At 63.8% G+C, this 53,507-nt stretch carries 63 protein-coding genes, 1 tRNA gene and 1 pseudogene (1 of these 65 running past the window's edge); 32 read left to right on the top strand and 33 right to left on the bottom strand.

All coding sequences use genetic code 11. The annotated features are described in order from the left end of the window. The 14 genes from M8744_RS04705 to secG all read right to left on the bottom strand — a co-directional run. A protein-coding gene (locus M8744_RS04705) for a glutamine synthetase family protein (protein ID WP_251410253.1) crosses the window boundary here: on the bottom strand, positions 1 to 744 show its 5' portion. It extends 615 nt beyond the left edge of the window; the window shows 744 of its 1,359 coding nt (coding positions 1-744); its start codon is at positions 742 to 744; its stop codon lies beyond the left edge, outside the window. Beyond that, entirely contained in the window at positions 741 to 1,436 is a 696-nt protein-coding gene (locus M8744_RS04700; protein WP_251410250.1) for a type 1 glutamine amidotransferase, read from the bottom strand. The genes M8744_RS04705 and M8744_RS04700 overlap by 4 nt, the downstream gene beginning before the upstream one ends. A gap of 65 nt (positions 1,437 to 1,501) precedes the next feature. Next, the gene (locus tag M8744_RS04695; RefSeq protein ID WP_251410246.1) at positions 1,502 to 2,851 is read right to left on the bottom strand and encodes a glutamine synthetase family protein; all 1,350 of its coding nucleotides are present in this window, start codon (positions 2,849 to 2,851) and stop codon (positions 1,502 to 1,504) included. A gap of 96 nt (positions 2,852 to 2,947) precedes the next feature. After that, complete coding sequence (locus tag M8744_RS04690; protein WP_251410243.1) at positions 2,948 to 3,754, bottom strand: ABC transporter permease; 807 nt, start codon at positions 3,752 to 3,754, stop codon at positions 2,948 to 2,950. A gap of 91 nt (positions 3,755 to 3,845) precedes the next feature. Beyond that, positions 3,846 to 4,652 carry an ABC transporter permease gene (locus M8744_RS04685; protein ID WP_256474111.1) on the bottom strand — a complete coding sequence of 269 codons (807 nt, stop codon included), beginning with the start codon at positions 4,650 to 4,652 and terminating at the stop codon, positions 3,846 to 3,848. Between the two features lie 176 nt (positions 4,653 to 4,828). After that, positions 4,829 to 5,551, bottom strand: a complete 723-nt coding sequence (locus tag M8744_RS04680; RefSeq protein ID WP_251410240.1) for a transporter substrate-binding domain-containing protein — start codon at positions 5,549 to 5,551, stop codon at positions 4,829 to 4,831. A 32-nt stretch (positions 5,552 to 5,583) separates the two neighbouring features. Continuing rightward, positions 5,584 to 6,360, bottom strand: a complete 777-nt coding sequence (locus M8744_RS04675; RefSeq protein WP_251411116.1) for an ABC transporter ATP-binding protein — start codon at positions 6,358 to 6,360, stop codon at positions 5,584 to 5,586. Positions 6,361 to 6,474: 114 nt separating this feature from the next. Then, complete coding sequence (locus tag M8744_RS04670; protein WP_251410237.1) at positions 6,475 to 7,230, bottom strand: phosphate/phosphite/phosphonate ABC transporter substrate-binding protein; 756 nt, start codon at positions 7,228 to 7,230, stop codon at positions 6,475 to 6,477. Positions 7,231 to 7,244: 14 nt separating this feature from the next. Further along, entirely contained in the window at positions 7,245 to 7,685 is a 441-nt protein-coding gene (locus tag M8744_RS04665) for a tellurite resistance TerB family protein (RefSeq protein ID WP_251410234.1), read from the bottom strand. Between the two features lie 72 nt (positions 7,686 to 7,757). Then, complete coding sequence (locus M8744_RS04660; protein WP_251410231.1) at positions 7,758 to 8,219, bottom strand: tellurite resistance TerB family protein; 462 nt, start codon at positions 8,217 to 8,219, stop codon at positions 7,758 to 7,760. After that, positions 8,219 to 8,512 (bottom strand): DUF1330 domain-containing protein, encoded by a 294-nt coding sequence (locus M8744_RS04655; protein WP_251410228.1) that lies wholly within the window; start codon positions 8,510 to 8,512, stop codon positions 8,219 to 8,221. Before M8744_RS04655 ends, M8744_RS04660 begins: the two co-directional genes overlap by 1 nt. Then, a complete protein-coding gene (locus M8744_RS04650) occupies positions 8,509 to 9,288 on the bottom strand; it encodes a hypothetical protein (RefSeq protein WP_251410225.1) in 780 nt (259 codons plus the stop codon). Before M8744_RS04650 ends, M8744_RS04655 begins: the two co-directional genes overlap by 4 nt. Positions 9,289 to 9,531: 243 nt before the next feature. Further along, complete coding sequence (gene pyrG / locus M8744_RS04645; RefSeq protein WP_251410221.1) at positions 9,532 to 11,175, bottom strand: CTP synthase; 1,644 nt, start codon at positions 11,173 to 11,175, stop codon at positions 9,532 to 9,534. Positions 11,176 to 11,341: 166 nt separating this feature from the next. Continuing rightward, positions 11,342 to 11,713 (bottom strand): preprotein translocase subunit SecG, encoded by a 372-nt coding sequence (gene secG, locus M8744_RS04640; RefSeq protein ID WP_251410218.1) that lies wholly within the window; start codon positions 11,711 to 11,713, stop codon positions 11,342 to 11,344. A gap of 117 nt (positions 11,714 to 11,830) precedes the next feature. Between secG and nthA the strand changes: the two genes are divergently transcribed. From nthA to M8744_RS04615, 5 genes are all read left to right on the top strand, one after another. Then, a complete protein-coding gene (gene nthA, locus M8744_RS04635) occupies positions 11,831 to 12,451 on the top strand; it encodes a nitrile hydratase subunit alpha (protein WP_251410215.1) in 621 nt (206 codons plus the stop codon). Then, entirely contained in the window at positions 12,448 to 13,119 is a 672-nt protein-coding gene (gene nthB / locus M8744_RS04630; protein ID WP_251410212.1) for a nitrile hydratase subunit beta, read from the top strand. The genes nthA and nthB overlap by 4 nt, the downstream gene beginning before the upstream one ends. After that, complete coding sequence (locus M8744_RS04625; RefSeq protein ID WP_251410209.1) at positions 13,116 to 13,433, top strand: nitrile hydratase accessory protein; 318 nt, start codon at positions 13,116 to 13,118, stop codon at positions 13,431 to 13,433. Before nthB ends, M8744_RS04625 begins: the two co-directional genes overlap by 4 nt. A gap of 182 nt (positions 13,434 to 13,615) precedes the next feature. After that, positions 13,616 to 14,911: an adenylosuccinate synthase gene (locus M8744_RS04620; RefSeq protein WP_251410206.1), complete on the top strand. Its 1,296-nt coding sequence runs from the start codon at positions 13,616 to 13,618 to the stop codon at positions 14,909 to 14,911. Further along, positions 14,911 to 15,135, top strand: coding sequence for a DUF2842 domain-containing protein (locus M8744_RS04615; protein ID WP_251410202.1), 225 nt, complete (start codon positions 14,911 to 14,913; stop codon positions 15,133 to 15,135). Before M8744_RS04620 ends, M8744_RS04615 begins: the two co-directional genes overlap by 1 nt. Before the next feature lie 79 nt (positions 15,136 to 15,214). Here M8744_RS04615 and M8744_RS04610 read toward each other — a convergent pair whose 3' ends face one another. After that, on the bottom strand, positions 15,215 to 17,398 hold the full coding sequence (locus M8744_RS04610) for a hypothetical protein (protein ID WP_434481346.1): 2,184 nt from the start codon (positions 17,396 to 17,398) through the stop codon (positions 15,215 to 15,217). A gap of 139 nt (positions 17,399 to 17,537) precedes the next feature. Between M8744_RS04610 and M8744_RS04605 the strand changes: the two genes are divergently transcribed. Continuing rightward, positions 17,538 to 18,221 carry a thiamine diphosphokinase gene (locus M8744_RS04605; RefSeq protein ID WP_251410196.1) on the top strand — a complete coding sequence of 228 codons (684 nt, stop codon included), beginning with the start codon at positions 17,538 to 17,540 and terminating at the stop codon, positions 18,219 to 18,221. Here the strand turns inward: M8744_RS04605 and M8744_RS04600 are convergent. After that, entirely contained in the window at positions 18,145 to 19,077 is a 933-nt protein-coding gene (locus M8744_RS04600) for a DMT family transporter (protein WP_251410193.1), read from the bottom strand. The genes M8744_RS04605 and M8744_RS04600 overlap by 77 nt on opposite strands. Positions 19,078 to 19,232: 155 nt before the next feature. Here M8744_RS04600 and M8744_RS04595 point away from each other — a divergent pair, with 155 nt between their 5' ends. From M8744_RS04595 to M8744_RS04565, 7 genes are all read left to right on the top strand, one after another. Beyond that, complete coding sequence (locus M8744_RS04595; RefSeq protein ID WP_251410190.1) at positions 19,233 to 20,204, top strand: MBL fold metallo-hydrolase; 972 nt, start codon at positions 19,233 to 19,235, stop codon at positions 20,202 to 20,204. Between the two features lie 163 nt (positions 20,205 to 20,367). Then, the gene (ribB, locus tag M8744_RS04590) at positions 20,368 to 21,504 is read left to right on the top strand and encodes a 3,4-dihydroxy-2-butanone-4-phosphate synthase (protein ID WP_251410187.1); all 1,137 of its coding nucleotides are present in this window, start codon (positions 20,368 to 20,370) and stop codon (positions 21,502 to 21,504) included. Position 21,505: 1 nt separating this feature from the next. Further along, entirely contained in the window at positions 21,506 to 22,057 is a 552-nt protein-coding gene (locus M8744_RS04585) for a 6,7-dimethyl-8-ribityllumazine synthase (protein WP_251410182.1), read from the top strand. After that, positions 22,054 to 22,533, top strand: a complete 480-nt coding sequence (gene nusB, locus M8744_RS04580; RefSeq protein ID WP_251410179.1) for a transcription antitermination factor NusB — start codon at positions 22,054 to 22,056, stop codon at positions 22,531 to 22,533. Before M8744_RS04585 ends, nusB begins: the two co-directional genes overlap by 4 nt. Before the next feature lie 3 nt (positions 22,534 to 22,536). After that, positions 22,537 to 23,487, top strand: a complete 951-nt coding sequence (locus tag M8744_RS04575) for a hypothetical protein (RefSeq protein ID WP_251410177.1) — start codon at positions 22,537 to 22,539, stop codon at positions 23,485 to 23,487. A 118-nt stretch (positions 23,488 to 23,605) separates the two neighbouring features. Continuing rightward, positions 23,606 to 23,929, top strand: coding sequence for a hypothetical protein (locus M8744_RS04570; protein WP_251410174.1), 324 nt, complete (start codon positions 23,606 to 23,608; stop codon positions 23,927 to 23,929). A 352-nt stretch (positions 23,930 to 24,281) separates the two neighbouring features. Next, positions 24,282 to 24,734, top strand: coding sequence for an MmcB family DNA repair protein (locus M8744_RS04565; protein WP_434481349.1), 453 nt, complete (start codon positions 24,282 to 24,284; stop codon positions 24,732 to 24,734). Here the strand turns inward: M8744_RS04565 and M8744_RS04560 are convergent. After that, positions 24,718 to 24,912, bottom strand: a complete 195-nt coding sequence (locus tag M8744_RS04560) for a DUF6324 family protein (protein WP_251410171.1) — start codon at positions 24,910 to 24,912, stop codon at positions 24,718 to 24,720. The genes M8744_RS04565 and M8744_RS04560 overlap by 17 nt on opposite strands. 78 nt (positions 24,913 to 24,990) lie before the next feature. Here M8744_RS04560 and M8744_RS04555 point away from each other — a divergent pair, with 78 nt between their 5' ends. Both M8744_RS04555 and M8744_RS04550 read left to right on the top strand, forming a co-directional pair. Next, entirely contained in the window at positions 24,991 to 25,473 is a 483-nt protein-coding gene (locus tag M8744_RS04555) for a GNAT family N-acetyltransferase (protein ID WP_251410168.1), read from the top strand. Positions 25,474 to 25,541: 68 nt separating this feature from the next. Beyond that, positions 25,542 to 25,618: transfer RNA gene (locus tag M8744_RS04550), tRNA-His, on the top strand. On the opposite strand, the gene M8744_RS04545 is transcribed toward M8744_RS04550, so the two are convergent. Continuing rightward, positions 25,619 to 25,921, bottom strand: coding sequence for a DUF6476 family protein (locus M8744_RS04545; protein WP_251410165.1), 303 nt, complete (start codon positions 25,919 to 25,921; stop codon positions 25,619 to 25,621). Between M8744_RS04545 and M8744_RS04540 the strand changes: the two genes are divergently transcribed. The 4 genes from M8744_RS04540 to M8744_RS04525 all read left to right on the top strand — a co-directional run bounded on the left by M8744_RS04540 (position 25,920) and on the right by M8744_RS04525 (position 29,548). After that, positions 25,920 to 26,945 (top strand): RluA family pseudouridine synthase, encoded by a 1,026-nt coding sequence (locus M8744_RS04540; RefSeq protein WP_251410162.1) that lies wholly within the window; start codon positions 25,920 to 25,922, stop codon positions 26,943 to 26,945. The genes M8744_RS04545 and M8744_RS04540 overlap by 2 nt on opposite strands. Positions 26,946 to 27,103: 158 nt before the next feature. Then, positions 27,104 to 28,000 carry an RNA polymerase sigma factor RpoH gene (rpoH, locus tag M8744_RS04535; protein ID WP_251410158.1) on the top strand — a complete coding sequence of 299 codons (897 nt, stop codon included), beginning with the start codon at positions 27,104 to 27,106 and terminating at the stop codon, positions 27,998 to 28,000. A gap of 21 nt (positions 28,001 to 28,021) precedes the next feature. Then, positions 28,022 to 29,032 (top strand): capsular polysaccharide export protein, LipB/KpsS family, encoded by a 1,011-nt coding sequence (locus M8744_RS04530; RefSeq protein WP_251410155.1) that lies wholly within the window; start codon positions 28,022 to 28,024, stop codon positions 29,030 to 29,032. 69 nt (positions 29,033 to 29,101) lie between these two features. Further along, positions 29,102 to 29,548: a baeRF12 domain-containing protein gene (locus tag M8744_RS04525; RefSeq protein WP_251410152.1), complete on the top strand. Its 447-nt coding sequence runs from the start codon at positions 29,102 to 29,104 to the stop codon at positions 29,546 to 29,548. 3 nt (positions 29,549 to 29,551) lie between these two features. Here the strand turns inward: M8744_RS04525 and M8744_RS04520 are convergent, their stop codons facing one another. Continuing rightward, positions 29,552 to 30,727, bottom strand: coding sequence for a dipeptidase (locus M8744_RS04520; protein ID WP_251410149.1), 1,176 nt, complete (start codon positions 30,725 to 30,727; stop codon positions 29,552 to 29,554). Between the two features lie 90 nt (positions 30,728 to 30,817). On the opposite strand from M8744_RS04520, the gene M8744_RS04515 reads away from it, so the two are divergent. Further along, positions 30,818 to 31,087 carry a DksA/TraR family C4-type zinc finger protein gene (locus M8744_RS04515; RefSeq protein WP_251410147.1) on the top strand — a complete coding sequence of 90 codons (270 nt, stop codon included), beginning with the start codon at positions 30,818 to 30,820 and terminating at the stop codon, positions 31,085 to 31,087. A gap of 82 nt (positions 31,088 to 31,169) precedes the next feature. Here the strand turns inward: M8744_RS04515 and M8744_RS04510 are convergent, their stop codons facing one another. The 3 genes from M8744_RS04510 to M8744_RS04500 all read right to left on the bottom strand — a co-directional run bounded on the left by M8744_RS04510 (position 31,170) and on the right by M8744_RS04500 (position 35,657). Next, positions 31,170 to 32,990, bottom strand: a complete 1,821-nt coding sequence (locus M8744_RS04510; protein WP_251410144.1) for a M3 family oligoendopeptidase — start codon at positions 32,988 to 32,990, stop codon at positions 31,170 to 31,172. 64 nt (positions 32,991 to 33,054) lie between these two features. After that, positions 33,055 to 34,647, bottom strand: coding sequence for an ATP-dependent DNA ligase (locus M8744_RS04505; protein ID WP_251410141.1), 1,593 nt, complete (start codon positions 34,645 to 34,647; stop codon positions 33,055 to 33,057). Further along, positions 34,644 to 35,657, bottom strand: a complete 1,014-nt coding sequence (locus tag M8744_RS04500) for a ligase-associated DNA damage response exonuclease (RefSeq protein WP_251410138.1) — start codon at positions 35,655 to 35,657, stop codon at positions 34,644 to 34,646. Before M8744_RS04500 ends, M8744_RS04505 begins: the two co-directional genes overlap by 4 nt. A gap of 95 nt (positions 35,658 to 35,752) precedes the next feature. Between M8744_RS04500 and M8744_RS04495 the strand changes: the two genes are divergently transcribed. Continuing rightward, positions 35,753 to 36,583 carry a fumarylacetoacetate hydrolase family protein gene (locus M8744_RS04495; protein WP_251410135.1) on the top strand — a complete coding sequence of 277 codons (831 nt, stop codon included), beginning with the start codon at positions 35,753 to 35,755 and terminating at the stop codon, positions 36,581 to 36,583. Between the two features lie 8 nt (positions 36,584 to 36,591). Here the strand turns inward: M8744_RS04495 and M8744_RS04490 are convergent, their stop codons facing one another. Together M8744_RS04490 and M8744_RS04485 are read right to left on the bottom strand one after the other, a co-directional pair. Next, positions 36,592 to 37,554 (bottom strand): alpha/beta hydrolase, encoded by a 963-nt coding sequence (locus tag M8744_RS04490; RefSeq protein ID WP_251410132.1) that lies wholly within the window; start codon positions 37,552 to 37,554, stop codon positions 36,592 to 36,594. A 3-nt stretch (positions 37,555 to 37,557) separates the two neighbouring features. After that, positions 37,558 to 37,848, bottom strand: a complete 291-nt coding sequence (locus tag M8744_RS04485; protein ID WP_251410129.1) for an SCP2 sterol-binding domain-containing protein — start codon at positions 37,846 to 37,848, stop codon at positions 37,558 to 37,560. 69 nt (positions 37,849 to 37,917) lie between these two features. Here M8744_RS04485 and M8744_RS04480 point away from each other — a divergent pair, with 69 nt between their 5' ends. From M8744_RS04480 to M8744_RS04460, 5 genes are all read left to right on the top strand, one after another. Further along, positions 37,918 to 38,478 carry a tetratricopeptide repeat protein gene (locus M8744_RS04480; RefSeq protein WP_251410125.1) on the top strand — a complete coding sequence of 187 codons (561 nt, stop codon included), beginning with the start codon at positions 37,918 to 37,920 and terminating at the stop codon, positions 38,476 to 38,478. 15 nt (positions 38,479 to 38,493) lie between these two features. Continuing rightward, a complete protein-coding gene (locus M8744_RS04475) occupies positions 38,494 to 41,358 on the top strand; it encodes a helicase-related protein (RefSeq protein WP_251410123.1) in 2,865 nt (954 codons plus the stop codon). A gap of 6 nt (positions 41,359 to 41,364) precedes the next feature. Next, on the top strand, positions 41,365 to 41,751 hold the full coding sequence (locus M8744_RS04470; protein WP_251410120.1) for an RNA-binding S4 domain-containing protein: 387 nt from the start codon (positions 41,365 to 41,367) through the stop codon (positions 41,749 to 41,751). 52 nt (positions 41,752 to 41,803) lie between these two features. Then, entirely contained in the window at positions 41,804 to 42,142 is a 339-nt protein-coding gene (gene fdxA / locus M8744_RS04465; RefSeq protein ID WP_251410118.1) for a ferredoxin FdxA, read from the top strand. Positions 42,143 to 42,429: 287 nt separating this feature from the next. Further along, on the top strand, positions 42,430 to 42,939 hold the full coding sequence (locus tag M8744_RS04460; protein WP_251410115.1) for a CarD family transcriptional regulator: 510 nt from the start codon (positions 42,430 to 42,432) through the stop codon (positions 42,937 to 42,939). Positions 42,940 to 42,988: 49 nt separating this feature from the next. Here M8744_RS04460 and cobS read toward each other — a convergent pair whose 3' ends face one another. Next, positions 42,989 to 43,756 carry an adenosylcobinamide-GDP ribazoletransferase gene (cobS, locus tag M8744_RS04455; protein ID WP_251410112.1) on the bottom strand — a complete coding sequence of 256 codons (768 nt, stop codon included), beginning with the start codon at positions 43,754 to 43,756 and terminating at the stop codon, positions 42,989 to 42,991. Between the two features lie 74 nt (positions 43,757 to 43,830). On the opposite strand from cobS, the gene cobT reads away from it, so the two are divergent. Next, complete coding sequence (gene cobT, locus M8744_RS04450; RefSeq protein ID WP_251410110.1) at positions 43,831 to 44,841, top strand: nicotinate-nucleotide--dimethylbenzimidazole phosphoribosyltransferase; 1,011 nt, start codon at positions 43,831 to 43,833, stop codon at positions 44,839 to 44,841. Between the two features lie 6 nt (positions 44,842 to 44,847). Here the strand turns inward: cobT and M8744_RS04445 are convergent, their stop codons facing one another. Genes M8744_RS04445 through M8744_RS04430 form a run of 4 tightly spaced genes read right to left on the bottom strand, consistent with a single transcriptional unit; the run spans position 44,848 to position 46,949 of the window. After that, entirely contained in the window at positions 44,848 to 45,300 is a 453-nt protein-coding gene (locus tag M8744_RS04445; protein ID WP_251410108.1) for an SgcJ/EcaC family oxidoreductase, read from the bottom strand. Further along, a complete protein-coding gene (locus tag M8744_RS04440) occupies positions 45,297 to 45,944 on the bottom strand; it encodes an SDR family NAD(P)-dependent oxidoreductase (protein ID WP_251410105.1) in 648 nt (215 codons plus the stop codon). The genes M8744_RS04445 and M8744_RS04440 overlap by 4 nt, the downstream gene beginning before the upstream one ends. Positions 45,945 to 45,986: 42 nt before the next feature. Further along, positions 45,987 to 46,427, bottom strand: a complete 441-nt coding sequence (locus M8744_RS04435) for a DUF1178 family protein (RefSeq protein ID WP_251410102.1) — start codon at positions 46,425 to 46,427, stop codon at positions 45,987 to 45,989. 57 nt (positions 46,428 to 46,484) lie between these two features. Next, positions 46,485 to 46,949 carry an NUDIX hydrolase gene (locus M8744_RS04430; RefSeq protein ID WP_251410099.1) on the bottom strand — a complete coding sequence of 155 codons (465 nt, stop codon included), beginning with the start codon at positions 46,947 to 46,949 and terminating at the stop codon, positions 46,485 to 46,487. 114 nt (positions 46,950 to 47,063) lie between these two features. Between M8744_RS04430 and M8744_RS04425 the strand changes: the two genes are divergently transcribed. After that, positions 47,064 to 48,431: an MATE family efflux transporter gene (locus M8744_RS04425; protein WP_251410097.1), complete on the top strand. Its 1,368-nt coding sequence runs from the start codon at positions 47,064 to 47,066 to the stop codon at positions 48,429 to 48,431. Between the two features lie 42 nt (positions 48,432 to 48,473). On the opposite strand, the gene M8744_RS04420 is transcribed toward M8744_RS04425, so the two are convergent. Next, the gene (locus M8744_RS04420; RefSeq protein WP_251410095.1) at positions 48,474 to 48,893 is read right to left on the bottom strand and encodes a hypothetical protein; all 420 of its coding nucleotides are present in this window, start codon (positions 48,891 to 48,893) and stop codon (positions 48,474 to 48,476) included. Between the two features lie 31 nt (positions 48,894 to 48,924). After that, entirely contained in the window at positions 48,925 to 50,127 is a 1,203-nt protein-coding gene (locus M8744_RS04415; protein WP_251410091.1) for a pyridoxal phosphate-dependent aminotransferase, read from the bottom strand. Between the two features lie 84 nt (positions 50,128 to 50,211). Between M8744_RS04415 and M8744_RS04410 the strand changes: the two genes are divergently transcribed. The 3 genes from M8744_RS04410 (at position 50,212) to M8744_RS04400 (ending at position 51,474) form a co-directional block, all read left to right on the top strand. Continuing rightward, positions 50,212 to 50,610, top strand: a complete 399-nt coding sequence (locus tag M8744_RS04410) for a helix-turn-helix domain-containing protein (protein WP_251410088.1) — start codon at positions 50,212 to 50,214, stop codon at positions 50,608 to 50,610. A gap of 6 nt (positions 50,611 to 50,616) precedes the next feature. After that, a complete protein-coding gene (locus M8744_RS04405) occupies positions 50,617 to 50,880 on the top strand; it encodes an FAD assembly factor SdhE (RefSeq protein WP_251410085.1) in 264 nt (87 codons plus the stop codon). A 96-nt stretch (positions 50,881 to 50,976) separates the two neighbouring features. Next, positions 50,977 to 51,474 carry a MarR family winged helix-turn-helix transcriptional regulator gene (locus tag M8744_RS04400; RefSeq protein ID WP_251410083.1) on the top strand — a complete coding sequence of 166 codons (498 nt, stop codon included), beginning with the start codon at positions 50,977 to 50,979 and terminating at the stop codon, positions 51,472 to 51,474. 105 nt (positions 51,475 to 51,579) lie between these two features. Here the strand turns inward: M8744_RS04400 and M8744_RS04395 are convergent, their stop codons facing one another. Then, positions 51,580 to 52,008, bottom strand: coding sequence for a VOC family protein (locus M8744_RS04395; protein WP_251410080.1), 429 nt, complete (start codon positions 52,006 to 52,008; stop codon positions 51,580 to 51,582). A gap of 459 nt (positions 52,009 to 52,467) precedes the next feature. Between M8744_RS04395 and thyX the strand changes: the two genes are divergently transcribed. Next, on the top strand, positions 52,468 to 53,373 hold the full coding sequence (thyX, locus tag M8744_RS04390; RefSeq protein WP_251410077.1) for an FAD-dependent thymidylate synthase: 906 nt from the start codon (positions 52,468 to 52,470) through the stop codon (positions 53,371 to 53,373). Between the two features lie 47 nt (positions 53,374 to 53,420). Here thyX and M8744_RS04385 read toward each other — a convergent pair. Continuing rightward, positions 53,421 to 53,507 (bottom strand): annotated as a pseudogene (locus tag M8744_RS04385) (IS5/IS1182 family transposase); the annotation flags it as partial.

Here is a 53,507-nt window from a genome sequence, read left to right as displayed (position 1 = left end):
GAAGGTGGCGAAACAGTCGTGGCGCAGCGCGGCCTCGCGGATCAGGCGTTTGAAAAAGAAGACCTCGTCGGCCAGTTTCACCGGGTCGCCGTGACGCAGGTTGATTTCCAACTGGCCCGCGCCGCCCTCTTGGGTGATGCCGTCGATCTCGAATCCCTGCGCCTCGGCAAAGTCATAGATATCGTCGATGACGGGGCCGAATTCGTCGACGGCAGACATCGAATAGGCCTGTCGCGCGGCCGCGGGGCGCCCCGAACGGCCCATCATAGGCTCGATCTTTTTCGCCGGGTCCAGGTTGCGGGCGACCAGGTAGAACTCCATCTCGGGGGCGATCACCGGCCGCCAGCCTTGGGCCTCGTACAACGCCACCACGCGTTTGAGCACGTTGCGCGGCGAAAACGGGATCGGCGCGCCCTTGCGATCAAAGGCGTCGTGGATCACCTGCAATGTCCAGTCGGCGGTCCAGGGCGCGGCGCTGGCCGTGGACATGTCGGGATACAGCATCATGTCGCGCTCGATAAAGCCCTCGGCCCCCGCGGCATCGCCCCAATCGCCCGTGATCGTCTGGTAGAAGATGCTGTCGGGCAGGTGGAAATATTCCATCCGGCCGAACTTGCTGGCGGGCACGGCCTTGCCGCGCGCGATGCCCGGCAGGTCGGAGATGATGCATTCGACCTCGTCCAGCCGGCGGCCTTCAAGATAGGCGCGTGCAGCGTCGGGAAGGGTATCTGTCCAATCGCTCATGCCGCGTCCTCCTGGGCGACCCGGCGAAAGAATTCGGCCATGCGATTGCCGAATTCCGAGCCTTCGGTCGGGGTGTCGAGCGCCGCGCGCGTGGCGGCGATCTGGTCTGCGGGAACCAGGCCCTTGGCGCGGTGGGTCAACAACCCGTCTATCACCTCACGGCCAAATTCCGGGTGGGCCTGCACGGTCAGGATGTTGTCACCGATGGCCAGCGCCGCGTTGGCGCAGAAATCGTTATGCGCGATCACCCTTGCGTCCGGCGGCAACGCGACCACCTGATCCTGGTGCCAGGCGTTCAGCGTCATCTGCCCGCCCTCCGCCATTTCATAGACCTGCGCGCCGGTGGCCCAGCCGCCGGGGAATTTCACCACCCGGCCGCCAAGCGCCTGTGCGATGATCTGGTGGCCGAAACATACGCCCACCAACGGGCGGCCACTGTCACGGGTCGACCGGATGAGCGCTTCCAGCGGCGGTATCCAGGGGTGGTCCTCGTAGGCGCCGTGTTTCGAGCCTGTGACAAGCCAGCCGTCGGCGGCCGCAGGCCCGTCGGGAAAGTCGCCATCGACGACGTTCCATGTTTCAAAGTCAAAGCCGTGGCGCGCCAGCAAGGTGTGGAACATATCCTTGTAGTCGCCCACCGATTCCCTGATCTGGTCAGGGGCGTGGCCGGTTTGCAGGATGCCGATTTTCATGGATCACCAATTGGGTTGGGTGCGGTAAGGGTAACGTGGGGCCGGGCAGGCGGGCAAGGCCCGCCCTACACCGTGTCTAGGTATATTTCCGCTTGTTCCTGCGGGGTCAGTTCGGCCATGTAATGCATTTCCTGCCGCTTGGTCAGAAGCAGGTTCTGTATAAGCATGGGCGCGAATATTCGCTTGATGCGGTCGCAGCTTTCAAAACTGGTGATCGCCTCGGGCCAGGTGTTGGGCACCTGCGGCAGGTCCAGCGCATAGGCATTGCCGGTGACGGGGGCGGGCGGTTCGGTGCCGTCCTCAATTCCCGTCAGGGCCGCGCCCAGCACGGCGGCCAGATGCAGATACGGGTTCACGTCGCCTCCGGCCACGCGGTGTTCGATGCGGCGCGCGGCCGGGTTTCCGGCCGGTACGCGGATGGCCGCGGTGCGGTTTTCATAGGCCCAGCCAATGCCGGTCGGCGCGTGGTTTTCCGGCACCAGCCGATCATAGCTGTTGGCATGTGGCGCAAACACCAGCATCGAGCCGGGCATGGCGTCAAGACAGCCCGCGATGGCATGGCGCAGCGCGTCGGTCCCCTTGGGCCCGCCATCGTCGAAGATGTTGTTGCCGTCTTGGTCAAGCACCGAGAAATGAACGTGCAGGCCGCTGCCGGCGTAATCCTCATAGGGTTTGGCCATGAACGAGGCGGCAAAGCCATGCCGCCGCGCCAGGCCCTTGACGAGCATCTTGAACAGCCACGCATCATCGGCGGCGCGCAGCGCGTCGTCCTGGTGCATCATGTTGATTTCGAACTGTCCCAGCCCGGCCTCGGAAATCGCCGTGTCTGCGGGAATGTCCATTGCTTCGCAGGCGTCGTAGAGATCGGTAAAGAACTCATCGAAGGCATCAAGGGCCCGGATTGACAGGATCTCGGCGGCCTTGCGCCGCTTGCCCGAGCGCGGGCTGATCGGCACTTGAAGCGATTTTCCGCTGTCGTCGATCAGGAAGAACTCCAACTCGACCGCGACCACAGGCGTCAGGCCGCGCGCCTTGTAGCGGTCGACCACCGCGCGCAGCGCGTGGCGCGGGTCTCCGTCGAAGGGGCGGCCATCGTCGTGAAACATCCAGATCGGCAACAGGCCGGTGGGGGCCGACAACCAGGGCATCGGCATGAAGCCACGCTCGGTCGGGCGCAGCACGCCATCGGCGTCGCCGGTTTCGAACACCAGCGGGCTGTCGTCGATATCCTCGCCCCAGATATCCAGGTTCAGCGCCGAAAGCGGAAAGCGCGTGCCATCCTCGACCACCTTGTTGGCGAAACGGGTAGGGATGCGTTTGCCGCGTGCCTGACCGTTCAGGTCCGAGGCGGCAACGCGGATGGTACGCACTTGCGGGTGTGCGGCCAGCCAGTCTTTGGGCGAATGCGTGGTCATCTTGAAAGCCGTAGAGATAATTTGATCAAATATTGGATAGCGTCCCGGCCGCCTGGAAATCAAGGTAATTCGCGCCAATCCGTCTGGCGCGGTGCATCAGCGCAAAAGGTTTGGACGAAATTTCAGGCGGCGGCGCTGGTCTTGTGGCAGGTGCCGGTTCAGTCGCCGGTTCATCAACCCGAAGACCGCGGTGATCACCAGCGTAAACGCGATGAAATAAAGCGCCAGGATCGGATAGGGCACGAAGGGGTTGAACGTCTTGTCGGCAAAGTAGCTTGCGTAATACAGCGCATCGCCCTGTTGCCCGCGCGCCGGAAAGCCGCTGAAAAACACAAGCGTCGTGGCGTGAAACAGAAATATCGCCTCGTTCGTATAGGCAGGCCAGGCCAGTCGCAGCATGGTGGGAAAGGTGATCTTGCGAAACTTTTTCCAGCCGGAAAAGCCATAGGCATCGGCGGCCTCCATCTCGCCCTTGGGCACCGACAGCAGCGCGCCGTAAAAGATTTCGCCTGAATAGGCGGCGGTGTTCAGGAACAAGACGACAAGCGCCCCCGCCCAGGCGCTTGTCAGCGGCCCGAAAAAGGGCAGCACGTTCTTCAGCGACAGGAACAGGAAATAGGCAAAGAAGAACTGGATGAAGAGGGGCGAGCCTCGAAACACGAAGATCATCCATTCCGACAGTTTGCGGACTGGCCAACTGCGCGCGGCCTTGCCCGTTGCCAACGCGACGGCCAGCAAGAACCCCGAGGCCAGCGCAAGCACACCGAAATAGATGTTCCAGATCATGCCCGACCCGATCAGCACGACCTGTTGGCACAGGGTGAAATTGTCACGCGGCAGCAGGCGCTCGCCGATGCCAAGGCTGCGCAGGCCGTAATCGGCAACGGTTTCCCAACAGCTCATGTCACCGCCCCCGCCGAGATGCGCCCGCATGCGTGCGATTGCGTGGCGAAGGATTGTGAATGCCGTGGGGCGGCCTGGGTGTGGTGCTTGGTCATACGGCGGCCTTTCGCTGGGCTTCACCGCCCATCGTGGCCTGGCCGTGGGTCAGTTTCTTCATGACCCGATCCAGGAAGATTTCCGAAACCCTGGTGAACATCAGGTAAAAGACCAGAAGAGCGCCGAAATACCACATGCGCCAATCGCCATGCGGGTAATCGGTGAAACGCGCGGTTTTGGTGCCGCCCAGATCACGTGCCCAGTAAACGATATCCTCCACCCCCAGCAGGAACAACAGCGGCGTGGCCTTGATCAGCACCATCCAGAGATTGCCCAGACCGGGCAAGGCGTAGACCCACATTTGCGGCACAAGGATACGCCAAAAGGTCTGGCGCGGGCTCAGCCCATAGGCGGCGGCGGTTTCAAGCTGTGGCTGCGGCACGGCGCGCATCGCGCCGAACAGCACGTTCGCGGCAAAGGCGCCGAACACGATGGCGAATGTCAGAACGGCCAGCAAGAACCCGTAGACCTCGTGCCAGATCTGCGGCGAATTGCCCAATGGCAGCTTGGCCTGCTGGCACACGATGAAATCATTACCTTGCCGGATCGGTTGGTCCCAGTCGGGGCACATCCATTGGTGGCGCAGGTATTCGAACCCCTGGTCCAGCGCGATGACGAAAAAGAGGAAGAAGGCGATATCGGGCACACCGCGCACGATGGCGATATAGCCCTTGCCCAGCCAGGAGAGCGGCGCGAAGCGCGAACGCGCGGCCGAGGCGCCGGCAAAGCCGAACATTAGGGCGGCGGGCGCCGTGATCGCCAAAAGCAGCAGCACCGTTCCAAACGACCAGTAGAACGCCATGTGCTTGCCCGTCGTGAGGTAACACGACAGCCAACGCAGGCCTTCCAGCGTTTCGGGATTGGCGCAATAGCTGAAAATGTCAGGGCCCCAGGATGCTCGGTCAGGGTGGGCAAGCTGCCCACCCCATCAGTTTGGCTTGCGAAGAGGCGGGCACAGCGCCCACCCCCACGCGTGGATCAGAAGGTTTCGCCGATTTCCCACTTTTCGATCAGCGCGTTCAGGCTGCCATCGTCCTTCATCGACTGGATGGCAGCGTTGAAGGTTTCCCGCAGTTCCGTGTCGGACTTGCGCAGGCCAAGGCCCACACCGCCACCGATCAGCTCTTCACGCTCGAGCAAGACCATGTCGGGGTCTTCCTCGGCGACCGGCACCAGGTAGGATTTGTCAGCCAGAACCGCGTCGGCCTCGCCGTTGCGCACCGCGGAGATGGTTTCCTCGGGCGTGGCGAATTCCAGCAGGGTCCAGCCCTGTTCGGCCACGAAGGCCGCCTGGATCGTCGTAGATTGTGCGGCGATCACCGCGCCCTCGACATCGACATCTGCCGAGGTGGCCAGATAGGCCGAGGGGTCGGGCTGGGTGTAGTTCTGGGTAAAGTCGATCTGTTCCTGGCGCTCGGGCGTGATCGACATGCCGGCAATGATCACGTCGTAGTTGCCCGATACGAGGTTGGGAATGATCGAATCCCAGTCGTTCGTCACCCATTCACAGGTCAGTTCGGCGCGCGCGCACAGTTCGTCGCCCAGTTCGCGTTCGAACCCGTCGATTTCGCCGGCGTCATTGATGAAGTTCCACGGGGGGTAAGCGCCCTCGGTGCCCAGTCGGGTCACGGAGTGGCTGCCAGCGGCGGCCATGCTGGCAAAAAGTGCCAGCGAGGCTGTGGTCAGGATCAGTTTTTTCATGGTTCTCTCCCTAGGTTGGTATGGTTGGTCGGTCACTCGTTAAGGGTGGCCGACAGGAAGCCCCTCAGCCGCTCGGTTTGCGGCGCACCGAATATTGCATCGGGCGGGCCTTGTTCTTCGATCTTGCCTTCGTGCAGGAAGATCACGGTGTTCGAGATATCGGCCGCCATGCGCATGTCATGGGTAACGACCAGCATGGTGCGCCCTTCCTCGGCCAGCGCCTTGATGACCTTGACCACCTCTTGTTCCAGTTCGGGATCAAGCGCGCTGGTGGGTTCGTCGAACAAGAGCGCCTCGGGCTCCATCGCCAACGCGCGCGCGATCGCGGCGCGTTGTTGCTGGCCACCCGAAAGCTGCGCGGGGTAGGCATCGGCCTTTTCGGCGATGCCCACCTTTTCAAGATAGGCGCGTGCGGCGTTTTCCACCTCGTCGCGGGGCCGGCCCAGCACGGTTACCGGCGCCTCCATCACGTTTTGCAGGATGGTCATGTGGGCCCACAGGTTGAATTGCTGAAACACCATCGACAGGTTCGTGCGGATGCGCAGAACCTGCGCGGCATCGGCCGGGTGGCGGCCATGCCCGGTGCCACGCCATTTCACGGGCTCACCCTTGAACAGGATGTCGCCCTGCTGGCTGTCTTCCAGCAGGTTGGCGCAGCGCAGGATCGTGGATTTGCCCGACCCCGACGACCCGATCAACGATACCACGTCGCCCCGCCGGGCGGTAATGTCGACGCCCTTTATCACTTCGAGCGCGGCATAGGCCTTGTGCAGGTTCCGAATTTCGATGACCGGAGCGGTATCCGCCACGTATCCCCCTGTGGGTTGTTTCAATCCGACAATAGGGACGAATTTTCGCGTTATTGCAACGATCAAAGCGCGGGAAATCGACGTGTTTGGCCAGAATTGACCCATAGTCAGGTATCAAGACGACGGGTTTGCCGCCTGATCGGGCGCATCCGGTATCGGCATTGCGGTATAGGCGGAAGGCGGCAGGCGCGTCACGCCGTGCAGGTAAAGCGCGGCGCGGTCATCGGCCGATATTGCGGCGATTCCCGCGGCCAGCGCAGTGGCGATCGGCGCCGGATCGTGCCGCGCGGCGGTGATATAAGGCAGGGCAGGTGTAGGGGTGGTGTGATCGAACGGGTCAAGCCGCGCCATCGTGTCGGGATCATGCGCGGCGAACAGCGCCAGCGTCACGGCGTCGATGGCGGCGAAATCGGCCCGCCCCTCTGCCACGGCGTCGACTGACGCAAGATGCGCCCCTGTTTGCAGCAGGCAACCGGGCGCCAGCCCGCGCGCCGCCAGGTGCGCCATGGGCGCGGCCCAGCCCGATTGCGACAGCGGCTCGTTATAGGCCATGATGCCTTGGGCCAATTGTTCAAGCCGTCGCGTGTCGTCTCGCCGCCGGATCAGCGTGCTGCGATACTGGCCCAGCGCGCAGTCGTGCAGGCGGTGATCGGGGCTGGCGACAAGTGCGACCCTCTCATGCAGTCTTGCGCGGAAGGGTAACCCGCAGGTTTGCGCCAGCAAAAGATCGGGCGATTGCCAGATATCCCATGGATCGGCATCGCGCGTCGGCGCGGCGGGCGCCGCATCGCGCATGGCGTCAGGCAGATGCGCCCTGACCGCGTGCCACAGCCGATCGGTCGGGCCACGCAGCCAGGGCAGGTCATACATGGGCAGGGCGGCGATCACCCGCCGGACTGGGCGCGCTGGCGCGCCCGTGCGCTGTCGCGGTCGGAAATGCCCAGAAGATTGGTGACCATGCGCACCAGGGCATCCTCTTCGGCTTCTCGCACGCCATCGGCCAGCACCACTTCCCACAGCGCCACCACGACACCCAGCCGTTCCTCGTAGGGGACGGCGTCCTTGATGGCGCGGGTAAAGCGCACGGTGTCGGGGGCCTGGGTCTCGACCTCTTCGGCCTGCTCGCGCAGCTCTTGTGCCTCGTGCTCGGTCAGGCCGTAACGGGCGCGGGCGATCCGGTCGATCCGCGCGATTTCAGCGGGCGCGTAATCGCCATCGGTGCGGGCGATGCGCACCAGAAGCGCGGTCATCGCAAGCCGGGCGTCTTCATCGGGCAAAAGCGCGGGGTCGGGCGCCAACAGGCGTGTCAGGATACGGGACAGCATGTGACATGACATAGACCGCCCGCCGCCCGCCGCCAAGCCCAATCGCGCAGGGTCGCCGCGGGCCTGCCGACCTCAGGGATGGGCCGGGGGCAGATCCTGCCCAGCCTCGGCGCGCGCGCGTGCGGTGGCCTCGTCCTCGTCGGTCAGGCCCAGGGCGCTGGTCAGCGCGTGGATCAGCGACAGCTCTTCCTCGGCGCGGCGGCCATCGGCAAGCATCACTTCGTGGAGGGCCTGCAACGCGTCCAGCCGGTGGGCATGATCCACGTTGTCATGGATCAGCGCGGCGAAGCTTCCGGTGCCGGGGGCCTGTTTTTCCAGTTTTTCGCAGGTCGCGCGCATCTTGGCGGCCTCGACCGGGTTCAGCCGGAACAGACGTGCCAGCAGCCGGTCGATGCGCTGGATCTCTTCGACCCGGTAATTGTGATCGGATTGGGCGACACGCACCAACAAGGCCCCAAGCGCCAGGTCCGCATCAGGCTGCGGCGGCGTGGCAGGTTCGCCCGCCCGAAAGCGCGCCAACAGTTTTTCGAACATCAGCCGTCGTACCCTTTGACAATGATCATGTCGGCCGAGGATACCGGGTCGCGAATATCCTTGGCGGCCTGGTAGGCGGGGGATTCGTAACAAGCGACCGCCGCCTCGTAACTGGGAAATTCGATCACCACGGTGCGGGCGCGCACGCGGCCTTCGCGCACCTCCTGTTCGCCGCCGCGCACGATGAAGCGGGCGCCGAACTCGGCAAAGGGGGCCGCGTTGGCCTGGCGGTATTTCTCGTAGGTTTCGGGGTCATCCACATCCACATGGGCCACCCAGTATGCTTTCGTCATCTTGTTCTCGTCCCTCGTTTCGCGTTCATCCTGCGCGCAGGGCCGGGGGCGGTCAAGAGGTTGCCCAGCAGCGCCGCGCGCTGGAACACGATGTCGTCCACGGCGATCCCGCCGGGATCGGTATTGAGCAGAACGAACCCCGCGATATCGGCCTGGCCCTCGGCGCGCACCAGCCCCAGCTCGGTTATGCCCGCACCCAGCCGTGCGCCGTGGCGACCGATCACGCGCCCGTCGCTTGACAGCGCGATCACCTCTACCGTGCCGGGCCGGGCGGGCCGGGCCCCCAGCGGATCGGGGTAGTCGGAATGGATGCGCAGCCCCACTGCCGCCTGGTCGCCGGGCAACAGCACGGCCAGCGCGCCTTCGCCACGGCCTGACAGGGCCTTGAACCCGTCCGGCCCCAACGGAAAGACAGCGACCGAGCCAAAACCGCGATGATGCGCGAAGGCCAGCCCCTGGCCCGGCCCTTGCCCCACCAGCCGCAATGGCGCCTGCGCGCGAGCGCGCGCAAGCCGGTCGTATCGCGCCCCGCTGCCTGCCTGCCGGATGGCGTGTTGCTGCCCGGCGAACCCGGCACCCACCGCCGCGCCATCGACCTGGACGGGGTGATCGAGCGACAGGCCGGGCTCAGGCCCGGCCGGCAGCGTGTCAAAGGTTATGCGCCCATCCAGCCGTGCGGCCAGGTCGGCATAGGGCACCGCCAGCAGCGGGTCGGCCAAAGCGGGCCGGATGCAGGCCAGTATCAGGGCCAGTACCAGGGCGGCGGATGGTGTCACGGCTGCTTCCTGTTCGGATCGAATTTAAATTATCGGTCAGGCGCAGTGCAAAGGGTGAAGCATGCAACGGGTGGAAAACAAGCCCACGGGCAGGTTTTCCACCCGGGGCTGGCATGGTTTTGCAATGAATTCGTGCCCGGCGAACAGCGGCCTCGACCCGCCGGGCCCGACCAGGCCGCCCGTACGCCAATGCAAGAAACGGCGCCGCGCACTGGCTGCGCCGGTTGCCGGAATGGCGCCGCCTTAAACCAGCCGCGACGCGTCAACCGCGGCACGCACGAAATCGGCGAAAAGCGGGTGTGGATCGAAGGGTTTGGATTTCAGCTCGGGGTGGAACTGCACGCCTATGAACCACGGATGATCTGCCCATTCGACGATCTCGGGCAACCGGCCGTCGGGGGACATGCCCGAAAAGCTCAGGCCCGCGGCCTCCAGTTTGTCACGATACTTTATGTCCACCTCGTAACGGTGGCGGTGGCGTTCGTCGATCGCAGTCGTGCCGTAGATCTGGGCAACCTTGGAGCCCTCTTTCAGCACCGCGTCATAGGCACCCAGGCGCATGGTGCCGCCCTTGTCGTCGGTGGCCTTGCGGCTCACTTTCTGGTTGCCCTGCACCCATTCCTTGAGGTGATACACCACCGGCTCGAACCGTTTCTTGCCGGCCTCGTGGTCGAATTCCTCGGACCCGGCGGCGCTGACGCCGGCGACGTTGCGGGCCGCCTCGATCACGGCCATCTGCATGCCCAGGCAGATCCCCAGGTAGGGGATCTTGCGGGTACGGGCGAACTCGGCCGCCTTGATCTTGCCCTCGGTGCCGCGCTCGCCGAAGCCGCCGGGCACGAGGATCGCGTGAAAGCCTTCGAGATGGGGCGCGGCGTCTTCGGCGTCGAACACCTCGGCATCGACCCACGAGACATTCACCTTGACCCGGTTGGCCATGCCACCGTGGGTCAGGGCCTCCTTGATGGATTTATAGGCGTCTTCCAACTGGGTGTACTTGCCGACGATGGCAATGTTTACCGCGCCGTCGACATTGTGGATGCGGTCGGCCACGTCTTCCCATTTAGACAGGTCGGGGCGGGGGGCCGGGCTGATCTGGAAGGCATCCAGCACCGCCTGGTCCAACCCTTCGCGGTGATAGGCCAGCGGCGCCTCGTAGATCGAATTCAGGTCATAGGCCGCAACCACGGAGTCCTTGTGGACGTTGCAGAACAGCGCGATTTTCTCGCGCTCTTTCTCGGGGATCGGCTGTTCCGAACGGCAAACCAGGATATCCGGCGCAATGCCGATGCTTTGCAGCTCTTTCACCGAGTGCTGTGTCGGCTTGGTCTTCAACTCGCCGCTGGCGGCCAGGTAGGGCAGCAGCGTCAGGTGCATGAAGATGCACTGACCGCGCGGCTTGTCATGGGAAAACTGGCGGATCGCCTCGAAAAACGGAAGGCCCTCGATATCGCCCACGGTGCCGCCGATCTCGCAGAGCATGAAATCGACCTCGTTCTCGCCCACGCGCAGGAAATCCTTGATCTCGTTGGTGACGTGGGGGACCACCTGAATGGTCTTGCCCAGGTAATCGCCGCGGCGTTCCTTTTCAAGCACGTTGGAATAGATGCGCCCGGAACTGACCGAGTCGGTCATGCGCGCGGGCACGCCGGTGAAGCGTTCGTAATGGCCCAGGTCCAGATCGGTTTCCGCACCGTCATCGGTAACGAAAACCTCGCCATGTTCAAACGGCGACATCGTGCCGGGATCGACGTTCAGGTAGGGGTCAAGCTTGCGCAGCCGAACGCTGAACCCGCGTGCCTGGAGCAGCGCGCCAAGCGCGGCCGACGCCAACCCCTTGCCAAGGGAAGACACAACGCCGCCGGTAATGAAAATGAAACGAGCCATGTATCGGCCTCTCCCGTGTGTCGCATGAAACAGAGCGCCCGCCCGGCCCAAAAGACCGCAGCACCACGGGACTCAAGTTATAATGGATTCGCCTTGATGACGCAAGCAGACCGCAAGATGCTGTTGTGGGCCCGCCACTTCCCTCAAAAAGTTGTGGCGCGGGCCCTTAATCGGCGCGCGGAACCAGCGGTGCGCTGTCATCGCCGCTGGGCGGCAGCAGGCCATCGCCCGCCGAGGGCAGCACCGGATCGCCGTCGTCGCTTTGTTCAGCGGCGGGCTGGTTCCCGATGCGGTCCAGCACCGAACTGCCTGCCGATTTCTGCGCGGCCAGGATCGTCAATATCATCGAAGTGCAGATGAACGCGATCGCCAGAACCCATGTCACCTTGCCCATCGGCGTTGCCGGAGGGCGCCCGGACATGGTGCCGCCGCCACCGCCACCGATGCCAAGCCCGCCGCCCTCGGACCGCTGAACCAGCACGATGCCGATCAGCGCCAGCGCCAGAAGAAGATGGACGATGAGGATGACGTTTTCCATGGGGCCTCGGCTTGGCGGATTTTTCGTATCAGGGGCCATGTAATGATGTTTCGCCCAAGGGGCAAGCGATCATTCCCGCTCTGGACAGGATGGGTTGCCTGGCGCATCATCGATTCCATGCCACATGACCATCACGATCACGACCACGCCCATGCCGTCCTGCCGCCCGACCCGGCGCTGCGGGTAAAGGCGATCGAAACCATCCTGACGCAGAAGGGGCTGATAGATCCCGCTGCGCTGGACGAGATTATCGACACCTACGAAAATCGCATCGGGCCCAAGAACGGTGCGCTAGTGGTGGCCCGTGCCTGGACCGACCCCGAGTTTCGCGCGGCCCTGCTGGACGATGCCACGTCGGTAGTGGCCGAACTGGGGTTCTATGGCCGCCAGGGCGAGCATATAACGGCTGTCGAAAACACGCCCGAGCAACACAACATGGTCGTTTGCACCCTGTGCAGCTGTTACCCTTGGCCGCTGCTGGGCATTCCGCCAAGCTGGTACAAGTCAGACGCCTACCGCGCCCGCGCCGTGCGAGAGCCGCGCAAGGTGCTGGCCGAATTCGGCGTGGCCTTGCCCGAAGGCACGAAGGTGCGCGTGTGGGATTCAACCGCCGAGATGCGATACCTCGTGATTCCCATGCGCCCCGAAGGGACCGAAGGGCTGAGCGAAGAAGACCTTATACCTTGGGTCACGCGCGATTCGATGGTCGGCACCGGCCTGCCGGGGCGGCCAGAATGACCCGTGTGCATGACATGGGCGGGCGGTTCGGCGACGGGCCCGTGGCACCGGCGCCCGAGCCTGTCTTCAAGCAAGAGTGGCACGCACGGGCCCTGGCCGTGACGCTTGCCGCTGGTGCGCTGGGTCAATGGAACCTCGATACCTCGCGCCATTCGCGCGAGCGGTTGTCGCCCTCCGATTATGCGCGGTTTTCGTATTTCGAAAAATGGATCTCGGCGCTTGCCGACCTGCTGGAAGAGCACGGCGTTGTCACCCGCGCCGAGCTGGCGGCGGGGCAGGGCGATGGTGCAAGCCCGCTTGCCTCTCGTGCCTTGAAGGCCGATCAGGTCGCCGGTGCGCTGGCGCGTGGCGGGCCTGCCGATCGCCCGGTTGCGAGCGGGCCGCGTTTTGCCCCCGGTGATGGCGTGCGCACCCGCAGGCCGGCGCGTAACGCCTTTGTGCCCGGCGGGCATACGCGGTTGCCGGCATATGCGGCCGGTGCGGTGGGGCGCATCCTGCACCATCATGGCGGCCACGTGTTGCCTGATGCCAACGCCCATGGCTTGGGTGAAGCGCCCGAACACCTTTACACCGTCGTTTTCGATGCCGCCGAACTGTGGGGCACGGCCGAACGTGCCGGTGACGAGGTGACCTGCGATCTGTGGGAAAGCTACCTGGAGCCGGCATGAGCGACGCACCCAAGACCCCCGTATTTTCCGAACCATGGCATGCGCAGCTTTTCGCGCTGACGGTGCATCTGCACGAACGTGACGTGTTCACCTGGCCCGACTGGGCCGCGCGGTTCGGCGCTACGCTGGCCGAGCATGGCCTGTCGAAAGAGCTGGATGGCGGCGACGATTATTTCAACGCCTGGCTGGCCGCGCTTGAGGGGCTCTTGTCCCAGCGTTCGCTGGCCGAGGCGGCGCTGGTGCAGCAGATGCGCGACGCGTGGGAGGCGGCTTACATGCGCACGCCGCACGGCGACCCGGTGCGGCTGGCGTGATGCCATGGCCGCCGCGCGCATCACGCGGGGCTGGCGCCACGGCCTGAGCGATAGCGATCGGCAAACCCACGAGGCAACCTGAATTCCCACCCGTTAAACGGGCGGCGTGAATTTCCGGTTTCAACAGGCGCCGCGCGTCGCTATACCGGCGCGGGTTTGGACCGTCAGGAAAGGGTCGTGACATGGCAAACGTGGTCGTTGTAGGCGCGCAGTGGGGCGATGAAGGCAAGGGCAAGATCGTCGATTGGCTGAGCGAGCGGGCGGACGTGATCTGCCGCTTTCAGGGTGGCCACAATGCCGGCCACACGCTGGTGATCGACGGCAAGGTCTACAAGCTGCACGCGCTGCCCTCGGGCGTTGTGCGGGGCGGCAAGCTGAGCGTGATCGGCAATGGCGTGGTGCTCGACCCGTGGCACCTGCTGACCGAGATAGAGACGATTACCGCGCAGGGGGTCGAAATCACACCCGAGACACTGATGATTGCCGAGAACACGCCGCTTATCCTTCCGTTCCATGGCGAACTTGACCGCGCGCGCGAAGAGGCGGCGAGCAAGGGCACCAAGATCGGCACGACCGGGCGCGGCATTGGCCCGTGCTACGAAGACAAGGTTGGCCGGCGGGCGATCCGCGTGGCGGACCTGGCCGATGCCGCCACGTTGGAGGCGCGGGTGGATCGCGCGTTACAACACCACGATCCGCTGCGCCGGGGCCTGGGGATCGAGCCGATCGACCGCGACGCGCTGATCGCGCAGTTGCAAGAGATCGCGCCCCGGATCCTGCAATACGCCGCGCCGGTCTGGAAGGTGCTGAACGAGAAACGCAAAGCTGGCCGTCGCATCCTGTTCGAAGGGGCGCAGGGCGCGCTGCTGGATATCGATTTCGGCACCTATCCCTTTGTCACCTCGTCCAACGTGATTGCCGGTCAGGCGGCCACTGGCGTGGGCATCGGGCCGGGGGCCATCGATTACGTGCTGGGCATCGTCAAGGCCTACACCACCCGCGTGGGCGAAGGGCCCTTCCCGACCGAGCTGCATGATGAAGATGGGCAGCGCCTGGGCGAACGCGGGCACGAATTCGGCACCACCACGGGCCGCAAGCGGCGCTGTGGCTGGTTCGACGCGGCACTGGTGCGCCAGACCTGCGCCACCAGTGGCGTCAACGGCATCTCGCTGACCAAGCTCGATGTGCTGGACGGGTTCGACACTCTCAAGATCTGCGTGGGCTACGAGTTGGACGGTGCGCGGCTGGATTACCTGCCCACCGCAACCGATGCGCAGGCGCGGTGCGTGCCCATCTACGAAGAAATGGAGGGCTGGGCCGAATCAACCGAAGGGGCGCGCAGTTGGGCAGACCTGCCCGCCAACGCGATCAAATACGTCCGCCGCGTCGAAGAGTTGATCGAGTGCCCGGTCGCGCTACTTTCGACGTCACCCGAACGCGATGACACGATCCTTGTAACGGACCCGTTTGCAGACTGATGAGCCTGAGTTACAAAGCCCGAAAGCGCTGGTCGCTGGTTATACTTCTGATCGGCTTGCCGCTTTACATCGTGGCAGCGGTGACAGTTGTAAACATGCTTGAACGTCCGCCGATCTGGGCCGAGTTCCTTGTCTATGTCGCACTTGGGGTCGTTTGGGCGCTGCCGTTTCGTTTCATATTCAGGGGTGTCGGCCAGCCCGACCCGGACGATAACGATGGCTGACGGGGTAATGATATGAAAAGCGGCGGGCCACAATTCGGCCCGCCGTTTTCTTTTGTTGTCTTTAGATCAGCGTGGGCGATCAGCCCGCGCGCCGCTCCGCGGGTTGAAAGCCGATCTGGTCGGAGACCGTAAAGCGGCCCCCTTTCAGCTTTTGAATCTTGCCCTGGCGCAGCAGTTGGCCAAAGCTGCGCAACCCGTCCTCGCGGCTGAAATCGTCGCCGATCACCGAGCGGGCGCGGGTCATAAGCTGCGGGCGCGAGAACTGGTCGCACCCTTCGACGAAGGACAGGTAGGATGCCGCCGCCTCGAGCACTTCGGCCAGGTCCTTGGCGCCCTGCGTTTCGGCGTAATCGGCAAAGGTTTCGCCCTCGGCCCCCTTTACGGGCCGTTCCTGTGCCTTTTCCTGGATATCCGCCATCGACACGCGCCGCGGGCGCACGGGGCTGCGCGGCTCATCCCGGGTATCCACGCGCTGTTCGGCCACCAGCTTTAGCGGGGCAGGGCGCGATCCTTCGGTTGGGCGCGGGGTGCCGGCACTTTCAGTGCTGGCGCGGCGCGGCTGCACGACCGAGGCCAGGTCTTCGCGATAGGCCTCGCCGATCGTGTCCTCGCCCGTTTCCACCCCGGCCTCCTTGTCGGCACGGGTTGCGGCGACAGCGGCGCGCAGATGCTGGATCGCGTTGCGCCGGTTGGTGGATTCCGGCTCGTCCATCTCGCTGAGCGTCTTGGCCATCAGGCGTGTCAGGTCTCGTTCCGAGGTGGCCTGCCCAAGTTGGTCGCGCACGCGGCGCCGGTCTTGCGTGTCGGGCGTGTCGTCATCGGCCTCGGCAAAGATCGAATCGACGTCGGCATCATCCTCGTCGTCCAGTTCGGCTTCGACCTGGGCCAGCTCGGCCCGCAGTTCGGCCTCTTCCTCGGGGGTTAGGTCGCTTTCATCCAGCGCATTCCAATCGTCGTCTTCGTCAGCCTCTTCCAACGTGCCGTCGGCGATGGCGGCCTTGAAATCGGCGCGTTTGATCTTGACGATCCGCGCATGGTGCTGCGGGGCGGCCGGGGGATCAGCCTTGTCAGCATCGGACCGGGCGGCAGCCTCGTCAGCCCCGTCTGCGTCCGCATGGTCTGCCGTTTCCGATACGGTCCTGGGCGACTCTGCCTCCCCGGCTTCGAGACCAGCCAGGAAATCATCGAGCGAGTCATCTTCGGCTTCGGTGCCGTTCCCGTCCGCAGCGGCATCATTGCCCTGCGGCATCTCGTCCGCACTGACACTGTCACCCGACAAGCCGGACAGCTCGTCAAGGATGCTGGCAACGTCATCGGTATCTGCCTGGTCCTCGGCCTTGGCGTCGCTGTCACCGGGGGCCGCCCGTGCGGTTGCGTCGTCGGACCTATCGACCGGGGCGGTCGTTTCCACTGCGGTGTCATGCTCAGGCGCAGTATCTGCCTCGGGTTCCGCTTCGTTCTGCTCGGGCCGGGACGCGGCCAGGAAATCGGCCAGGGTTGAATCCTCGTCCTCGTCTTCCACACTTTCGGTCAAAACCGCGTCAAGCGCGGCGCTGTCGGCGGCGTCGAACCCCTCGGCGTGCTCATCCTCGGAATACTCGCTGCCAGTCGTGACGGCATTGCGCGACACGACCGCGCGGATGCGTTGAAGCTTGGCGGCAATGCTCGTTTCGTCGCTTGCCACCTCGCGCGCCACTGTGATCGGCGCCGCCTGGGCATCGGTGTTTGCGTCTTGACTTGCCTCGGCCGAGGTAGTCACCGCGACATTGTCGGACCCGGTTTCTTCATGCGCGGCGGCTTCATCCTGTGCGGGGCCGTCCTGTGCGGGGCCTGGGCGCGCCGCGTTCGCCTCGGGTTCATTCTCATCTTCGCCGCCGTCGACCGCCCTTTCATGCGTATCGGCGTGTGGGGCCAGGTCGGTTTCGGATTCGGCGGCAGGTTCTTGCGCAGGCGCGTCCTGTTCTTGGGGTTGGTCCGTGTCGGCAAGCGTCCGGGCGGGTTCAACCGGGTCGGAGGCTCGCAGAACGATACCGCCCCGTTCCTCGCGTGCTTCGACGCGGCGGGCAATCTCACGTTCGGCTATCCGGGCAAGCATTTCTGCATCCGGCGACGGAGGTTCTGCCCCGAAATATCGGTCGTCAGCGGCCAAGTCTCGAAAATACTCTGCAATCGCCTTCATCGTTTCAAATGAATCGTCGAATCCTTCCAACGTGCACGAGAACGTGCCGTAGGAAACCGTCAGAATTTTACTCGTGCTCACCATGATCACCTTACCTTTTATGTGCCGGCCAGAGTGTACCTAGCATCCGAGTGACGCCGAAACGTGAACGATTCTTCGGTTTTTACCGTATCATTTCATGGCAGGAATGTGGTTTGTTTCCCGAAAACGGGATAATCCTTCAATGACAGTTAAAATTGTTCGCACCGACACACCACTTTTGCTGGTCGGCGGCGGGGAGGCCGACTCGGCGACCGTCAGGTGCCTGCATGCGCTTGCGCCCGAGGTTGTCGCCGTCGACAGCGGTGCGGCCACGGCCCTGGCCGCGGGGGTGATGCCACGCGCGGTGGTGGGCGATATGGACAGCCTTGACCCGGAGACGCGCGCGCAGATCGATCCGGCGCGCATCCACACCATTTCCGAACAGGTCAGCACCGATTTTGACAAGGCGCTGCGTTCGGTTGTGACGCCGCTTGTGCTGGGCGCGGGGTTCATGGGGGCGCGGCGTGATCATGAATTGGCCAATTACAACGCGCTTGTGCGCCATGCGCACCGGCCCTGCATCCTGGTGGGCGGCGACGAGATCGTTATGCTGGCGCCCCCCGATCTGCACCTGGATCTGGCAGCGGGCACGCGCGTTTCGCTTTTCCCGATGCGGCCGGTCAGGGGGCACTCGCACGGGTTGCGATGGCCCATCGACGGGATCGATTTCGCGCCTCATGGCCGCGTGGGCACGTCCAACATGGCCACCGGACCCGTGCGCCTGACATTCGATGAACCCGGTATGCTGCTTATCCTGCCGCGATCTGCGTTGGATCTGACGGTGCGGGTGGTTCTGGCTTTGCCCGGCTGGTGGCCCGCTCCCTGAACAGAACGTAAAGGCCCGCAGCCATGATGACGCATATCCCTGCGGCCGCGATCGGGTTGGGCCAGTTGGAAAAGATCAGCCAGCCGATAAGCGTGGCAAAGGGAATTTCAAGGTATTGCATCGGCGCCACCGTGGCCGAGGGCGCATATCGCAGCGACCATGTCATCAGAAGGTGCGCCAGCGTGCCAAGGCTGCCGATGGCCAGTAACAGGCCCCATTCATACCCGCCCGATACCTCGAAATTCAGCCCCGTCTCGGTGCCAAAGGCCAGTAGTGGCAGCATGATCGCAACCGCCATGACGCCGCTGACCGCCTGCAACCCGATCGGGTCGGTCGCCTTGGCGATCTTGCGCGTCATGAGCATGAAAACCGCGAAGTTCAGCGCCACGCCCACAGGCAGCAGCGCGGGCCAGCCGACCTGGGCGAAGCTGGGTTGCACCACCAATAAAGTGCCGGCAAAGCCCACGATGCAGGCGATGACGCGCCGGTGCCCCACCTCTTCGCCCAAAACGAACTTGCCCAGGATCAGCAAGAAGAACGGCATCACGAAGGTGATGGCAATCGCCTCGGCCAGCGGCAGGTAGCGCAGCGCGGTAAACATCATCGCGATGCCCGTAAGATGCACCACAGTGCGCAGGCCGGTCAGCCACAGCACCATGCCGCGCATTCGCCAGATCCGCCCGGTCAGCGCGATCAACGGAATGAGAATCGCCGCCTGAAGGCCGAAACGGAACAGCAAGACCTCGCCCAGCGGCACCGCCTGGCCAAGCAGCTTGGCGACGGCGTCGGCCAAAGGCGCGACGATGCAAAATCCTAGCATCAGGCCGATGCCGAGTATGGGGCGATCTTCAGACATGCGCGCAACGCTAGACGTGGGTGGGTGGCGTTGCAATCCCTAGTTGCTGGCCCGTGGACAAGATCGCGTAAAACATATTCATCAAACGCATTGCGTTGACTGCTGCACGCCCTAAGCTGGGGCCAAGCGAAATGAACAATGGGAGGACGCCAGCCATGACCCTTTTGAAACCCACGCGACGTGAGATCCTGAAACTTGCCGCGATGGCCCCGGCCTTTGCGCTGCCCGGCGCGGTGCGCGCGCAGCTCGGGGCGCCGGATGCGCCGAACCCGGGGCATTTCCGGTTCACCCTTGGTGACATGCGCATCACGATCCTTTCGGACGGTTTCTTCAGCCTGCCGGCCGATGGGCTGGGCGTGAACGCCCCGCGTGACGAGGTGCAGGCATTCCTGGAAAAGCATTACCTGTCGCCGACCGACGGGTATTCGCACACAAATCACCTGCTGGTCGAAGCGGGTGATGCCAAGGTGCTGGTCGATGTTGGCTCGGGCAACCGTTTCATGCCCAGCGTGGGCCGGCTGATTTCCAACATGGAAGACGCGGGCGTAGACCCGTCCGAGATAACCCATGTCGTCATCACCCATGCCCACCCCGATCACATCTGGGGTATCCGCGACGATTTCGATGAGCCGCTTTTCCCTGATGCGCAGTATTTCATCGGCCAGGCCGAGCATGACTACTGGATGCAGGATGATCTTGTGAACAAGGTCGCCGCCGAGGACCAGCAATTCGTGCTGGGCGCGGTAAACTCGATCACCGCCGAGGGGCTGGAGTGGACGCTGCTGGGCAACGATGACGAAATCGTGCCGGGCGTGCGCGTCATCGACACGCCGGGCCACACGCCGGGCCACATGAGCGTGGTGGTCGAGTCGGGCGGCAAGCAACTGATGGCGCTGGGCGACGCGATGAGCCACGCCTACACCAATTTCGCCCATCCTGACTGGTACAACAACTTTGATGCCGACGGCGAACAGACCGTTGCCACCCGTCTTCGCCTGCTTGACATGGCCGCCGCCGACCGGATTTCGATCCTGGGGTACCATTTCCCCTTCCCGGGGGTCGGTCATGTGCTGCGTGAGGATGACAGCTATCGCTTTATCCCGGCGTTGTGGCAGTTCACCGAGTGACCCGGGCAGGGCGCGAGACTGCGTGTTTCATTTCCCGGCGCGTATCCCGGGGGTGAAGCGCGCCCTGTCGCACCGGCCGCGCGGCCGGTGCGACGCGCCGTTCCTCTGGTCATCGTGCGGTACCTGCGCTATTTCGCCGGGGAAAGCTGCCACAGGGGGACCCATGGCCGACAGCGCGAAATACGAACAGCCGGGCCCGGTCGAAGAAAACTGGCATGATGCCATTTCCTCGATCGAGGACATCATCGAGGATGCGCGCAACGGGCGCATGTTCATCCTGGTCGATCACGAGGACCGCGAGAACGAGGGCGACCTGGTGATACCCGCCCAGATGGCAACGCCCGAGGCGGTCAACTTCATGGCTATGCACGGGCGTGGTCTGATCTGCCTGGCGATGACCAGCCAGCGTGCCGACCAGCTGGGGCTTCAGCTGATGAGCACGAACAACTCCAGCCGGCATGAAACCGCCTTCACGATCTCGATCGAGGCGCGCGAAGGGGTGAGCACCGGCATTTCGGCGCATGATCGCGCCCGCACCATCGCGGTGGCGATCGACGCCGCCAAGGGGCCGCAGGATATCGCCACGCCCGGTCACGTCTTTCCGTTGCGCGCGCGCGACGGCGGCGTGCTGGTGCGCGCGGGCCATACCGAGGCGGCGGTCGATGTCAGCCGCCTGGCCGGGCTTAACCCTTCGGGCGTGATCTGCGAGATCATGAACGAGGATGGCACCATGGCGCGCCTGCCCGATCTTGTGACCTTTGCCCAGCGGCATGGGCTCAAGATCGGTACGATCTCCGACCTGATCGGCTATCGCCGCCGGTATGACAACCTGGTCAAGATGCGCGCCGAAAAGACCATCACCAGCGAGTTCGGCGGCGAATGGCAGATGCGTGTCTATATCGACGAAACGCAAGGCGCCGAGCATATCACGTTGATCAAGGGCGATATCACCGGCGAGGCGCCGGTTCTGGTGCGGATGCATGCGCTTGACCCGTTGCACGATATGGTGGGCGCGGGCCCTGCCGGCCGTGCCTTCGAGTTTTCCGACGCGATGCGCCAGATCGCGGCCGAGGGCCGCGGCGTGGTGGTTTTGCTGCGCGACCTGGAAATGAAGATCGCGCAAGAAGGCGAGGCAAGCCCGCAAACCCTGCGCCAATACGGGCTGGGAGCGCAGATCCTGTCGTCGCTGGGGCTATCGCGGCTCGAATTGCTGACCAATTCCGGCACGCCCAAGGTTGTCGGGCTCGAGGCGTATGGCCTGGAAATCACCGGAACCCGCAAGATCGAAAGGGGGGCCTGACATGGCTGGCACGGAAACCCATTACACCTTGCCCCGGGCCGAGTTCAACAAGCCCGTTAAGCTGCTGATCGTCGTCGCGCCCTATTACAAGGATATCGCCGACAACCTGATCGCGGGCGCGCGGGCGGAAATCGAGGCGGCGGGCGGCACCCATGACCTGGTCGAGGTGCCCGGCGCACTGGAAATTCCGAGTGCCATCGGCATGGCCGAACGCCTGTCGAATTACGATGGCTACGTGGCGTTGGGCTGCGTCATCCGGGGCGAGACCACCCATTACGAAACCGTCTGCAACGACAGCAGCCGGGGGCTGACGCTGCTGGGCCTCCAGGGGCTGTGCATCGGCAACGGCATACTGACGGTGGAAACCCGCCGCCAGGCCGAGGTACGCGCCGATCCCGCTGATCAGAACAAGGGCGGCGGCGCGGCGGCTGCGGCCTTGCATCTGGTGGCGCTTGCCCGTAAGTGGGGCACGCCCCGCGACAGCGTGGGATTTCAGCCCGCACGCGACGAATACCAGATCGCGGGGCAATCCAAGGATAACCACACCGCATGACGACCAGATCCGCGCCCAGGGACGACGCCCGCCGCCAGATGAAATCGGCCGCCCGGCTTTACGCCGTGCAGGCGCTGTTCCAGATGGAACAATCCGGCCAATCGACAGACGCGGTGGTGCGTGAATTCATCGACCATCGTTTCGGGGCGACCTATGAAGACGACGAGATGGCCGAGGGCCATCCCGACCATTTCCGCGCGCTGGTGAACGAGGCCGTGAACTGGCAGACTAGGATCGACCACATGACCGACCGGGCGCTGGTGGCGAAATGGCCGCTGGGACGAATCGATTCGGTGCTGCGGGCGCTGTTCCGCGCGGCCGGTGCCGAGATGATCACGCAGGACACGCCGCCCAAGGTCGTGATAAAGGAATTCGTCGATATCGCCGGGGCGTTCTATCCCGAGGGCCGCGAACCCGGTTTCGTCAACGCGGTGCTCGATCACATGGCGCGCGAGGTGCGCCCCGACGCTTTCTGACCCATGTCAGCCGCGCCCGAGACACCAGAGCCCGAGGTCGCGCTTATAACTTTCCTTGATGGCCACCGCTCCAAGGGGGCAAAGGCAACGGGCTCGTTTCGCCGCAATTTCGTGCAGGCGTTGCGCGCGCGCGGTATAAGGGCGCACCGGTTCGCCGGCCTGCGCAAGCTTTTCGCCGCAAACCTTCCGCGCGGCTCTGTCGTGGCCCTGTCGCTGAACGAGGATGAATTTTACCGCAATCTGGACTTGCGGCTTCCGGCCATGGCCATGCTGAGCAGCTATTGCCGCACGCAGGGGCTTACCCTGATACACGGGCTGGAACAGGCGCTGGTTTTGGCGAACAAGCGCGCAACCAGTGAAGTCTTGCGCCTGCATTCGGTGCCAACGCCGTCGCTTTCCTCGGGCGAAGCCGCGACCAAAGTGTTTTCGAACAGCCTGTCGGCCTCGCATCAGGCCGTCGAGGTGTTGCCGCCCGGCGCAGAGCTCGACGCGGGGCGGTTCAACGTCGACTATGTCGACTGTCGGCACCAAGAAGGTGGGCAGACATATCACGTGTGTCTGCGGGCACTTTGCGTTGGGCCGGATATCAATTTTGTCTACGTGCGGGCGCGGGACGTGGAACATGGCGGGCCCTCGGTGCACAACGTCGATACCCCGCAGGACCTGGGCCTGATACGCGCGCTCCACGACCGCCTTGTACGGCCGAACGAGGCACACATACAACGCATCGCCGCGCAGGTATCGCACGCGCTGGGATTCGGATTTTTCGGGATCGATATCCTTGCCGCCGCTGACGGGCGGCTGATGGTTTGCGAGGTCGGTGTCAAGTTCAACGACGTGTCTTACGAGACGCACATGTATCCGATTCGCGAGGGCCACCCGAACGAAACGATGTTGAACGGGGCCGCGGGAGAGCGCGCCGCGGCGCTGTTGGCGCGGCGCCTGTCGAAATAGCGCGCCACGGAACCTGGCGGCACCGGCCAAAACGGCCTAAACCCCCGGTGAGACCGTCCGCGGGGTTGATACCGGCCAGTCCGACGTTATGTTTCAGGCCTTGTGACAGGAGGTTTCCATGCCCAAACTCATTCGCCTTTACATCGTCAACGTGGCCATCGGCTTTGCCCTGGCCGGGGTCTTCGTCGGCCTGCTATTGTACCTCAACGTGGCGAACCTGTGGCACCTCGTGACCCATTCCGACAAGGGGTTGATTGCCGTGGCGGTTCTGTGGCTGGCCAACGGTATCGTCTTTGCGGGCGTGCAGTTCGGCATCGCGGTGATGCGGATGAAAGACGACGATGACGATGACGACGACAAGGGCAACCGCAGCCCCGTGCGCGTCGACATGAGCAAACCCGTCATGGTCAAGGCCGAAGCCAAGGCACCCAAAGGGTACTGACCGGGGCGCCGTCTTCCAGTTACATGGTTGCCGGGGTGAAGTGGCGGGCCCGCAGCGACCGTGTGGTTATCTCATTCCCGAGGACCTGTATGTACAGGTGGGCGTCAGGTAACCGGACCAGGGCCCGGACAGAGCCAACTCCCTCGGATTTGGGTAAGGCCACCGGAATGCAACCGTATCACGTGAAGAGCAGCACCCGCCACTGAGCTACCTAGTGTGTCATGCGGCTCGCGACAAGGGGTTGCGATTGTTCCTGTTTTGTTTCATCCTTTATCCGCCTTCTGGCCAGCCCGGTGCCGATGCTGAACCGGGGCGGGCCAGGCGGCTGCAAGACCATCATTCGGGGCACGCCATGTCAGGCACGACTGAAATATTGATGCCCGGTCAACGGCTTGCACGCGGCGTGTGCCGCCATCTTGCCACGCATGATTTTGCCTGCGTCGAAGAATTTTCCCCGCAGCGGGGCAAGCGGGTCGATGTGATGGCGCTTGGCCCCAAAGGTGAGCTGTGGGTGGTCGAGTGCAAATCCGGGCGGGCCGATTTTCAATCAGACGCCAAATGGCACGGCTACCTGGAATGGTGCGACCGATTTTTCTGGGCGGTTGACGCCGATTTCCCGGTCGAGTTGCTGCCCGAAGACACCGGGCTGATCCTGGCCGATGATTACAGTGCCGAACTGGTGCGGATGCCGGCAGAACAAAAGCTGCCGGGCGCACGCCGACGCGCGCTGACACGCAGATTCGCGGCGCATGCCGCGCGGCGCCTGCAGGCGCTGCGCGACCCCGGCTTTACTTTCGCGGTTTGACGGCCCGCGCGGCGCGGGCCGCAGCGCGAATTTCTTCGGCGATTTCATCGGCCTCGTCGGGGCTGAAATCCATCGGAATTTCGATGCCTTCGCCCTCGATGAACAGCCGCACCATGCCAAGCTCGGTGGGACCGATTTGCAGGTTTGCCTCGATATCGCGTTCGGTGTTGATGCCCATCCCGGATCTCCTTGCTTTGCGCGGCGATTAGCGGGTTCGCCCTTGATTGGCAAGCGCGCGCGGTATCAGATGCCTGGCATGAACGATATTGTCCTGCGCGATCTTGCAATCGGCGATGCCGGCTGGCTGATCCAGCAACATGCCGAACTTTATGCCCGCGACGAAGGGTTTGATGCCAGTTTCGAGGCGTTGGTGGCGGAAATCCTGGCCAACTACATTCGTGACCATGACCCCGCCTGTGAACGTGCCTGGATCGCGTGGCACGGCGATGTGCGCCTTGGCAGCATCTTTTGCGTTCGGCTTGATGAGGACACCGCCAAGCTGCGCCTGTTCCTGACCGTGCCTGCGGCACGTGGCACCGGGCTTGGCCAAAGGTTGCTGGATGAGTGCACGGCGTGGGCCCGGGCGCGCGGCTACACCCGGATGCAGCTTTGGACCCATGAAAGCCACAAGGCGGCCTGTGCGCTCTACCAACGTAACGGCTGGCGCTGCATCGCGCAGGAACCGGTGCACAATTTCGGCGTGGACCTGGTGGAACAGACCTGGGAAATCGCGCTTTAAAGGCGCGCGGAAAAATCCGGTCAATGCCCTTGCATTCGCGCGCGGGTGCCGCTAAATCGCCCGACAGTGCCGCCTTAGCTCAGTTGGTTAGAGCGCTGGATTGTGGATCCAGAGGTCCCCTGTTCAAGCCAGGGAGGCGGTACCATCACTCTCCTGCGGTAATCGCGATCTCTTGCTGCAAGGCGCCGGTCAGGCGGTTGTAGATCAGGATGCGCTGGTCGTCTGTCACGACGGCAAACCAGCCGTCGCCTTGTGTAAAAGCGGTGGCGCCGGTGCCGGCGGGCAGGGTGACCTGGTCGGGCAGGGCGGGGCCTGCGTCGCGCAAGCGCGTGACAAGCAGGCCGATCACCACTATGACGCCCACGATCATAACCGTCGTCAGGGTTGTCACCAGAAGGCGCAGAAATTTAAGGTTGGCCGGTTCTTCCGGCTGGGGCAGGTCATCCATGCAAAGCACCCTTGTTACAGTGCGTATCGGCGCCATGCCGCCGCCCCGCCTTGATAAGGCGCTGGCGCGCGATGTGCCAGAGGCGGCGGCGCTGTCGCGCACGCGGCTGGCGCGACTGATCGCCGAAGGTTTGGTGACGGTGAACGGTACGGCCGTGACCGATGCCAAGGCCCGCGTGGCCGAGGGCGATATTGCCGTGATCACCGTTCACGAGGCCGACGAAAGCCATATCGCCCCCGAGGACATTCCGCTGGAGGTGGTGTTCGAAGACGATGACCTGATCGTGGTGAACAAGCCTGCGGGCATGGTGGTTCATCCCGCGCCCGGCAGCCCCGGCGGCACGCTGGTCAATGCGCTGCTGCATCATTTCGGCGGGGCGCTTTCCGGGGTGGGCGGGGCCAAGCGGCCTGGCATCGTGCACCGGATAGACAAGGATACGAGCGGTCTTCTGGTGGTGGCCAAATCCGACCGCGCCCATCATGGGATGGCCGCGCAATTCGAAAGGCACACGGTAGACCGTGCTTACCTTGCGCTGTGCCATGGCGTGCCCGATCAGGCCGATCCGCGCCTTGGCGGTGTGCGCGGCGTCAGCTTCGAGACGGGCAACGTGATGAAGATCACCACCCAACTGGCCCGGCACAAGACCGACCGTCAGAAACAGGCGGTGCTGTTCCAGGGCGGGCGGCACGCCGTGACGCGGGTGCGCCTGCTGGAGCGGTTCGGCCAGCCCCCGGTTGTGGCCTTGGTGGAATGTCGCCTTGAAACCGGGCGCACGCATCAGATCCGTGTGCACATGGCCCATGTTGGCCACGGGCTGATCGGTGACCCGGTTTACGGCGGGCGGCGCAAGTTGTCGGAAAAAGCGGTGAGTGCCGCGGCGGTGGACGCCGCGCACGCCTTTCCGCGCCAGGCCCTGCATGCGGCGATCCTGGGGTTTGATCACCCGGTCAGCGGCGAACCGATGCGGTTCGAGGCCGCCTTGCCAACCGATTTCGCCACCCTTCTGGGCGCGCTGCGCGGCTGAAACGCGGTGCACAAGGCCGTGAGGGCCTTGTCACATTTCGCGCAAAACGACGGAAAAGCGCCCATATTCCGTATAGTGGAAACAGACCCTTGAAACGGGCGGCATGGCGCCCTAACTGTCATGTTAAACCCTTAAACATTAAGGAGGGGACAGGGATAATGAGCAATTACGCAAATCTGCCGGCACCAACGCCAGAAGGCGGCCTGAACCGCTACTTGCAGGAAATCCGCAAATTTCCACTGCTGGAACCGGAAGAAGAATACATGCTGGCCAAGCGCTGGGTCGAAGACCAGGATTCCGAGGCCGCGCACAAGATGGTTACCAGTCACCTGCGCCTGGCGGCCAAGATCGCCATGGGCTACCGCGGCTATGGCCTGCCCCAAGCCGAGGTGATTTCCGAGGCGAATGTCGGCCTGATGCAGGCCGTCAAGCGGTTCGACCCCGAAAAGGGGTTCCGCTTGGCAACCTATGCAATGTGGTGGATCCGCGCCTCGATCCAGGAATATATCCTGCGGTCATGGAGCTTGGTGAAACTGGGCACCACGAGCGCGCAGAAAAAGCTCTTTTTCAACTTGCGCAAGGCCAAGGCCCGTATCGGTGCGCTGGAAGATGGCGACTTGCGCCCCGAGAACGTCAAGCAGATTGCCACCGATCTTGGCGTGACCGAGGACGAGGTCATCAGCATGAACCGCCGCATGTCCGGCGGCGACGCGTCGCTGAACGCGCAGGTGGGTCAAGAGGGCGAAGGCTCGATGCAGTGGCAGGACTGGTTGGAAGATGAAGACGCCGACCAGGCCACCGAGTACGAAGAACGCGACGAGTTGAAAGCCCGCCGCGAACTCCTGGCCCGCGCGATGGAAGTTCTGAACGATCGTGAGCGCGATATCCTGACCCAGCGCCGGCTGAGCGACGAGACCGTCACGCTGGAGGATCTGAGCGGGCAATACGATGTCAGCCGCGAACGTATTCGCCAGATCGAGGTGCGCGCCTTTGAAAAGCTGCAACAGCGGATGCGTGAACTGGCCGCTGAAAAAGGCATGTTGCCCGCCGCGTGACGGAGCCGCCTTTCCGGCCAGATGGCCATTTTCTCAGGCCCCCGTGCGCAGGATGCGCGCGGGGGCTTGTCTTTGGCGATGCGGGGCGGTCAACTGCGCGCGATGTCTGAAATCGTCTTTCATCTGCCTGCCGATTGGGTGGTCGATCCGGCCGCCATGCTGCCGTTTTACCAAAAGCTGACAGAGGGCTTGGCCGAACGCGGGATCAATTGGCGCGCGGTGCCGATCAACCGCGACGCGCTGCCCGGTGCGCTGGATGCCGATGATGCGTTTCACATCATCAACCATGGCCGCGTGCAGCACCCGCGCGCATTGAATGCGGGCATTGCCTATATCTACCCGTTCTGGAACCTTGACCCGGATGGCATCCGGGCCTTTTCGTCGATCGCTGGGCGCCCGTTCCGCCCCGCTCGGGTGGATGCCGACAAGGCGCGGGCCTTTATCCGCCGTCAGCGCGATCGTCTGGTTGCAGCTCGACAGTCGCGCTATGAGCAGCCGCAAGAACGCGCCCCCTTGCCGCGGGCCGAGGCGGCGGTTTTCCTGCAATCCGAGGGCCATCGCACCGTCGGTGAGACCTGCTATCTTGATCGCTGGACGATGCTGGAAACGGTGCTTGCCGCCACCGAGGGGCCGGTCATCGTCAAACCGCACCCGCGCGAACTGGATGGCGCGGTCTATAATCGTCTGGCGGCGTTCCGGGCCGCTGCGCCGCGGCTGGCGATCAGTACCGGCAATATCCACGATATCATCGCCGCCTCCGATCGGGTGGTCACGATCAACTCGGCCGTGGGTGTCGAGGCTTACCTGCATCGAAAACCCGTGATCCTGTGTGGGAAGGCCGATTTTCATCATATCGCCACCGTGGCCCAATCGGCCGATGCGCTGGGCGCGGCGCTGCGCGGCCCGGCCCCGGCGCGCCACTATGACAAGTACGTTTACTGGTATTTCGGGCATATGTGCGTGAATGCCGGCGGGCCTAACCTGTTGGAACAGGTGCTGCACCGTATCAGGGCAACTGGCTACGCGATCTGACCCAGATCATTGATTGGTGCCGCCTGAACCCCCAGAGTCATGGGGTATACCCGAAAAGGAGGTTCATGCATGAAACCCGTTCGCACATTGATATTGCTGGCCAGTGAAAAGCAGATGAGGCTTGTTGAAAACGTCGGCGTCGGCAAGGGCGTGGCCGAGATTGCCACCTACACGGTCGATGACCTGGGCGAGATCAGCAGCCGTTACGCCGATGCGCCGGGTCGCCAGCGTGGCGGGCCGGGCATGGGGGGGCATGAATTCGAACGGCCCACGTCGGAGCGCCGCCAGCAACGCGAGGATTTCGCTGATCACGTGATGGATGAAACCGCGCGCATCTTTCAGGCCAACGGCTATGACAGGCTGGTGGTTGCGGCGGCCCCCAAGATGCTGGGCGCGTTGCGCGACGACATGCCCGCGCCGCTCAAATCGGCCTTGCACGCAGACCTGGACAAGGATCTGACCAAGACCGAGCTGGCCGATCTGCCATCGCATCTGCAAGACGTGCTGGCCGTCTGAGCCCTAGTCAAGCCGGGCGCGCAGCACGCGGATCATGTTGCCGCCCATGACCTTGGCGATCTGCGCCTCGCTCAACCCTTGCGCCAACAGCGCATGGGTGAGCGCGGGCAGTTCCGAGGTGTCGAAGGCCGTTTCAACCGACCCGTCGAAATCCGACCCAAGCGATACGTGGTCTTCGCCGACCACGGCAATGGCGGCGGCAATCATTTCGGCAATCCCGTCGGGCGTGATCGGGCCACATACGACATCGGCCCAATACCCCATGCCTATCACACCGCCGGTTTCCGCGATCTGGCGCATCAGGTCGTCAGGCAGGTTGCGCGTGACCTCGCAGTGCGAATGAAGGCCGGAATGGGACAGGACCAACGGCACGTCCGTCATCTCCAGCACCTCGCGCACCACTTGCGGGCTGGAATGGGCCAGGTCGATGATAACCGGCCGCCGGGCCAGCTCGGCCACCACCTGGAGGCCAAACTCGGTCAGCCCGGCATCGCCTGTCCCGTGCAACGAGCCGCCCAGTTCATTGTCGAAGAAATGGTGCAGCCCGAATAGCCGATGCCCGGCGTCATACAACCCGTCGAGCTTGGCAAAATCGCCTTCCAGCGGGTGCAGCCCCTCGACACCCAGGATGCCGCCCACGATGTCACCACCCTCGGCGCGGGCGGTCAGCACTGCGTCCAGGTCGGCCCGGGACTTGATGATTCTCAACTGCCCGGCCAATTGCCGTTCGAAACGATGCAGCTTCTCGGCCTGGTAGATCGCGCGCTCGTAGATGCTGGTCCATGTGCGCATTGGCCAAAGCTGCCCGACAGCCAACAGGGTGATGTTGTCAAACGCCTCGGCGCTGTTTTCCTCGTAATTCTGGCCCGCGGGCGATTTGGTGACGGCGGTAAAGACCTGAACCGCCACGCCGCCCTCGATCAGGCGTGGAATATCGACCTGGCCGCGATTGCCGCGTTCGGCCAGGTCGCGTTTCCAAAGCAGTGGATCGGCATGCCAGTCGCCCACGATCAGGCTGTCATGCAGGGCGCGTGCCTCGGTCGAAACGGGGTAGGGGGCGTGCGGAATCACAGCGTTGCGCTGCGACTCGACATAGGCGGGCGCGAACAGGAAAAATGCGGCCGTGGCCAAGATCAAAAGCGCCAAAAGGGCGCCCAGGGCTTTCGTCAAAACACGCATCTTTCCGTTCCTCCCGTTTTAGGCGAGAATGTGGGAATATTTTCAGCGCGCCAAGCCTGACGTGGCGTGGTGTGCGAAAGGAGGTCAACCATGGCCGGAGGATGGAGCCGGGACGGCGCGGTAAGCGAACAGATCGAGGCGTCGATAGAGGACGAGTTGAAGCGCCTGAAAGCCCGGCCCCAGCCGCAGGGTGAAAGCCGGACGGATTGCGCCGAATGCGGCGAAGAGATTCCCGAAAAGCGCCGGCAGGCGATCCCGGGCGTCAAGTTGTGCGTGGATTGCGCGTCAGAACGCGATGGGCGGGCCGCGCAGCGCGGGGGCATCAACCGGCGCGGCTCGAAGGACAGTCAGTTGAAGTGACGCATGGGGCGGTTGGGTGCGCCTATCCTGCGTTGCAGTCTGACGCGGCCGCGCCCCGGCCGCGTCATTGGCAAGGGGGCGCTCAGCCCTCCATCGCTTCAAGCTCGTCTATCATGGATTCGATCATCGACAGGCCCTTGTCCCAGAACTCGGGGTCGCTCGCATCAAGGCCGAAGGGCGCCAAGAGCGCCTTGTGATGCTTGGAGCCGCCGGCCTTGAGCATGTCGAAATACTTTTCCTGGAACCCCTCGGGGGCTTCCTCGTAAACAGCGTAAAGCGCGTTCACCAACCCATCGCCGAAGGCATAGGCATAGACGTAGAAAGGCGAGTGCACGAAATGGGGGATATAGGCCCAGAAGGTTTCATACCCGTCCATGAAATCGAAGGCCGGACCAAGGGACTCACCCTGGACGCTCATCCAGATGTCGTTGATGTCATCGGGCGTCAGCTCGCCGCCCCGGCGCGCCTCGTGCAGCTTGCATTCAAAGTCGTAAAACGCGATCTGCCGGACAACCGTGTTTATCATATCTTCAACTTTTCCGGCCAGAAGAACCTTTCTTTCCTTTTGATCCTTGGCTTTTTCCAACATTTTACGGAATGTCAGCATCTCGCCAAAAACAGATGCCGTTTCGGCCAGCGTCAGCGGGGTCGATGACAGCATTTCACCTTGTCCGGCGGCCAGCCGCTGATGCACGCCGTGGCCCAGCTCATGCGCGAGCGTCATCACGTCGCGCGGTTTGCCGAGATAGTTCAGCATCACGTAAGGATGTGCATCGGTCACGGTAGGATGGGCAAAGGCACCCGGCGCCTTGCCCGGTTTCACGGCCGCGTCGATCCAGCCCTTGGTGAAAAACGGTTCGGCCAGTTCCGCCATGCGCGGATCGAACCCGGCATAAGCCTCGGTCACAATGGCGCGGGCTTCGTCCCAGCCAACCGTCTTGGGGTTGTCCATCGGCAAGGGCGCGTTGCGGTCCCAGACCTGCATCCGGTCAAGGCCCAGCCATTTGCGCTTCAGCTCGTAATACCGATGGCTGAGGCGCGGATAGGCCGCCACCACGGCGTTGCGCAGCGCCTCGACCACCTCGGGTTCGACATCGTTCGCAAGGTGGCGGCCGGTTTGCGGGCTGGGCATGCCGCGCCAGCGGTCGATCACTTCCTTTTCCTTGGCCTGCGTGTTGTGAACGCGGGCGAAAGTCTTGACATTGGCGCCGAACACCTGCGCCAGTTCGCGTGCCGCAGCTTCGCGTTTCGCGCGATCGTGGTCGGTCAGCAGGTTCAGCGTGCCCTCGATGTTCAGCGCCTCGCCGTCGACCTCGAAGCCGAGGCTTGCGATGGTTTCATCGAAAAGCCTCTCCCAGGCGTCACCCACCACTCCCAGGTCATGCAGGAATTTTTCCAGCTCGTCCGACAGTTGGTAGGGCTTCATCGCGCGAATCCGGTCGAAAACCGCGCGGTAGCGGCCCAATTCGGCGTTCTCATCCAGCATCGCATCAAGTGCGGCGTCGTCGATCCGGTTCAGTTCCAGCGTGAAGAACACCAGCGGCGTCGTGAAATTGGTGATCTTCTCCTGCGCGTCCGACAGGAACTTGGCGCGCCCCGGATCGGTTGTCAGCTGGTAATACCGCAGCCCGGCAAAAGACATCACCCGCCCGGCGATGGCGCTGATCTGTTCGTTGCGCTGCACGCAGGTCAACAGCCCGGCGGCGTCCAAGGCGGCCAGCTTGCCCTCGTAGTCGGCGGCGAAAGCGGCACATTCCTGTTCCAGCCAGTCCAGATCCTTTTGCAGTTGGGGGTCGTCCTCGCCCTTGTAAAGATCGCTCAGATCCCATTCCGGCAGGTCGCCCAGATTGTCGGACCCGGAAGAGGCGTTGGCATCGCGGACGGGGAAGGGCAGGTGCAGCATGGGGCGTTCCTTTGTTATCAAGCGTTGAGGGCAGACATATGGCGCACGCGGCGCACTCTCAACCCTAGCCGTAGAGATCCAGCAGTGCGTGCAGGTGGTCGAGCGTGTCGGCATCCTTGATCGACAGGTCTTGCCGCCAACGCGCCATGCGGGGAAACCGCAACGCAACGCCCGACTTGTGGCGCGGGCTGCGCTGTATCCCCTCGAAGGCGATTTCGAACACGTGGTGAGGTGTGACCTGGCGAACAGGGCCGAAACGCTGGATCGTGTTCTTGCGCACCCACTGGGAAATCTGGCGAAACTCGGCATCCGTCAGCCCGGAATAGGCCTTGGTGAAGGGCACCAGCGCCTCGCCGTTGCGCACGGCAAAGGTGAAGTCGGTGAACAGGTTGGCGCGCCGCCCGTGGCCAGCCTGCGCGTATATCATGACCGCGTCGATGGTCAGCGGGTCAAGTTTCCATTTCCACCAATCCCCCTTCCTGCGACCGACGAAATAGGGGCTTTCGCGTCGTTTCAGCATCAGCCCCTCGGCGCGGGTCTCGCGGGCGGTGGCGCGGATCTTGGCCAGACCCTCCCAGCTGTCGGCCTTGACCAGGGGCGAGGGGCGCACCGGCGCGTCGTCGGGCAGGTCGGCCAACAGGATGTCGAGCGTGGCCCGCCGTGTCGAAAGCGGGCAGGCACGCATGTCGCGGCCGCGGTGTTCCAGCAGATCATAGGCCAGCAGGATCACGGGGGCCTCTCTCAACAGCTTCTTGGGCACTGTCTTGCGCCCGATGCGTTTCTGCAGGTTGTTGAAGGGCAGCGGCGACGTGCCATCCCATGCGACAAGTTCACCATCCAGAACCGTGCCCGATGGCAGAACGTCCACCGCGCGCGCCAGTTCGGGGAAACGGTCGGTCATCAGCTCTTCGCCGCGCGACCAAGTGAAATGCTGCCCCTGCCTCACGATCAACTGGCCGCGGATGCCATCCCATTTCCATTCCGCCTGCCAATCGGCGCGCGGGCCAAGGCTTTCGGGCGCATCCTCCAACTGGTGGGCCAGCGCAAAGGGGTAGGGGCGCGACAGGTCGGCGCTGGCATCCTCGGCCAGGATCAGGCGGTGCCACGTGGTGCTGTCAGCTGTCCAGTCGCCCATCAAGCGGTGGGCGATCTCGGCCTCGTCGCGGCCCACGGCCTGTGCCAGGGCGCGGGTCATCAGTTTCTGGCTGATGCCGATGCGAAAGCCGCCGGTCAACAGCTTGTTGAAAACCATGCGCTCGGTCTGGTCGAGCCCATCCCAAAGGTCGAGGATCACGGGCTTGCGCGCGGCCTCGTCCAGCGTGGCCAAATCGCGCAGCCGCGTGATCATGCCGGTCAGGCTGTGATCATCGGCGCGGCTGGACGGCGGCAGGGCCAGGGCGATGGTTTCGGCCAGGTCGCCCACGATGGCATAGCTGTCTTCGAACAGCCACAAGGGAATGTTCGCGCGCTCGGCCGCCCATTCGCGCAGCCGCGTGGTGGTGACGGCGCGTTTGGGCCTGCGGCCGGAGAACAGCGCGGCCGCCCACAGTTTGTCCGGGTCTGGGGCCGTTTCAAAATAGTCGCGCAATATATTGGTTTTACGAGATGTTTTCGTGGTCTGGTCAATCTGCGTGAAAAGCGCGGCAAAGCGTTTCATGCGGCGCCCTCGGCGTCATCCTCGTCGGTGCCGAACTCGGTCGGGACGACATGCGCATCATATCCGCTTTCCTTCAGGTATTGCGCGAAGGTTTCCGTATAACCATGCGTAACATATATGCTTTCTGCGTTCGTTTCGGTGATGGCGTGGTGCAGTTCGGGCCAGTCGGCGTGATCTGATACGACAAAGCCTCGATCCATCGCGCGGCGACGTCGTACTCCGCGCAACTGCATCCATCCGCTGGCAAATCCGGTGCTGGCTTGCCCAAACCGCCGTGCCCAGGTGCTGCCAAAGGCCGAGGGCGGCGCGATGACAAGTGCACCGGGATGCGCTTTTGCATCGAGGTCGGGTGTCACGCGGGTCGTGTTGCGCAAGGATAGCCCTTGGGCGCGCAGAATCGCGTTCACGTTTTCCACCGCCGCATGGGCCAGGATCGGTCCGGGGCCATCTTGCAGCATGTGCAGCAGTCGCTGCGCCTTGCCCAGCGAATAGGCCCCCAGCAAGCTGAACCGCCCTTCGGCCGCGTTGGATTGCCACCAGTCGAGTATGTCAGTGGCGACCTGCGCCTGCGGGCGCCAGCGGAAAACCGGCAGCCCAAAGGTGCATTCGCTGATGAATGCGTGGCAGCGGACCGGTTCGAACGGGTCGCACAAACCATCATCGCCCAGCTTGTAATCGCCCGACACCACCCAAACCTCGCCCGCCACCTCGACCCGGATTTGCGCCGAGCCGGGCACGTGGCCCGCGGGGTGAAAGCTGACAAGCGCGTCGCCGATCCGGCGCTGTTCGCCGTACCCGATGCCGTCTGCCGCAATCGCGCCCAAACGGTGGCGCATCACCGGCAGGCTAGCATGCGTGGCAAGATAGGCGCCATGGCCGGGGCGCGCGTGGTCGGCATGGGCATGTGTGATCAGCGCCCGGTCGACCGGGCGCCACGGGTCGATGTAGAACCCGCCAGCAGGGCAGAAAATCCCCCGCTCCGTAAATTGCAGAACCGCGCGCTTTGCCATGACCCTATGATAGGGCCACCTTGCCCCGGCGCCAGAGCTTGCCCTTTCCTGCGGCGGCAGTAGGGTGGCGGCAAACCGAAACCAGGAGGGATAGAATGAAATTCGTACGCTACGGCGAGCGCGGGGCCGAAAAACCCGGCGTACTGGACCACGAGGGCCGCTTGCGCGACCTGTCGGGCGTGGTGGATGATCTGGCGGGGGACGTGCTGGGCAATCTGCCGCCGGTCGATCTTGAGAATCTGCCGCTGGTCAAGGGTGAGCCGCGCATCGGCGTGCCGGTGGGCCAGATCGGCAAACTGGTGGCGATCGGCCTGAACTTCAGCGATCACGCCGCCGAGTTGAACGCCGAACCGCCCGAGATGCCCATCGTTTTCATGAAGGCGAACAGCTGCATCAACGGCCCGTTCGACCCGGTGATCCTGCCGCGCAACGCGCACAAGGCGGATTGGGAGGTCGAGCTGGGCATCGTCATTGGCAAGACCGCCAAATACGTGTCCGAGGCCGAGGCTATGGATCACGTTGCAGGCTTTACCATTGTCAATGACGTGTCCGAGCGTGAATTCCAGATGGAATGGGGCGGCCAATGGACCAAGGGCAAAAGCTGCGACACGTTCGGGCCCATCGGGCCGTGGCTGGTAACCCCGGACGAGGTGGGGGACGTGAATGCGCTGTCCATGTCGCTGGAGGTGAACGGCGAGCGGATGCAGACCGGCAACACGTCATACATGATCTTCAAGGTGCCGCATATCGTTGCGCATCTCAGCCAGATCATGACGCTGCATCCGGGCGACGTGATCGCCACGGGCACGCCGCCGGGCGTGGGCATGGGGCACAAACCTCAGAAATTCCTGAAAGAAGGCGACGTGATGTCGGCCAGCATCGAGAAGCTGGGCGCGCAGCGGCAGGAAATTCAGCGCGACGCCTAAGGCGCGCGTCAGGCCACGGCTGTGCCCGGCCGTGCCTTCGCGTTGGCATCGAACAGCGCGGTGGCACGGTCGAACACCTGGTTGCGGATGGCTGGCACCTCCATCATCACCTCGTGTTCGGCCCCGTCCAGCATGACCAGTTCGCCGTTGGGCCAGCTATCCATCCGCGCCTTGATGCGCCCCGCGTCGACGATCTGTTCCGATGTGCCCAGGAAGGCAAGGCAGGGCAGGTCGGGCGCGGGTAAATGTGCCAGCGCGCGCATTTCCACCAGGGCCTTGTGCACCCAGCGGATCGAGGGGCCACCGAGGCTGAGCGCCGGCTGCGCGTCAAGATGGCGCTTCATGTAATCGAACATGTCAGGGTCGGTCGTCAGCGGGTTGCCCTGGAACGGGGCGCTGGTGACCAGGTGCACGGGGCTGGTGCCCGGCGCCATCGTGTTGCCAAGCTGCAGGTGTGAGGCGCTCCACCCAAGCGCCCAGGCGACGGGCCGTTGCACCGGCGAAATGATGATGCCCCACATCGGCGCGGAAAAGACACAGGAGTTGACGGGCAGCCCGTTCATCACCGCGCGCAGGCCGATGCAGCCGCCCAGCGAATGGGCGATCAGGTGAAAGGGGCGGGGCAGGTCCAGCGTCTGCACGCCCTCGATTACCGCCGCGACATCGCGCTGGTAATCGGCAAAGCTGCCGACATGGCCCACGGTCGGGTCATCCAGCAGACGGTCCGCCAGGCCCTGGCAGCGCCAATCTATGGCCAGGGTGGCATACCCGCGTGCGGCCAGGTCGACGGCCGCGCGGCCGTATTTCTCACCATACTCGGTGCGGCCCGGAAACAGCAGGACCGTGCCCCGTGCCCCCTTGCAGGGCCAGACGGTTATACGGATGCGCACATCGTCCGACGTGCGCAACCACCAGGCGGCACCGTTTTCGGGGCCTTCGGCCAGATGGTCAAAAAACGGCGCCTTTTCCATGGATCAGGCCAGCACGCTGCCCAGCTTCATGGCCAGGCCCATGTCGCCATCGACGGTCAGCTTGCCCGACATGAAGGCGGCGGTGGGGTTGATATCGCCCGACAGCATCGACTGGAACGTATCGGCATCGGCGGTCAGAGTGACATCGGTCTCTTCGTCGCTGGCGCGCGCACCATCGCTGTCGATCACTACGGCGCCTTCGCCTTCAATCACGAATTTCGCGGTGCCGTCGAAATCGGCGCCACTCATCTTTTCGTTCAGCGCGGAAACGGCTGCTTCGATCACGTCGCTCATGTGTCTCATCCTTTTTTGATCCGCCGGGGGCTGGTCTTGGGCCGTCGGCGCGTTAAACTATCCCCTGTTATGAGCATCCGACGCTTCAATCTCAAACATATCCTCGCGGCAAGCGTGCTGATGGTCACGTTTTCCCTACCCGTTTTCGCGCAAGAGGCGGATCTGGCACCGCTTTACGAGCGGCTGAAAAACGCCGAGCAGGTCGATTCGAAATCTATCACGCGCGAAATTCGCATGAAATGGGCGCAAAGCGGGTCGGATTCGATGGATTTGCTGCTTCAACGGGGCAAGGACGCGCTGGAACGGGGCGAACATGACGCGGCGATCGAGCATTTCTCGGCCGTGATCGACCATGCGCCGAATTTCGCCGAAGCCTATCATGGCCGTGCGCAGGCGTATTTTGCCGAAGACATGGCCGGCCCCGCGCTGGCCGATCTTGAACAGGCATTGCTGATCAACCCGCAACATTTCGACGCGCTTTACGGGTTGGCAACCGTGCTGGAGCAGGTGAACCAGCCCGAACTTGCCTATGACACCTATGCGCTTGTCCTTGCCCTGCACCCGCATTACGACAAGGCCAAGGCAGCGCGCGCCCGGCTTGAAACGCAGGTCGAGGGCCGCGAACTCTGACAGGCGGGGGGCGACATGGCCCAAAACGCGCGGATCACGGCGGTTCTGGGGCCGACGAATACCGGTAAGACGCATTACGCGATCGAACGGATGCTGGGCTATCGCACCGGCATCATCGGCTTGCCGCTGCGGCTGCTGGCGCGCGAGGTCTATGACAAGATCGTCGCATTGTGCGGTCCCTCGGTCGTGGCGCTTGTCACCGGCGAGGAGCGCATCGTGCCCGAGCGGGCAAAATACTGGGTCTGCACGGTCGAGGCGATGCCCGAGGGGCTGGGTTGCGATTTCCTGGCCGTGGATGAAATCCAGCTTTGCGCCGACCCCGAGCGCGGCCATGTCTTCACCGATCGCCTGTTGCGGTCGCGCGGGTTGAACGAAACGGTTTTCCTGGGGTCCGACACTATGCGCCAGACCATCACGGCGCTGGTGCCCGACGCGCAGTTCATGCATCGCGAGCGGATGTCGCAACTTTCGTATCTAGGTTCGAAAAAGATAAGCCGGATGCAGCCACGAAGCGCAATCGTCGGTTTTTCGGTTGAAAATGTATATGCGATTGCCGAGCTTCTGCGCCGTCAAAAGGGGGGCGCCGCGGTCGTTATGGGGGCGCTTTCGCCGCGCACGCGCAACGCGCAGGTCGATCTGTACCAGAATGGCGAAGTCGATTACCTGGTGGCGACTGATGCCATCGGCATGGGCTTGAACCTGGATATCAACCATGTCGCCTTTTCCTCGTTGTCCAAGTTCGACGGGCGTCGCATGCGGCAATTGGCGCCGAACGAATTGGCCCAGATCGCGGGTCGCGCGGGGCGGGGCATGTCGGATGGCACTTTCGGCGTCACGGGCGAGGCGCCGCCCATTGCCGACGAAGTGGCGCAGGCGATTTGCGATCACCGGTTTACCCCGATCCGTAAACTGCAATGGCGCAATCCGGACCTGAATTTCGGCTCGCCCGAGGCGCTGATCGGCTCGCTCGAACGCAATCCGGGCGACGAACTGTTGGTGCGCACCCGCGACAGCGATGACCTGTTGGCGTTGAAATCGCTTGCCGATCTGGGCGAGGTGCGGGCCCGCGCGTCGGATGCCCGCGCTGTGCGGCTGCTTTGGGATGTCTGCCGCGTCCCCGATTTCCGTGGCATCAGCCATGCCGAGCACGCCGGGTTGCTGGAACGGATTTTCGGGTTTCTGCACGAAAGCGGCCGGGTGCCCGATGACTGGCTGGCCCGGCAGGTCCGCCGGATCGACCGCACCGATGGCGATATCGACGCACTGTCGAAACGCTTGGCATACATCCGCACATGGACCTACGTTGCGCAGCGCAACGGCTGGGTGCATGATGAAAGCCATTGGCGCGGCGAAACCCGCGCGGTAGAAGACCGCTTGTCAGATGCGCTTCACACTCGTCTGACACAAAGATTTGTGGATCGGCGCACCAGCGTGCTTTTGCGCCGGCTCAAGCAGAAGGAGGCCCTTTTGGCCGAAGTGAATGACAAGGGTGAAGTGACCGTCGAGGGCGAATTCGCCGGGCGGTTGGAGGGGTTCCGGTTCCGTCAGGACAAGGACGCGACCGGGCAGGAGGCCAAAACGCTGCGCAGCGCGTCGTTGCAGGCGCTGGTGCCGCATTTCCATCTGCGGGCCGATCGGTTCTACAACTCCCCCGATACCGAGATCGACTTTACCGAGCAGGGCGGTCTCATGTGGGGTGAGCAGGCTGTGGGCAAGCTGGTGGCCGGGGCCGATCCGCTCAAGCCGCAGGTGCATGGTTTCGTCGATGACGAGGCCGGCCCGGACGTGCGCCAGAAGGTCGAACGCCGCTTGCAGCATTTCATTGACCGCAAGATTGCGGCGCTGTTCGAGCCGCTTCTGGCCATGAGCCGCGACGAGGCCCTGACCGGGCTGGCGCGCGGTTTTGCCTTTCGCATGGTCGAAGGGCTGGGCGTGCTGCCACGCGGGCAGGTGGCCGATGACGTCAAGGCCCTGGACCAGGACGCGCGCGGCGCCCTGCGCAAGCATGGCGTGCGGTTTGGCCAGTTCACGATCTTCATGCCGCTATTGCTGAAGCCGGCGCCCACGCGGCTGCGGCTGGTGCTGTGGGGCTTGGCGCAGGGTCTTGATACCTTCCCCGAGGCGCCGCCGCCCGGGCTGGTGACCGTGCCGGCCGATAATGGCGCGCCGCAGGGCTACCACGCGATGGCGGGTTACCGCGCTGCGGGTGAACGCGCGATTCGAATCGACATGCTTGAACGTCTTGCCGATATGCTGCGCGGGCAGGACAGCCGCGCCGGGTTCGAGGCGACAGCCGACATGCTGTCGATCACCGGCATGACGCTGGAGCAATTCGCCGACCTGATGCAGGGCCTGGGCTACAAGGCCGAAAAGGGCGAGCGCGAAAAGGTGAAACCCGTGGACGAGGCGGTTGACGCTGCCGCACAGGATGCCGCGCAAGCCGCAGACGCCGATGTTGAAGCGGCAGAGGCGCCGGTGGCAGCCGATGCGGTGGCGGACATCCCCGACGAGGGCGTTGCCCCCATAGCCGAAGAACCACCCGCCGAAGCAGAGGTGCCCGCCGACAACCCCGAGGCCAGCGAAGGCGAAGTCCCCGTGGGCGATGCCCCCGATGCCGCGGCGGACGCGCCCGAGATCGAGGTTTATTACACCTTCACCTGGGCCGGTCGCGCCCGTGGCGGACGCCGCCCCGATGCGCAGGGCCAGGCCAAGGGCCGTGGCAAGCCGCCAGCCAAGGGCAAGGGCCGCCCGCCCAAGGGCAAGGGCCAACGCCGCGAGCAAGGGGCCAAAAGCTATTCCGCCGCGCCGAAAAAGGCTGACAAGATCGACCCGGACAACCCCTTTGCCGCCGCGCTGATGGGGCTGAAAGACAAGGGGTGATCGCGGGTGTCCGATGCGCCCCGGATTCGGCTGGACAAGTGGCTATATCACGCGCGATTTGCAAAATCGCGCGGGGTCGCCTCTGACATGGTTGGTGCGGGGCACGTGCGGGTAAATGGTGACAAGGCGGGTAAACCGGCGCACAAGGTGGGGCCGGGCGACGTGCTGACATTTGCCAAGGCCGGTCGCGTGCACGTGGTGCGCATCGTGGCCATCGGTGTAAGGCGCGGCCCGGCGGCCGAGGCAAAGGGTCTTTACGATGATCTGAGTGCGCCACCGGCCGATCCGCCGGCCCGCGCGCCGCGTTATGACAATGTTCATGGCGACGGTGGCCGCCCGACCAAACGTGATCGGCGAAAGATCGACGCAGCGCGACGCAGGGTGCTTGATTGATCCGGCGCGCTGGTCTAGGTCACGAGGCAACCGTCAAGAATACGAGACAGTCATGACCTACGTCGTTATAGATAACTGCATTTCCTGCAAATACACCGATTGCGTCGAGGTCTGCCCGGTCGATTGTTTCTATGAAGGCGAGAACATGCTCGTCATCCATCCCGATGAATGCATCGATTGCGGGGTGTGTGAGCCGGAATGCCCCGCCGACGCGATCCGCCCGGACACCGAGCCTGACATGGAACAATGGGTCGAGTTCAATCGCAAGTACTCGGAAATGTGGCCGGTCATCATCACCAAGAAAGACCCGCTGCCCGACGCCGAAGAGCGCGACGGCGAAACCGGGAAACTGGAAAAATATTTCAGCGAGGCTCCGGGCGAAGGCGGATAACCGATTCGCAACTTTGACGATTGTGACGTAAGGTTAGATCGGGTCGCCGGCTGTTCTGCATAGTTGACATTTGTAAAAAACGGCAGATTCGGCGCCCTTTAGGGTGAATTTTGCGCGTGCCCTGTTTTTATGGTAATGTCACAGCCATATGACAACAAGCACCTGACGCACCGGACCGGATGCTGCCACCCGGTTTTTTCTAAATTCTGTTTTCACGACGGGGTCGTATCGGCCGCGCCGTGAAGATTGTCGCCGGATGATGAGCGTCCGTTGCAAGGAAGGACTGAATGAGCAAATCCAAGAAAGCCGAGTTCCGGCCCAATGAATACGTGGTCTACCCCGCCCATGGCGTAGGACAGATCGTGTCGATCGAAGAGCAGGAAATTGCCGGCATCGCGCTGGAACTGTTCGTCATTTCGTTCGAGAAGGACAAGATGACGCTGCGCGTGCCAACACACAAGGCGACCGAGGTCGGAATGCGCAGCCTGTCGAGCCCCGACGTGGTCAGCCAGGCCATGAAAACCCTCAAGGGCAAGGCCAAGGTCAAGCGCGCGATGTGGTCGCGCCGGGCCCAGGAATACGAGCAAAAGATCAACTCGGGCGATCTGATCGCCATTGCCGAGGTTGTGCGCGACCTGCATCGCACCGACGACCAGCGCGAGCAGAGCTATTCCGAGCGCCAGCTTTACGAAGCGGCGCTGGAGCGCCTGACCCGCGAGGTGGCCGCCGTGGCGGGCGGCGACGAAACGGACGCCGCCAAGCAGGTTGACGAAGCGCTGCTGTCACGCGCCGCGTGACGACACGCCCTTGATGATTGGCCGCGTCCCAAACAGGGCGCGGCCTTTTTCATGGCACCAATGCCAGCAGGATCGCGATTTCGCAGCATTGCTGCGTCGCGCCCAGCACATCGCCGGTTTGCCCGCCGATCCGCGCCCGTGCCAGTCGCGCCACGGCCAGCGCGCTTAACAGCGCGGCGGCGGTGGCCCAGAACGCGGTTGCCAGCCCACCCAGCAGCACGGCGGCAAGCAAGCCCAGTGCCAGCGCGACCGTCGCTGCCCGTGCATCTGGCCGGCCGACCTGGTGTGACAGGCCGGTGTCGCGGGCATGGGGCAGGGCGGCCATCAGCGCAGGCATCGCCGCGCGGCTGCCCATGGCGGCGATAATCAGCGGCGCGACAACCCAACCCTTGGCAAAAAGTGCGGTCAGCGCCGCCCATCGCAGCCCCACGCCCAATACCAGCGCCAGCACGCCATAGGCGCCGATCCGGCTGTCCTTCATGATCTCCAGCCGCCTGTCGCGCGTCCAGCCGCCCCAGAAACCGTCTGCACAATCGGCCAGCCCGTCTTCGTGCAGGGCGCCGGTGACCACGATCAGCGCGGCCAGCGCCAGCCCGGCGGCCAACGCGGGTGTCAGCCCCAGCGCCAGGGCGGCCCAACCCAGCACCCCGGCCAGGCCCGCCACCACCGCGCCGGCCAGCGGATAGGCCCAGGCAGCCCGCGCGCCACGTGCCGTGATGTCGTCGTGCAGGCGCACGGGCAGGCGCGTGAGCAAGCCGATGGCGGCCAGGATATCGGCCGCGCGAAAGGCGGCCTTGTCGGTTTCGGGTGGCGGCATTGTCAGAACGCTCCTTGTCGTCAGGCTACCGTCGGTTAAACACGGAGAGACAACGCCAATCAACGAGAGTTCCGATGCCTGACACGATTGCCCACCTGCAAGACCTGCGCGCGCGCCTGGCCGCTGCGCCGGTCGCCGACGCCTCTGCCCTTGATGCTGCGCGCAACCGCAACGAGCAGTTGACCAAGCCGCCCGGCGCGTTGGGCCGGTTAGAGGATCTGGCGATCTGGATGGGCGGTTGGCAGGGCACGGACCGGCCCCGCGCCAACCATCCGCAAGTGGTTGTTTTTGCAGGAAACCATGGCGTCACCGCGCGGGGGGTCAGCGCCTTTCCGGCCGAAGTGACAGCCCAGATGGTGCTGAATTTCCAGGCCGGCGGCGCCGCGATCAACCAACTGGCAAAGCAATTCGGCGCGAGGATGGATGTGCACGCGCTGGAACTGGACACACCCACCGCAGATTTCACCCTTGCCCCCGCGATGGACGAAGGTGAGTTCCTGCGTGCGCTGCAAGCGGGCTGGAACGCCGTCGCCCCCGAGGCCGACCTGCTGGTGACGGGCGAGATGGGCATTGGCAACACCACATCCGCCGCTGCCGTGGCGCTTGCCCTTTACGGGGGGGAGGCTGCCGATTGGGTCGGGCGCGGCACCGGCGTGGACGACGCCGGGCTTGCGCTGAAAGCCGAGGTGGTCACGGCGGGCGCGGCTAAACATTCCGGCGTCACGGGGCTTGAGGTGCTGCGCTGTCTAGGCGGGCGCGAACTTGCGGCAATGGCAGGGGCCATCGCCCGGGCGCGGGTTCTGCGTATCCCGGTGATCCTCGACGGGTTCATCTGCACGGCTGCCGCCGCCTGTCTTGTGGCCGAGCACCCCGCTGCGCTGGATCACTGTCTGGCCGGTCACGTCAGCGTAGAGCCGGGTCACGCCCGCTTGCTGGAGCATCTAGGCAAAGAGCCGCTCTTGCAGTTGGGGCTGCGTCTGGGCGAGGGGTCGGGCGCGGCGCTGGCCATTGGCGTGGTACAGGGTGCGGTGGCGTGCCATTCGGGCATGGCCACATTCGCCGAGGCGGGGGTAAGTGACGGCTGAACCGCGCTATTTTCGATAATCGATAGGGCGCAGGGGGCCGGTATTGGCCAGTGTCTCGGCGCCTTCGACAATATCGGTATTCTGGGCGGCGGCCACCTGCCAGCCCGCGTCGCGCCGCTGTGCCACGAAACTCAGGATCGTGCGGCGCGGGCCGGCAACGCGGCCATCGGGCAGGCGTTGGCCCGTCAGGGTAAAACGGCATTGCACCACCGCCACCGCCTCGCCCAACCGTTTCACCCTCACAACGCCCGGTTTCAGCGTGGTTTCGGCAAAGAAACTGCGCAGGGCGTAATCATGTGCGCGTTCGATATCCGCGCGGTCGTGCCACCACACGCCCACGACATTCACGAATTCCGCATCCTTGGTAAACAGCGCGGCCAGCGCGCGCGCATCGCGCGCCATCCAGGCATCGGCGAAAGCGCGGGGGATATCCTCGGGGCGGTCGGGCAGGGCGGTCAATACGGGTGGTCCCGCCCGTCCCAGGTGCGAAAGCAGCCGGTGGTGGCCATGTCCAGTTCGTCAAACCGTTGCATGAGCCCGGCCGCCGCCGCCTCTGCCGTGATCTCGGCCGTGAGGCCGCCCATGTCTGTCTGCACCCAGCCGGGATGGTAAATACCCACGGCGACGCCCAGATGTGCAAGGTCGGCAGACAGGTTGCGGCCCAGGTTCAGCGCAGCAGCCTTTGACGCGCGGTAGATATAGCTGCCGCCCGGCGCACGGGCATCGCTGGCCATCTGCGAAGAGATGATGGCAATGCGCGGCCGCGCGGCCATCTGCAGGTTGGGCAGCAGCTCTTGCACCGTCAGGAACACGCCCGTGACATTCACGGCAAAGGTTTCCGCCCACATCTCGGGCGGATAGCCATCGGCAAGGTTCTGGCCCTTGTCGGGGTATATCCCGGCGTTGCACACCAGCAGGTCGACGGGTTGCGCATCAAGCGCCGTACCCAGGGCGCGGATATCGTCGGGGCGCGTAACATCCAGCCGGATCAGCCCGCCATCGCCGCTGCGCGAGGTGCCAGTGACGTTGTCGCCCCGCGCGGTGTAGCCCTGCATCAGGCCTTGGCCGATACCGCGGCTGGCGCCGGTGATGACCATGTGCATGGGCGTTTCTCCTGCATCGGGGCCGGGGCGTCTGTGCCCAGGCTAGTTCGATTTGCGCCCGGGAATGAAGGGCAGTGGCGCGACGGGCACGCCGTCTTCGATCAGTTTCTTCGCCTCGTCCGGGCGCGCCTCGCCATATATTGCACGCTCGGGTGCGGTGCCTTCGTGGATGGCGCGCGCCTCTTGTGCGAATTTCATACCCACGTAATCGCTGTTCTGCTCGATCTTGCGGCGCAGGTCGGCCATGGCCTGTTCGGCCGGGCTGGCCGGTGCCGACAGCGGCGTGGGCGAGGCCCCGGGCGCTGGCACGGGCTTGTCGGTGGTGCGCACGGCAGGCGCCATCAGCGCCTTTTCAACCCGGTCAGATCCGCAAACAGCACAAGACACCAAGCCGGCGCCTTTGAGCTTGTCGAAGGCATCGGCGGATTGGAACCAGCTTTCGAAGCGGTGGCCTTCATCGCATTTGAGCGTGAATTGAATCATGAACGAGACCTCTGCAAGTTCGACAGTTTACATAACATCGGTGCCTGCAAGATCAAGCTATCGCCGCCAGCCCTGCGGGTCGAAATCGCGAAGCAGGGCGGCCAGGTCGGGCTCGGTCACGCGGGCGATGGCCTTCTTGCGGCCAAACCACTTGCGGCGGCGTTGCTTTGCCTCGGGGAAATCGGAATCAAGCGATTTGACCTCGACCGGAAATATCAACGCAACGCAGGGCAATACCCGCCCGCGCCCCACGACCTTGCGATAGGAATACACCCCGATCGGATCCTTGCCCGCGCGACCACGCACGCCGGCCTCTTCCCATGCCTCGCGCAGGGCGGTCTTGGCCGGTGACTTGCCCTTCATCGGCCAGCCCTTGGGCAGTATCCACCGCCCCGTTCCGCGCGAGGTGACCAGCAGGAACTGCGGCTTGTCCTTGCGCAAGCGATAGCACAAGGCGGCGTATTGCGTGTGCACGCCTACCTGGTGCGACAGCGCGGTTTTCGGTGCAAAATTTCGCGCCACCCGGTGCCTCCTGCGCGGTTGCCTGCCCATGCCGACTGTTGCGTGAAAGCGGGGTGCGATCAAGCGGCGATTGTTGCGCTTGTGCAGGGCAGGGTGCGGGGGTAATCGGATGGCATGCAGCCTGAACAAAGCCATATGCAGCACATGCGCGCCATCATGGTGCTGGGCCTGCCCCTGATCGGCAGCCACCTGGCGCAGTTTGCCGTGACGTTGACCGATGCGATCATGCTGGGTTGGTATGATGTCGAGGTGCTGGCCCAGCAAGTGCTGGGCGGTATGTTGTTTTTCGTGCTGTTCATCATGGGCTCGGGCTTTGCCTGGGCGGTCATGCCCATGGTGGCCGAGGCCGAAAGTGCGGGCCGCATCACCGAGGTGCGCCGGGTTACACGCATGGCGCAATGGCTGTCGATGCTGTTCGGCGCGGCGGCGATGCCGGTTTTCTGGTGGTCGGCGCCTTTGCTGGACCTGGCCGGCCAGCAACCCGCCGTGGCGCAGGGCGCGCAGGATTACCTGCGGATCGCCGGTTGGGCCATCTTTCCGGCGCTTGTGGTGATGGTGCTGAAATCCTACCTGTCGGCGCTGGAGCGCGCGCAGGTTGTCTTGTGGGTGACCGTGGCGGCGGTGGGTGTGAACATACTGGTCAATTACGCGTTGATCTTTGGCAATTGGGGCGCGCCCGAGCTGGGCATACGCGGTGCGGCCATCGCATCGCTTGCGGTGCAGGGCGTATCGGCGCTGGCGCTGATCGTCTATGCCGCGCTGGTCACGCCGGAACACGCGCTGTTCCAGCGCCTGTGGCGCCCCGATTGGGAGGCGTTCGGCGCTGTCTTTCGACTGGGCTGGCCCATCGGCATCACCAACCTGGCCGAGGTGGGGCTGTTCGGCGCCTCGTCGCTTATGATGGGCTGGCTGGGCACCTTGCCGCTGGCCGCGCATGGTATCGCGCTGCAGATCACATCGGCCATGTTCATGGTGCACCTGGGCCTGTCCAATGCCGCCACTGTCCGCGCGGGCCGGGCACTGGGGCGGGGGGATCTGCCGGGGCTTCGGCGCGGGGGGAAGGTTATCATCGCGGTGTCCGCAGTGATGGTGACATTGACAGTTGTCTTGTTCGTGTTGGCGCCAGAGCCCCTGATGGCCCTGTTCTTGTCGCCCGACGACCCCGAGCGCGGCGCGGTGATCGTCATCGGCGTGGGGCTGTTGGCGGCCGCGGCGCTGTTTCAGCTGGTGGACGCGGCACAGGTCATGGCGCTGGGGCTGTTGCGCGGGGTGCAGGATACGCGCGTGCCGATGGTCATCGCGGCGTTCAGCTATTGGGCGGTGGGCGTGCCGTTCAGCTATGTCCTTGGGTTTCCGCTTGGCCTTGGCGGTGTCGGCGTCTGGCTGGGCCTGGCGATCGGGCTGGCGCTGGCCGGCGTGTTCATGATGTGGCGGTTCTGGCGGATCAGCCTGCCGCGCTTGTCAGCCGCGCAAGCGGCGTGATCGCCAGTTTCCGCCGGGCTGGCCTGGCGGCGACCAGCGAGCTCACTCCTCCTTGAGGCCACGTTGGGCGAGCATCCTGTCGGCCTTCTTGCGCACCAGCACCGTGCGCAGATCGTGCATGGCCAAAAGCAACGTGTCCGTCACCAGCTCAAGCTGCTCTTCGGTGGCGCGTGATTGCGCCCAATGCGTGGTCTGGTTCAGGTGATCGACGGTGCGATGGATATCGTCGATATCGCGTTCCGCCAGCACCCGCACGCGCTGGGCCATCCAGTCGCGGATCGCGGCCAGATCTTCTTCCGACAGCGGGCGGTCGCCATGCGGCTTGATCTGGCCGTTGTTGATGTTGACGACAGCGATCTGATCCATCTCGATCCGCCTTTGGCGGTTCTCGGTGTCAACACGGAACACGAACGCCCCGTTGTCACGGACGCGAAAGTAATACGGGGGAAGTTCGCCTGCCATATGTGTCTCTGTGCTCGCCTGCTTTGTGGGCCTACATCAATTCGCTGCAAAAGTCGCCTATCCGTTTGCATGCCTCGGACAGCACGTCGTCGGACGTGGCGTAACTGATACGGAAGCAGGGCGACAGGCCAAAGGCGGCGCCGAACACCACCGCCACGCCGGTGGCATCCAGCAGCGCGGTAGCAAAGATCTCGTCGCTTTCGATCAGAATGCCATCGGGTGTCCTCTTGCCGATCAAACCCGCGATCGAAGGATAGACATAGAACGCCCCCTCGGGGCGGGGGCAGGTGATGCCGGGAATGGCGTTCAGGGTGTCGACCACCAGGTTGCGGCGGCGCAGAAAGGCCAGGTTGTGCCGGTCGATGAAATCATGCGGACCGTTGAGCGCGGCCACTGCCGCCCATTGGCTGATCGAGCAGGGGTTCGAGGTGGATTGCGATTGCACCTTGCGCATGGCCGCGATCAGCGGCTCGGGGCCGGCGGCATAGCCGATGCGCCACCCGGTCATGCAGTAAGCCTTGGACACGCCGTTGACCGTGAGCGTGCGGTCGTAAAGCGCGGCCTCGACCTGTGCGGGGGTGCAGAATTCGAACCCATCATAAGCCAGGTGTTCGTACATGTCGTCGGTAAGCACATGCACATGCGGATGGCGCAGCAACACATCTGTCAGGGTTTTCAATTCGGAATGGCTGTAGCCCGCGCCGGTGGGGTTCGAGGGCGAGTTGAACAGGAACCACTTGGTGTTGCGGGTGATCGCGGAGTCAAGCTGCTCTGCCGTGATCTTGAAATCGTTTTCCAGCCGCGCCTCGACGATGACGGGCTGACCGCCCGCCAAAAGTACCATGTCGGGATAGCTGACCCAGTATGGCGCGGGTATCACCACCTCGTCGCCAGGGTTCAGCGTGGCCATCAGCGCGTTGTACAGCACTTGCTTGCCGCCGCTGCCCACGCTGACCTGCGCGGGTGCGTAGGCCAACCCGTTGTCGCGGGCGAACTTGTCGCAAATGGCCTGTTTCAGCTCGGAGATGCCATCGACCTGGGTGTAGCGGGTGTGCCCCGCCTCGATCGCGGCAACCGCCGCGGCGCGAATATGGTCGGGCGTGTCGAAGTCGGGTTCGCCCGCGCTGAGCGCGATGATGTCGCGCCCCTGCGCCTTCAACTCGGCTGCGCGGTTCGACATCGCGATGGTGGGTGACGGTTTTACGCGAGAAAGCGTCTGTGACAGGAAGGACATGGATCACCCCAGGTTTTAATCGCTGTTGCGTTGTCTTAGGCTTGGCCTCAAAAGCGATCAAGCGTCATCAGAGGAACACGACACATGGAAAACACCGGCTCGAACGACTGGTATGGCCCCGAAGCGGCCACTTTCGGTGACAGGTTGGCCGCGGCCCGCGAAGCGGCGGGCATGACGCAGAAACAACTGGCCAAGCGGCTTGGCGTCAAGTTGACCACGTTGAGCGGTTGGGAAAACGACCTGAGCGAGCCACGCGCCAACCGTCTGTCGATGATGGCGGGCATCCTGAACGTTTCGATCATGTGGCTGTTGACCGGCGAGGGCAACGGCATTGCCGCGCCCGAGGACGAAGAAGCGATTCCCCCCGCCATCAATGATCTTCTGGTCGAGATTCGTGACCTCAAGGCGCAGATCGGTGCCTCGGCCGACCGCCTGGGCCGGTTGGAAAAGAAGTTGCGCCTGACGCTGAAATCCGGCACCTGAGGTGGCATGATCGAACCGCGCGACATACGTCTGAAACGGCTACGCATGCGCTCGATGCGGCGTGGCATCAAGGAAATGGACATGATCCTTATCCGCTATTCGCAGGCGCGTCTTGACGCGCTTCCCGAGGCGGAGCTCGATGTCTATGAGTCGCTGTTGTCGGAAAACGATCAGGATCTTTATCAATGGGTCTCGGGCCAGGCGGCCCCGCCCGGCCGGTTCAGCGCCCTGATCGGCGATATTCGCGACACCATCGGCAACGCGGAATAGATCGCATTTCACGACCCGTTTTCGGCGTTTAACCGATTATTCGCCTTTGTGCGCCAGTGTCCCTATCCGAGCAGTCACGCACGGAGACACGGACAGATGAGCATGCACAGCAGATTGCCCACGCCTGGGCAGCAGGGGTTTATGACCGGCTATCTCGAGGCGCTCGCACTGGTCGAGCGGCTGCATCGCTTGCTGATCGATGTCATCAAGGATGAGTTCGAGCGGCTGGGTATCCTCGATATCAACGCGGTCCAGGCCCTGTTGCTGTTCAATATCGGCGATAACGAGGTAACGGCGGGCGAATTGAAAAGCCGCGGATATTACCAAGGCAGCAATGTCAGCTACAACCTGAAAAAACTGGTGGAAATGGGCTATATGCACCACCAGCGGTGCGAGATCGACCGCCGCGCTGTCCGGGTGCGGCTGACGCAGAAGGGGCGAAATATCCGCGATGTCGTGAGCGGCCTGTTCGCCCGTCATGCCGACGGCTTGCAAGAGCACGGCGTTCTGGGCACCGACGGCATTGACGAGATCACCCATTCCCTGCGCCGCGTCGAACGCTATTGGAGCGATCAGATCCGTTATATCTACTGACTGGTCGCGGGGTGGGCGGGCCGTACCAGGGCCCGCCCGATCCAGATCTGCGCCGGCGAATGACCGTGACCCGGTTTTACCGGCGGTCATCCACGGGGCCGTTGTTTACCAGTGGCCGGTGTTTTCCATGCTTGCCCAGGGTTCGGCCGGGGCCAGCGGGTCGCCCATCTGCAACAGCTCGATCGAGATATTGTCGGGGCTGCGCACGAAGGCCATGCGCCCGTCGCGCGGCGGGCGGTTGATCGTCACGCCGTTATCCAGCAGGTGCTGGCACATCTCGTAGATATTATCGACCGCATAGGCGATATGCCCGAAATGCCGGCTGTCGGATGGCAGGCCATCGTCGCCATCCCAGTTGTAGGTCAGTTCTATCGGGCATTCCTCTTGGCCCTCGGGGGCCATGAAAACAAGGCTGAACTGGCCTTCCTCGCTGTCGTATTGACGCGTCTTCTTGAGGCCCAGCAGCTCGTAGAACGCCATGCTTTTTTCCAGGTCCTTCACGCGCACCATGGTGTGCAGGTATTTCAGGGTCACTTTTTTCTCCCTCGTGTCTGGTGAATTGGTATGTCGACTCGGTGCCCGATGATAGCGCGGTCGCGCGGGTTGCAAAGCGGCGGACAGCCCGGTTGCTTCTCTGTTCGGTCAGGCCGGCAAGCGGCTTGACGCCCCGCATGACCGGCTTTCGAAAACGTGATGTCGCGGGGCAAAAACCGCATCGTTCCGCCGGTTGCCCGGTGCCGTGGTGAACAAGCTCAGGTAATCGGAAATACCGGCGCGGCGCAACCCGGTCGGGGCGTGCGCGCGCTGGCGTGGCGGGGGCACCGGGCAGCCGCGCCCGCGCCGCTGGCATGACCACCTTGATCATGCCCTTTGCGGCAAGGGGGGCGTCAAAAAGCGCATTTCCTCCGCAAGCTGCCGAATATAGCCGTTTTTGCCGCCCTCTCCGCAAGATATAGTGGTGCGGCGACTCGCCCGGAACAGAAAGGATGCGCCATGACGCTCTCGCCCGAACAGCAGGCTGAAATCGACGAACTGCGCGGCGCCGCGCAGCCAACGCTGCGCGCGGTGGCGCCCGGCATGGAAAAGCACCTTTATTCCGCGATCCCCGTGCTGGATCACGGCTTTGTCCGGGTGATCGATTACATGGGCGACGATGCCGCCATCTGCCAGGCCGCGCGGGTAAGCTATGGCAAGGGCACCAAAAGCGTGCAGAACGACGAGGGGCTGATCCGCTACCTGATGCGGCACTGGCACTCGACCCCGTTCGAGATGTGCGAGATCAAGCTGCACGTGAAATTGCCCGTGTTCGTCGCGCGGCAATGGATCCGGCACCGCACCGCCAATGTGAACGAGTATTCCGCGCGCTATTCGATCCTGGATCGGGAGTTCTATATCCCCGCGCCCGAGGCGCTGGCCGCGCAATCGGTGGTCAACAACCAGGGACGTGGCGCGGCGCTGGAAGGGGAAGAGGCCGAGCGCGTCTTGCGTTACCTGCGCGACGACGCGATGCGCGCCTATGACCATTACGAGGAAATGATTTCGCAAGACGGCCAGCAGGGCCTTGCCCGCGAACTGGCCCGCATGAACCTGCCCGCGAACATCTATACCCAGTGGTACTGGAAGGTCGACCTGCACAACCTGTTGCATTTCCTGCGCCTGCGCGCCGACACCCACGCGCAATACGAAATCCGCGTCTATGCCGATGCGATCTGCAACGTGGTGGCCGACTGGGTGCCCTTTGCCTACAAGGCCTTCGAAGATTACCGCATGGGTGGCGCCACGCTGAGCGCCACAGCCCTTGATTGTATACGGCGGATGTTGAAAGGTGAAGAAGTGACGCAGGAAAACTCCGGCATGTCCAAGGGGGAATGGCGGGAGTTCGTGGGGGTTTTAGGGTAAAGCTTTGTTGACAGATGAACAAGTCTTGGAACGGTTAGGCTCAGGACTCATAGCCAATAAATGACGAGCGCCGCGAGTGCGATGGCGGAGAGGAAGACCTTTGGGCATCTGTCGTATCGGGTCGCCACACGTCG

This window comes from Lutimaribacter degradans (genome assembly GCF_023703375.1).
Taxonomy (GTDB): Bacteria; Pseudomonadota; Alphaproteobacteria; order Rhodobacterales; family Rhodobacteraceae; genus Lutimaribacter; species Lutimaribacter degradans.
This window is presented reverse-complemented; position numbering and strand designations above follow the sequence as displayed.

Excerpts from the sequence above, each read along its gene's own strand:
- M8744_RS04700 (WP_251410250.1), bottom strand. The coding sequence starts at position 1,436 with ATGAAAATCGGCATCCTGCAAACCGGCCACGCCCCTGACCAGATCAGG.
- M8744_RS04695 (WP_251410246.1), bottom strand. The coding sequence starts at position 2,851 with ATGACCACGCATTCGCCCAAAGACTGGCTGGCCGCACACCCGCAAGTG.
- M8744_RS04690 (WP_251410243.1), bottom strand. The coding sequence starts at position 3,754 with ATGAGCTGTTGGGAAACCGTTGCCGATTACGGCCTGCGCAGCCTTGGC.
- M8744_RS04685 (WP_256474111.1), bottom strand. The coding sequence starts at position 4,652 with ATGGCGTTCTACTGGTCGTTTGGAACGGTGCTGCTGCTTTTGGCGATC.
- M8744_RS04680 (WP_251410240.1), bottom strand. The coding sequence starts at position 5,551 with ATGAAAAAACTGATCCTGACCACAGCCTCGCTGGCACTTTTTGCCAGC.
- M8744_RS04670 (WP_251410237.1), bottom strand. The coding sequence starts at position 7,230 with ATGTATGACCTGCCCTGGCTGCGTGGCCCGACCGATCGGCTGTGGCAC.
- M8744_RS04665 (WP_251410234.1), bottom strand. The coding sequence starts at position 7,685 with ATGCTGTCCCGTATCCTGACACGCCTGTTGGCGCCCGACCCCGCGCTT.
- M8744_RS04660 (WP_251410231.1), bottom strand. The coding sequence starts at position 8,219 with ATGTTCGAAAAACTGTTGGCGCGCTTTCGGGCGGGCGAACCTGCCACG.
- M8744_RS04655 (WP_251410228.1), bottom strand. The coding sequence starts at position 8,512 with ATGACGAAAGCATACTGGGTGGCCCATGTGGATGTGGATGACCCCGAA.
- pyrG (WP_251410221.1), bottom strand. The coding sequence starts at position 11,175 with ATGGCTCGTTTCATTTTCATTACCGGCGGCGTTGTGTCTTCCCTTGGC.
- secG (WP_251410218.1), bottom strand. The coding sequence starts at position 11,713 with ATGGAAAACGTCATCCTCATCGTCCATCTTCTTCTGGCGCTGGCGCTG.
- nthA (WP_251410215.1), top strand. The coding sequence starts at position 11,831 with ATGCCACATGACCATCACGATCACGACCACGCCCATGCCGTCCTGCCG.
- nthB (WP_251410212.1), top strand. The coding sequence starts at position 12,448 with ATGACCCGTGTGCATGACATGGGCGGGCGGTTCGGCGACGGGCCCGTG.
- M8744_RS04625 (WP_251410209.1), top strand. The coding sequence starts at position 13,116 with ATGAGCGACGCACCCAAGACCCCCGTATTTTCCGAACCATGGCATGCG.
- M8744_RS04620 (WP_251410206.1), top strand. The coding sequence starts at position 13,616 with ATGGCAAACGTGGTCGTTGTAGGCGCGCAGTGGGGCGATGAAGGCAAG.
- M8744_RS04615 (WP_251410202.1), top strand. The coding sequence starts at position 14,911 with ATGAGCCTGAGTTACAAAGCCCGAAAGCGCTGGTCGCTGGTTATACTT.
- M8744_RS04610 (WP_434481346.1), bottom strand. The coding sequence starts at position 17,398 with ATGGTGAGCACGAGTAAAATTCTGACGGTTTCCTACGGCACGTTCTCG.
- M8744_RS04605 (WP_251410196.1), top strand. The coding sequence starts at position 17,538 with ATGACAGTTAAAATTGTTCGCACCGACACACCACTTTTGCTGGTCGGC.
- M8744_RS04600 (WP_251410193.1), bottom strand. The coding sequence starts at position 19,077 with ATGTCTGAAGATCGCCCCATACTCGGCATCGGCCTGATGCTAGGATTT.
- M8744_RS04595 (WP_251410190.1), top strand. The coding sequence starts at position 19,233 with ATGACCCTTTTGAAACCCACGCGACGTGAGATCCTGAAACTTGCCGCG.
- ribB (WP_251410187.1), top strand. The coding sequence starts at position 20,368 with ATGGCCGACAGCGCGAAATACGAACAGCCGGGCCCGGTCGAAGAAAAC.
- M8744_RS04585 (WP_251410182.1), top strand. The coding sequence starts at position 21,506 with ATGGCTGGCACGGAAACCCATTACACCTTGCCCCGGGCCGAGTTCAAC.
- nusB (WP_251410179.1), top strand. The coding sequence starts at position 22,054 with ATGACGACCAGATCCGCGCCCAGGGACGACGCCCGCCGCCAGATGAAA.
- M8744_RS04575 (WP_251410177.1), top strand. The coding sequence starts at position 22,537 with ATGTCAGCCGCGCCCGAGACACCAGAGCCCGAGGTCGCGCTTATAACT.
- M8744_RS04570 (WP_251410174.1), top strand. The coding sequence starts at position 23,606 with ATGCCCAAACTCATTCGCCTTTACATCGTCAACGTGGCCATCGGCTTT.
- M8744_RS04565 (WP_434481349.1), top strand. The coding sequence starts at position 24,282 with ATGTCAGGCACGACTGAAATATTGATGCCCGGTCAACGGCTTGCACGC.
- M8744_RS04560 (WP_251410171.1), bottom strand. The coding sequence starts at position 24,912 with ATGGGCATCAACACCGAACGCGATATCGAGGCAAACCTGCAAATCGGT.
- M8744_RS04555 (WP_251410168.1), top strand. The coding sequence starts at position 24,991 with ATGAACGATATTGTCCTGCGCGATCTTGCAATCGGCGATGCCGGCTGG.
- M8744_RS04540 (WP_251410162.1), top strand. The coding sequence starts at position 25,920 with ATGCAAAGCACCCTTGTTACAGTGCGTATCGGCGCCATGCCGCCGCCC.
- M8744_RS04545 (WP_251410165.1), bottom strand. The coding sequence starts at position 25,921 with ATGGATGACCTGCCCCAGCCGGAAGAACCGGCCAACCTTAAATTTCTG.
- rpoH (WP_251410158.1), top strand. The coding sequence starts at position 27,104 with ATGAGCAATTACGCAAATCTGCCGGCACCAACGCCAGAAGGCGGCCTG.
- M8744_RS04530 (WP_251410155.1), top strand. The coding sequence starts at position 28,022 with ATGGCCATTTTCTCAGGCCCCCGTGCGCAGGATGCGCGCGGGGGCTTG.
- M8744_RS04525 (WP_251410152.1), top strand. The coding sequence starts at position 29,102 with ATGAAACCCGTTCGCACATTGATATTGCTGGCCAGTGAAAAGCAGATG.
- M8744_RS04520 (WP_251410149.1), bottom strand. The coding sequence starts at position 30,727 with ATGCGTGTTTTGACGAAAGCCCTGGGCGCCCTTTTGGCGCTTTTGATC.
- M8744_RS04515 (WP_251410147.1), top strand. The coding sequence starts at position 30,818 with ATGGCCGGAGGATGGAGCCGGGACGGCGCGGTAAGCGAACAGATCGAG.
- M8744_RS04510 (WP_251410144.1), bottom strand. The coding sequence starts at position 32,990 with ATGCTGCACCTGCCCTTCCCCGTCCGCGATGCCAACGCCTCTTCCGGG.
- M8744_RS04505 (WP_251410141.1), bottom strand. The coding sequence starts at position 34,647 with ATGAAACGCTTTGCCGCGCTTTTCACGCAGATTGACCAGACCACGAAA.
- M8744_RS04500 (WP_251410138.1), bottom strand. The coding sequence starts at position 35,657 with ATGGCAAAGCGCGCGGTTCTGCAATTTACGGAGCGGGGGATTTTCTGC.
- M8744_RS04495 (WP_251410135.1), top strand. The coding sequence starts at position 35,753 with ATGAAATTCGTACGCTACGGCGAGCGCGGGGCCGAAAAACCCGGCGTA.
- M8744_RS04490 (WP_251410132.1), bottom strand. The coding sequence starts at position 37,554 with ATGGAAAAGGCGCCGTTTTTTGACCATCTGGCCGAAGGCCCCGAAAAC.
- M8744_RS04485 (WP_251410129.1), bottom strand. The coding sequence starts at position 37,848 with ATGAGCGACGTGATCGAAGCAGCCGTTTCCGCGCTGAACGAAAAGATG.
- M8744_RS04480 (WP_251410125.1), top strand. The coding sequence starts at position 37,918 with ATGAGCATCCGACGCTTCAATCTCAAACATATCCTCGCGGCAAGCGTG.
- M8744_RS04475 (WP_251410123.1), top strand. The coding sequence starts at position 38,494 with ATGGCCCAAAACGCGCGGATCACGGCGGTTCTGGGGCCGACGAATACC.
- fdxA (WP_251410118.1), top strand. The coding sequence starts at position 41,804 with ATGACCTACGTCGTTATAGATAACTGCATTTCCTGCAAATACACCGAT.
- M8744_RS04460 (WP_251410115.1), top strand. The coding sequence starts at position 42,430 with ATGAGCAAATCCAAGAAAGCCGAGTTCCGGCCCAATGAATACGTGGTC.
- cobS (WP_251410112.1), bottom strand. The coding sequence starts at position 43,756 with ATGCCGCCACCCGAAACCGACAAGGCCGCCTTTCGCGCGGCCGATATC.
- cobT (WP_251410110.1), top strand. The coding sequence starts at position 43,831 with ATGCCTGACACGATTGCCCACCTGCAAGACCTGCGCGCGCGCCTGGCC.
- M8744_RS04440 (WP_251410105.1), bottom strand. The coding sequence starts at position 45,944 with ATGCACATGGTCATCACCGGCGCCAGCCGCGGTATCGGCCAAGGCCTG.
- M8744_RS04435 (WP_251410102.1), bottom strand. The coding sequence starts at position 46,427 with ATGATTCAATTCACGCTCAAATGCGATGAAGGCCACCGCTTCGAAAGC.
- M8744_RS04425 (WP_251410097.1), top strand. The coding sequence starts at position 47,064 with ATGCAGCCTGAACAAAGCCATATGCAGCACATGCGCGCCATCATGGTG.
- M8744_RS04420 (WP_251410095.1), bottom strand. The coding sequence starts at position 48,893 with ATGGCAGGCGAACTTCCCCCGTATTACTTTCGCGTCCGTGACAACGGG.
- M8744_RS04415 (WP_251410091.1), bottom strand. The coding sequence starts at position 50,127 with ATGTCCTTCCTGTCACAGACGCTTTCTCGCGTAAAACCGTCACCCACC.
- M8744_RS04410 (WP_251410088.1), top strand. The coding sequence starts at position 50,212 with ATGGAAAACACCGGCTCGAACGACTGGTATGGCCCCGAAGCGGCCACT.
- M8744_RS04405 (WP_251410085.1), top strand. The coding sequence starts at position 50,617 with ATGATCGAACCGCGCGACATACGTCTGAAACGGCTACGCATGCGCTCG.
- M8744_RS04400 (WP_251410083.1), top strand. The coding sequence starts at position 50,977 with ATGAGCATGCACAGCAGATTGCCCACGCCTGGGCAGCAGGGGTTTATG.
- thyX (WP_251410077.1), top strand. The coding sequence starts at position 52,468 with ATGACGCTCTCGCCCGAACAGCAGGCTGAAATCGACGAACTGCGCGGC.